A 56,947-nucleotide genomic window follows, 5' to 3' on the forward strand; every position below is an offset into this window, starting at 1 on the left:
CCGGCTGAACTGCCGCAGCGCCTGCGTCAGCTCGGCGTCGATCGCGATCGGCACCTCTCCGCCGCTGAAAGACTGCACCGTCGGACGCGGCCGGTCGGTCGGCAGCGTCAGCAGCGCCGGCGCACCGCTCAGCGTTTCGCGCCAGTATTGCGCCTGCGCCGCCAGCCGCTCCGGCGTCAGATAGCGACGCTGCCAGGCGGCGTAATCCGGGTATTGCAGCGTCGGCAGCGGCAGTGGATCGGCATCGCCGCGACGGAAAGCGCCGTACAACGCCCCCAGTTCACGCAGCAAAATGCCGGTCGACCAACCGTCGGAGACGATGTGATGACAGGTGAGCAGGAACAGGTGCTCCTCATCCGCCAGGCGGATCAGCGCGGCGCGCACCAGCGGCCCCTGCGTCAAATCGAACGGTTGAGTGGCCGCCTGACGGCACAGCGTGTCGGCTTGCGCGGGGTGACGTCGCAGATCGTGGAACGCAAGCGGCAGCCCGTTTGCCGGCAAAATCTGCACCTGTGGCCGATCTTCCCGGGTGATGAACCGGCTACGCAGTGATTCGTGACGCGCATAGAGCGCATCCAGACTATGTTGCAGCGCCTGCCGGTCCAACCGGCCGTGCAGCCGCAGCGCCAGGGGGATATGGTAGGTTTCGCTCATCCCCTCCAACTGGGTCAGGAACCACAGGCGTTGCTGGGCGAACGACAGGGGCAATTCGCCGTCGCGCGCCACCGGCAGTATCGGCAGCGGTTCCTGAGCCGGCGCAACTTCCAGCGCCTGCGCCAACACGTGCAGTACCGGGCTGGCGAACAGCGCCTGCAACGGTAACTGCCATCCGGCCTGTTGCACGCGGTTAGCCAGGCGCACCGCCATCAGCGAATGCCCACCCAGTTCGAAGAAGTGGTCATAGCGACCGACGCGCTCTACGCCCAGCAGCTCGCGCCAGATAGCCGCCAGCAGGTTTTCCGCCTCGCCCTGCGGCGGCGCATAGGCTTCACGCACATAGGCGTCGACCTGCGGTACCGGCAGAGCCCGCTTGTCCAATTTGCCGTTGCCGGTCAGCGGCAACGCCTCCAGCCAAACGTAAGCCACCGGCACCATATAATCCGGCAGCCGCGCCTGCAGATGCTGACGCAGCCCGGTCGCCAGCGTAGCGCGTTCGGCTTCCGGTGCCGGAACCACCCACGCCACCAGTCGCTTGCCCCCGTCGCCATCGTCAATCGCGTCCACGGCTACGCTGCGCACGCGCGGATCGGTACTCAGTTGTGCCTCCACCTCGCCGCATTCGATACGGAAACCGCGGATTTTTACCTGCTGGTCATTGCGCCCCAGGTATTCGATATCGCCACCCGGCAGATAGCGCGCCAGATCGCCGGTACGATACATGCGCGCACCCGGCGCCCGGTTGAAAGGATCATCGAGAAAGCGTTCCGCCGTCAATTCGGGCCGGTTCAGGTAACCCCGCGCCACCCCTTCGCCACCGACGTACAGTTCGCCGATCGCCCCCATCGGCACCGGTTCGCCGTCGGCGCCCAGCAGATACAAGCGCAAATCCGGGATGCGGCTGCCGATCGGACTGGTGGTGATCGCCGTGTCCTGCGCCGACAGCGGCCGATAAGTCACATGCACCGTGGTCTCGGTGATACCGTACATGTTGATCAACCGTGTCTGCCGGTTCTCTGGACGAGCAAACCACGGCGCAAGATCGGAAGGCTTCAGCATTTCGCCACCGAACACGATCTCGCGTAGCTGCTGGCGCGCTTCGCTGTGCACCTGAGCCTGGATAAAGGCTTTGAAGGCGCTCGGCGTCTGGTTCAATACCGTGATGCCGCTGCGGCAGACGAAATGATAAAAATCCGGCGCCGAGCGGGCGATCGCCTGCGGTACGATGAACAGCTGGCCGCCATACAGCCAGGCGCCCCAGATCTCCCAGACGGAGAAGTCGAAGGCGAATGAGTGGAACAGGCACCACCTGTCGGCGGCGCTGAAGTTGAACCAGGCGTTCGTCGCGCTGAACAACCGCGCGACCTGCCGGTGCTCCACCATCACCCCTTTGGGTTTGCCGGTCGAACCGGAGGTATAAATCACATACGCCAGGTGCGCCGGGCGCACCCCGACGTCCTGCAGATCGTCGCTTTCCCCCGTCAGTGGCTGTTCCAGCGCCAGCACCGGCACCTCGCAGTCACCCAGCGCTTGTCGGCCGAGCTCATCCGCCAACAGCAGCACCGGCGCTGAGTCCGCCAGGATGTACTGTAGCCGCTCGCCGCTATAGGCGGGATCCAGCGGCACATAGGCGCCGCCGGCTTTGAGGATCCCCAGCAGCCCGACCAGCATAGGCAGCCCGCGCCCGGCGCACAGCGCCACCAGGCTGTCCGGCTGCACGCCAAGCTGTACCAGCCGATGGGCCCAACGGTTCGCCTGGGTATTCAATTCCGCGTAGGTCAGGCTGTCATCGCCATACGTCACCGCGATCGCCTCCGGCGTCCGTCTGACCTGTGCTTCGAACAACCGGTGCAGACAAACCGCCGGCGAGTGTGAAGCGACGGTATGGTTGAGGCCCTGCAGCAACTGCGCGCGCTCTTCCTCGGAAACCAGACTGAGTTCGCCGACGGTGCGACGATGAGAACCCGCCCTCACCGCATCGTTGAGCAGCATCAGCAGATGTTGCGTCGCACGCAACATCTGTTCGTCAGCCACGGAGGCGGCGTCGTAGACCCAACGGAAAGCGCCGTCAGCCTTGCAGATTTGCAATACCGCGCGCGAGCCGGAAGCCATGATGGCGGCAACCCCCTCGTCTTCAGGCTGCAACCCCTGCGCCGAGCGCCGGCTGACGATCGATACCGCCGTCGGCCAAGTCTGAGGCGCTCGCAGGTCCGCATCGCGCATCAGCAACGCGGGATGATAATCGGCATGAGCGCGCAGCTGGCTATATTCCTGTTCCAGCGCGGCCAACGCCTGCTGGAAATTGCTGGTGTGATCAACAGAGACCTGCAGCGGCAGCACGCGCGCGCTCAGGTGAGCCCAACGTCCCCAATTCCGATCGTCCGGGGTGATCCACCCCAGCTGAAAATCGGTTTCATTGCACATGCGCGCCAGATAAAGGGTTGCTGCCGCCAGCACCTGCTCGCCGGCAATTTTTTCCAGGCGCTGCCAGGCTGTCGCCTGCCAGCGTGCGGGAAGATCCGCCTGGCGGCCAGGCCCCGGCGGGAACGGCGCCGGATAATAACGCGTCAGACGCGGTTGCCAAAAAGCGGCGCTATCGGCGCTGGCGCCATACGCCGCGCCTAACAGCGAGGCTTCGGCAGCGTTAATCGTCGGCAAGACCGAGCCGACAGACAAGCCGCAGGCCTGCGCCAGCGCATCGCCTGGCTGAACCGATCCGTCGGCGCGCAAGAACGGCCCGACGCGCACCACGCCGGGGTTCGCGGCAATCACCCAGCCGTCGGCCTCGACGTGCAGCAGGGTACCGGGTTCGGCCTGCCGCTCATCGCTCACCGCCTGCAGCGCCGTCACGCCCAACACGCGCTCCGCCAGCAGCATCTTCGCCGCGCATCCCGCGCCATGGCTCAGCGAGCTCACCAGGCGCTGCAGCGCCTCAGCCGGGCGATCCCAACGAATGATGCCGCCGGCAGGCGGTTGCCGACGGTTGGTGTAAAAGCTGCCGCCGGCCTCGGCATCCGCCAGCGCCGCCACTTGCCGATCCAACGCCTCGATCGTCCCCGCCGTTGATGCGTTCAGCGCCCGTAAAATAAACTGGAAACGGCGCTGCAAAACATCCAGATCGCCTAATGAATTTGCATAAGCGGCGTCAGAAAAAGTGACGTCCAGCTCATTCGCCTGCTGGTCTTCATACAGCATAATCTGTAGATCGCCGGACGGAATATTCCCGCCATAATACCAACGGGTGCGGCATCCCCAGAAAGGATCGCCGTGGTCGAAAGAAACAATGTTAATTGAAGGGCCAAACCAGGCGGAATCCGTCGCGCCATTGTCACGCCGAATGTCCTCCCCACGATATAATTGATGGCGAACCACTTTTGCTATTTCGGCCGCAACCCTTTGGATAAATTCGGCCAGGCTCAGCTGGGGTTCAACCTTGATAATCAAAGGGACAACGTTAGAGGTCATACCAATACTGTTTCGTTCTCTCGTTCCGGTCACCGGCATGCTGAAATTAAGATATTCACTGCCGGTCAGGCTGTAGAAACATAATGCTACGGCGGCGGCCAATATATGTGCGCGGTGTACGCCGATATTGTCAGCTTGTTGCTGCAGCTGATCCAATGCCTCTTTTTCCAGCAGCTGCGTGTTGCGGTTCATCGCGGCGTCCGGGGTCAATATGGCTCTACGCGACAAACTCTGCGGCGCAGCGGCAGTATATTCCCGCCAAAAAGCCTGATCGGAAGAAAAGCGTGAGGAGTCGCGGTATTTGATGTCGTTTTCATAAAGCAGAGAGAAATTGCAGTTGGCGAATTCAGGGATGACGCCGCCGGACGCCAGCGCGTTATAGTAAGCCGCGATGCGCCGCATCACTTCCTCGGCACTGCGGCCGTCGGTGATCATATGGTGGAAACGCCGATAGAGGACATAGCGCTGCGGGGCGAGCGTAATCACATAAAAACTAAAAGGTTCCTCTCCCGTGGCGCGGCGCGGCAGCGCCGCATCCGCCACCATCCAGCGTCTGGCCGCCTGCAGGGGATCGGGTTCCTTACTGAGATCGAGTGTGAACAGCGGCTCATGGGTGCGTGGCGCGCGGTATTGATAAAGCTCACCGTCTTTTTCCACAAAATGCGCTTGCAGAGCCGGCGTTTCTTCCACGATTGCATCGATGGCTTGCCGCAGCAGCTTAACGTCGAGAGGCCCGTCAACCTGCCCATAGCCCCAGATATTGAACGACAACTCTTTGGAAATGTTTTCCCCCAGCCAGAGTTCACGCTGGGCGATAGTCATTTCATGCAGTTCGACTTTCTCCGCCGCAGCCTGAGCACCGGTACGGAATTCCCCACTCTTCACATCAGTTTGTTTGTTCATAATATTCTCTAGCACGTTTTCATTACGTTAATGAAAGGGACCGTCCGGATTTAGGCAAAGCCTGGCCGTCCGACAGTTCAAGTCAGAATAAAAAACCGTAGAAAAGCTGGGTCTCCCCCCAACTAAGAAAGAATGAAATGGTTAATCCAGAGGTTCCCCCCTGTGCCTCAATTTGTAGAGCTGTGAAGTATAGGAGAGGATATTTTTTTTGGCGAAATGTGCGAAAGGGAATAAATGACCATTTTATTTCCCCGATATTACTCAGGGATGACGAGCGTATTCCGTTTGTATTAATCCGATATAATTAGAGAGAAACTCATATTCTTTTGTATTATTCAGCACAGTTAATGTGCAACAATACTTACGATAAGAGCCTCTCCATATCAATAAGTTATACTTTATTGTTTTAATGATAATAATTTATTTCTTAATTAATTCATTACCATTAAAAATGAACGGCAATTTTGCCCGCGGCGCATCTATCGTTTTTTGTTATAACAATGGGAAAAATTATGCTGAAAAATTTCTTCGTTTTTTCGGGCGCTCATCGACGGCACCGTTCCCAACGACAGACAATGTAAAATGGGGCGGCAGAGCCCGCCCCGAGAGGTCTTACCACATCAGCCGGCCGATCAGCGGCGCGGCCACCACCGTGATAATGCCGGCCAGCATCATCACCAGGCTCGACACCACGCCCTCCTGCGGACCCAGCTCATAAGCGCGGGCGGTGCCGGCGCCGTGCGACGAGGCGCCAAACCCGGCTCCCTTCGCCAGGCGGCTGCGCACCGCCAGCCGCAGAAACAGAATGTCGCCCACCGCCATGCCGAACACCCCGGTGATCACCACGAACAGCGCCACCAGATCCGGCTGCCCGCCCATCTGTTTGGCGGCCTCCAGCGCGAACGGCGTGGTAATCGAACGCACCGCCAGGCTGCGCTGCACCTCTTCCGGCAGCGTCAGCAGGCGCGCCAGCCACACCGAGCTGTACACCGCCACCAGCACCGCCGTCGTTACCCCGGCGGTCAGCGACAGCCAGTGGCGGCGGATGATGTGCAAATTCTCGTACACCGGCACCGCAAAGGCGATGGTCGCCGGCCCCAGCAGCCACAGCAGCCAGTGGGTTTCACCGATATAGTCCTGATAGGAGATGTGGGTGACCACCAGCAGCAGCACCAGGATCATCGGCGTCAGCACCAGCGGCATCAGCAGCAACGTGCGGCGGCGGCGGTACAGCTTCTTGTTGGCGAAGTAGAGCGCCAGCGTCGCCAGAAAGCAGGCCAGGCTGAGGATAAAATCATTCATGGCGCTGCTTCCGTCGCTGCAGCCAAATCTCCAGCCGATACACCCTGTCCACCACCAGCCCGGTAGCGCCCAGCGTCAGCATGGTGCTGACCGCAATCACCAGAAAGATCTTCCAGCCCTCGACCATCAGCAGCTGGGCATAGTTGACCACCGCCACCACCGCCGGCACGAAGAACAGCAGCATTTCCGCCAGCAGCCAGCGGGAGCCGGCCTTGACCCAGCTCAGCGGCAGAATGCGCAGCAGGATCAGCGCCAGCAGTATCAGCATACCGACGATATTGGCGGGGAGCGGCAGGTGGAATTGTTGCACCAGGCGATCGGCGATCAGGAACAGCGCCGCATACAACGCCACCTGAATCGGCACCTGCAAACGGGTCAGCAGGGAGGGGGCAACGCGGCGTAACGCCAGAGACATGGAAGATGACCTCAAACAATAATTGACGGCCTACAGTATACGCAGCCGGGAAACCACGCCTGAAATGAATTAAAATTATCGACATCATGCCGTCCGGGAATAGTTTCCCGCCGGTAGCGCCCTCAAGGAGAACCCTAACGTGGATGTCCGCACCCTGCGCTACTTCGTTGAAGTGGTGCGCCAGCAAAGCTTCACCCGCGCGGCGGAAAAACTGTTCGTCACCCAGCCCACCATCAGCAAGATGCTGCGGCATCTGGAAGAGGAGCTGGAATGCACGCTGCTGATCCGCGAAGGCCGCAAGCTGCGCCTGACCGACAGCGGCCAGGCGGTGTATCAGCGCGGCCTGACGATCCTCGACGAATTCCGCCAGCTGGAGGCGGAGCTGGAAGACATCAGCTCGGTGAAAAAGGGCGTGCTGCGGCTGGGCATTCCGCCGATGGTGGGCAGGCAGATCGCCGATCTGATCCGCCGCTTTCGCCAGACCTACCCCGGCATCGAATTAAAAATTTCCGAACTGGGCGGGCTGTCGGTCGAACAGGCGGTGATGTCCGGCGAACTGGATCTGGCGATGACGGTGCTGCCCTTCGATTCGGAACAGCCGCTGACCTTTCTGCCGCTGCTGGGCCATCCGATGTGCGTGGTGGCGCCGCGCACGCCGCAGTGGCTTAACCGCACCCGCATCAATATCGCCGAACTGGCCGACAGCCCGATCCTGATTTATAACGAAGACTTTGCGCTGTACAAGATGCTGATGAAAGCGTTTCGCCAGGCCGGTTTTGAACCGCAAATCGCGGTGCGCAGCGGCCAGTGGGATTTCCTCGCCTCGATGGTGCAGGCCGGCGTGGGCATCGCCATGCTGCCGGAGCCGGTCTGCCGCTGGCTGGACAAGGAAAACCTGGTCTGGCTGCCGCTGGAACCGCGCATGGAGTGGAAAATCGGGCTGATCTGGCGCCAGGGCAGCTACCTGTCGCACAGCGCGCAGGCCTGGATCGCCTGCTGCCGCGACTACTGGCCGCCGCTCAAGTAGCCAAAAAACAAGGGCCGCACAGGCGGCCCTTCGGGGCGGAAATAAGAGGAAAAACGTTTATTCCTCGTCTGAAGTTTACCCTTCGCGCTCGATCAGCAGCGCTTCGAGCAAGTCGAGATCGTGCAGCAGTTTTTGCAGCGTCTCGTTGCTGATTTTCTGCGTGGCGCGCAGGTGGTACAGCTCGCCGCGCTCGGCGCGCAGCGCCGTCAGGCGGAAACGCCGCTCGAGGTTTTCCATCGCCAGCGCATTCTCGATGTCGTCTTTCGAGGCGATGCGCCGCCGCAGCATGCCCGTCACCCGCGAGCTGACCTCTTTCAACACCTGCGGATCGAGGTTCTCTTCGGTATCGGCGACCAGACGCTCTTCCATTTTATTCACGCTCTCGATCGCCACTTCGGCCGCCATGGCGATCGCCATGCGCTCTTCGTGCTTGCTGGCGCTCTTGTCGGCCACCTGCACGCCGCGCAGCAGCAGCGGCAATGCCAGCACGCCGACGATCAACGACAGCAGGATCACCCCGGCGGCGATAAACACCAGCTGATAGCGCGCCGGGAAGGCGGTGCCGTCGCTCAGCAACAGCGGTATCGACAGCACACCGGCCAGGGTAATCGCCCCGCGCACCCCGGCGAACGACGCCACCCACAGCTCACGCGTGCTGTAGTCGCCGAACTGCAGCGGGCGCTTTTTCATAAAGCGGTTGCTGGCCTTCTTCATCACCCACAGCCAGGTGAAACGCAGCACCAGCAGCGCGGCGTAGATGGTGGCCACGTCGGCGAACAGGTACCAGGTCTGGATGGTCGGATCCAGCTCCGCCTGCAGGATAGAGGTTTCAAGAATGCCCGGCAGCTGCAGGCCCAACATGATGAACACCATGCCGTTGAACACGAACTCCAGCATCGCCCATACGCTGTTGGCGCGCAGGCGCATCGCCAGCGGCGCGTTGCGGATCACGCCGGATTGGCTGATGGTCATCCCCGCCGCCACCGCCGCCAGGATGCCGGAAACGCCGATATGTTCGGCGATCAGGTAGGAGGCGAACGGCAGCAGCAGCAGGAATACGATCTGGGTCGCCGGATCGTCGCCGCTCCAGCGGCTCATCACCCGCAGCGATTTACTGTAGGTCCAGGTGACCGCCACGCCGGCCAGCAGGCCGCCGATCGCCACTTTGAGGAACTCGAGGGTTGCGCCGCCCACGGTGAACACCATGGTGCCCATCGCCACCGCGATGGCGAACTTGAGCGACACCAGGCCGGACGCATCGTTCATCAGCGCCTCACCTTCGAGCACGCCCATGATCGGCTTGGGAATGCGCCCTTTGCCGACGATGCCGGACAGCGCCACGGCATCGGTCGGCGACAGCACCGCCGCCAACGCGAAGGCCGCCACCAGCGGAATGCCCGGCACCATGGCGTAGATCAGATAGCCGACGCCGACCACGGTGATCAGCACCAGCACCAGCGCCAGGCCGAGAATTTCACGCCCGTGGTGCAGGAATTCGCGCGTCGGCGTTTTCCAGCCGTCGGCGAACAGCAGCGGCGGGATGAACAGCACCAGGAACAGTTCGGGATCAAAGTCGACGTGCAGCCCGAAATGCGGCCAGGCCAACAGGGCCCCGATGGCGATTTGCATCAGCGGCAGCGGCACCTGGAACGGCAACATGCGCGTCACCACCCCGGACAGGGAGACCACCAGGATCAAAATGAGGATTGTAAAAAAGATTTCCATGCTTTCCTTAGACTCTACGATTCAGACGACATCGGCTCAGGGCCTGCGTTGGTCCCGATAGTAGATCACTTTTTTTACAGCCGTTAAAGCTTGTTGTGCCTTTCAAAACGCGGTGCAGAGCAGAAGAAGACTTATCTTAAGAAGGGAAATGCCGTGACAGTTTCCCTCACCCGCCGGGCGAGGGAAACCTGAGGGTCTTAAATCGCCCAGCCGCCGGCGTAGAACGCCACCAGCGCCACGGCGATCAGCACGGTGCCGATGTTCAGCTTACGCCATTCGCCGGAGAAGATGCGGCCGATGACCAGCGAGCTGAAGCCCAGCATGATGCCGGTAACGATGTTGCAGGTCAGTACGATGAACACCGCGCACAGCAGGCCGGCCATCGCGTCGACGAAGTCGTTGAAGTCCAGCTTGGTGACGTTGCTCAGCATCAGCAGGCCGACGTACATCAGCGCCGGTGCGGTGGCATAGACCGGCACCAGATAGGCCAGCGGCGACAGGAACAGGATCAGCAGGAACAGAATGCCGACCACGGTGGCGGTCAGGCCGGTTTTGCCGCCCGCGGCGGTGCCGGCGGCGGATTCGATGTAGACCGCGGCGGGCGCGGCGCCCACCAGGCCGGAGAAGATGCTGCTCAGGGAATCCGAGGTCAGCGCCTTGCCGCCGCTGATGATCTGCCCGTCTTTATCCAGCAGGTTGGCCTGCCCGGCCACCGCGCGGATGGTGCCGGTGGCGTCGAACACCGCGGTCATCACCAGCGCCAGCACGCTCGGCAACACCACCGGCTGCAATGCGCCCATGATATCCAGGCTGAAGATCAACGATTTGCCGTCAGCGTCCGCCAGGCTCGGCATGGCGAACAGCCCCTGGTATTTCACCGCCGGGTCGAAGATCAGGCCGATGATGGAAATGGCGATGATCACCAGCAAAATGCCGCCGGGCACGCGCAGTTTTTCCAGGCCGAAGATCACCGCCAGGCCGACCAGCGTCATCACCACCGGGAAGGAGGTGAACGCGCCGAGCGCCACCGGCAGGCCATCCAGCGGGTTCTTCACCACCAGGCCGACGCCGTTGGCGGCGATCAGCAGCAGGAACAGACCGATACCGATGCCGGTGCCGTGCGCCACGCCCATCGGCAGGTTGCGCAGGATCCAGGCGCGGATGCCGGTGATCGAGATAATGGTAAACAGTACGCCCATCAGGAACACCGCACCCAGCGCCACCGGAATGCTGATGTGCTGGCCCAGCACCAGGCTGAAGGCGGTGAAGGCGGTCAACGAGATCGCACAGCCGATCGCCATCGGCAGGTTAGCCCACAGCCCCATCAGCAGCGAGCCCAGCCCGGCCACCAGGCAGGTGGAGACAAACACCGCCGCCGGCGGGAAGCCCGCTTTGCCCAGCATGCTCGGCACCACGATCACCGAGTACACCATCGCCAGGAAGGTGGTTAGCCCCGCCACCACCTCCTGGCGCACGCTGCTGCCGCGCGCGGAAATTTTAAAATAGCCATCAAGCCCGCCGGTTGGTTTTGCGGCGTGGTTCGCTTGAGAGTTCGACATAGGTTACTTCCCCTGTGTTTCATGAATCGGCCCGTCGCAGCAGGCCTGTAATCTCGCCCGCGCCCGATCGTCACGTAATCGTTTACGTCACGTTCCGCATCCTTGCCCTTCTGTCGCAGCGCCAACGGCGATGCGCACCAAGGCAAACGTTTAACTCGCAGCGCGCGGTACGGGTGATTTATGGTGGTTTATTCAAGGCAAACGATTATCCTGCCTTCCATAGCGTCTAATCAACTAAAGATCGCGGCAATTTATGCAGAAAGCGGTGGGAATGACGCCTGTACGATAAAACCGGGGCGACGGGCGCCCCGGCGAACGCCGTCGCGGCAGGGTTATTGCGTCTGCACCGCAGCGGGATCCATATACATCAATTCCCAGATATGGCCATCCAGATCCTGAAAACCGTGGCCGTACATCACGCCGTAGTCCCGCGGCGGGTGGTAGGTGTTGCCGCCGCCGGCGACCGCCTTACGCACCAGTTCGTCCACCGCCGCCCGGCTGGGTTGCGACAGGCATACCAGCACTTCGGTGGCCTGCTTGGCGTCGCCGATCGGGTTCGGGGTAAACATCCTGAATTTGTCGTGGGTCAGCAACATCACGTAAATCGTGTCGCTGACCACCATGCACGCGGCGGTGTCATCGGTGAATTGCGGATTGAAAGTGAAACCCAGGTGGGTGAAGAACGCCATCGAGGCGGGCAGATCGCTGACGGGCAGGTTAACGAAGATTTGCGTAGCCATGGGCTACCTCCGATGAAGAATGACCCCATCGAGTATAGCCCATCCGGTTAGCTCAGCAGGTCGTAAGGGCCACCCTGCTCCAACGCCCGCTGGTAGGCGGGCCGGGCGTGAATGCGCTGCAGAAAACCGCGCAGTTTCGGGCAATCATCCAACGCGCCGCGCGCCGCCATCGCCTCCAGCGGGAAGCTCATCTGAATGTCCGCCGCGCTGAAGTCGTTGCCGACAAACCAGCTGCCCTTGTTCAGGTGCTGTTCGAGGAATTCGCAGTGCGGCGCGATCTGCTTGTCGAGATATTCGCGCTGCACGCCCTTGCCGATCGCGCCGGCCACCGGCCGCAGCAGCCAGGGGATCGGCGGCTGGCCGAGCCGGCTGAACACCAGTTTCATCACCAACAGCGGCATCAGCGATCCTTCGGCGTAGTGCAGCCAGTAGCGGTATTGCTGGCGCGCGTGGAAGTCGGTCGGCATGAACATCCCTTGCGCGTCATAGGCTTCCTGCAGGTATTCGATGATGGCGCCGGATTCCGCCAGCGTCAGATCGCCGTCGACGATCACCGGCGATTTGCCCAGCGGGTGGATCTTTTTCAGCGCCGCCGGCGCCAGCATAGTCTGCGGATCGCGTTCGTAGCGTTGCACCTGATAGGGCACGCCCAGCTCTTCCAGAAACCACAGAATGCGCTGCGACCGCGAGTGATTGAGATGATGAACAATGATCATAAAGAAGCTCCTGTCCGCTGCCACACCAGTTCGCCCACCTGCACGCCGTTGCCGAGCTGCAAGGGCACCGTGCGCAACGTCAGCCGATCGCCGCTGAAAGCGTAAAAACGCACCTGACGGCTGCCTACCCAGTTGGGGAACGAACAGCCTTCGACCTGATGCACCACCCGCTGTTCGCTTTCCTCCACCTGATAGCGGCCGAAGTAGCAAATCATATTGATGAAGGCCGCGCGGATCTCCCGCTCGGACCCCTGCGCCAAATCGTCGGCGGCGAAACGCGGCCGCACGGCGCTGTACAGCTGCGCCGCCATCGTGCCGTTGGCCTCATAGTGGATGCACCCCAGCACCTGCTCACCCAGCGGGTAATTCAGCTCGCCGTCCTGGTTCTCAAATGCCGAGGACACCAGCGCCCAACTGCCGATAAATGCGTTTACCGTCATTACGCTTCTCCGGTTAAGGATCGTCTGTAAAGGGTAGTGGCGATTTTTACCGCGCGCCAGCGGGTTAAAAAACAATCAATTTATTTGACAGAGATACTCAAAACTCTCCGATTTTTTATTCCGCCCCGTCGCACTATTATTTAACACATCGAGAGACAACGGGCTCTCATCCAATCAATACGCTGAGGAACACATCATGAAAAACGTCAAAATTTTTGCTACCGCTGCACTGCTGGCTACCGCTTCTTTTGCTACCTTCGCCGCTGACCTGCCATCCAGCCAACCCGCTGCAGACGCCCAGAAAATCGGCGTAGTCTCCGTTAGCGGCGCCACCAACCTGAGCGCGCTGGAAAGCGAACTGGCCAGCAAAGCCGCCGCGTCGGGCGCCAGCTCATACCGCATCGTCGCCGCCGGCGGCCAGAACAAACTGTACGGCACCGCAGAAATCTTCAACTGATCGTCGAACAGCCAACCGACGGAAGAAAGAAGCCCCGCAAGGGGCTTTTCTCGTTTTAGCGGGCGTCGAAGCGTGTCGCCAGCTTCTGCAGGCGAAACTGCTCGGTGATGAAATCGACAAAAACCCGGGTTTTGGTCGGTAAGAATTTGGTGGTAGGAAAATAAAGGTGCATGCTGCCGCGATCGACATACCAACCCGGCAACACCCGCACCAGGCGGCCGTTTTCCAGATAGGGCACCGCATTCGGCATGGCGATCAAGGCAATGCCCAAGCCCATTTCCGCCGCCCGCGCCGCCGCCTCCGGCTCGTTTACCGTCATGCCGATCGCCATCGCCGGCGCATGCTGCTCGTTTTCCGCATTGCGCAGCGGCTGATGGCGGATGCGCCCGGTCTGCGGCGAACGGATGAAAATCCCGGTGTGTTGCGCCAGCTGTTCCGGCTGCCGCAGCGGCGGCCGTTGCCGCAGATAATCCGCCGAAGCCACCAACACGCCGTGTGCGGGCGCCAGCTCGCGCGCAATCATCCCCTGAGCCAGTTCGATGCCGCCGCCCAACGCGGCGTCGAAGTGCTCGCCGATCAGATCCACCTGGCGATTATCGAAATGCCAGTCCGGCACGATCGCCGGATAACGCGCCAAAAAATCCGGCAACATCGGCAACACGAAATTCAGACCGAAAGCGGTGCCCATGCTGATCCTCAGGCTGCCGGCCGCCACGCCGCCGCTGCTGCTCAGGCCCTTCAACGCGCACTGAATCGACTGCAGGCCACCGCTGACTTCCTGCAAAAAACGCTCGCCCTCTTCGGTCAGGATCAGCTGGCGAGTGTTGCGCTGGAACAGGCGCACGCCAACCAGCGTCTCCAGCCGGGTGACGTTTTTGCCCACCGCCGCCGGGCTGAGGCCCAGCTTGCGGCCGGCGGCGGAAAAGCTGCCGTTTTCCGCGCTGCTGACGAAGCATTCCAGGTGTCCCAGCATACTTTTCCTCTATGGATTTCAAACTAATGGTTTGAACTGATTATAGCTCTTTGTGGCTAGTGGCCGTGCCGACGATCTCCGATACTGAATGCCGGCACTTTACTTTACCCTCACCCACTTTGGAGAAATAACATGACCACAGCACACCCTCTGCAAGGCAAAGTCGCGTTCGTTCAAGGCGGTTCACGCGGCATCGGCGCCGCCATCGTTAAACGGTTGGCGAGTGAAGGCGCCGCCGTCGCCTTTACCTACGCCGCCTCGGCCGATCGCGCCGAAGCGGTGGCAAGCGCCATCACCGCCGCCGGCGGCAAAGCCCTCGCCATCAAGGCCGACAGCGCCGATGCGGCGGCGCTGCAGCAGGCGGTGCGCCAGGCGGTCAGCCAGTTCGGCAATCTGGATATTCTGGTGAACAACGCCGGGGTGTTTACGCTGGGCAGCACCGAGGAACTGGCGTTGGAAGACCTGGATCGCATGCTGGCGGTCAACGTGCGCAGCGTGTTCGTCGCCAGCCAGGAGGCGGCGCGCCACATGAACGACGGTGGCCGCATCATCCACATCGGCAGCACCAACGCCGAGCGCGTGCCGTTCGGCGGCGCGGCGGTGTATGCGATGAGCAAATCGGCGCTGGTCGGCCTGACCAAAGGCATGGCGCGCGATCTCGGCCCGCGCGGCATCACCGTCAATAACGTGCAGCCCGGCCCGGTGGACACCGAAATGAACCCGGACGCCGGCGAGTTCGCCGATCGGCTCAAGCAGCTGATGGCGATCGGCCGCTACGGCAAAGATGAAGAGATCGCCGGCTTCGTCGCCTACCTCGCCGGTCCGCAGGCGGGTTATATCACCGGCGCCAGCCTGAGCATCGACGGCGGCTTCTCGGCGTGACGTCCCCTGAAATACAAAAAGCCCCGTGAAGGGGCTTTTTTATAGAAATAACATGATTAAATAAGGAAGTATTATTTGAGTTAATCATATTAACGCCGCACTCGATACCTTTTTTGAATCGACAACTTTGAAATTCTCTTGTCATTACAGCCAATGCCATACTGCCCAGTCACCCTATGGAGAAGTTAATATGAAAGAAAGAACGCTAGGCAATGGCTTAACCGTATCGGCTATGGGTTTTGGCGCGATGGGATTGAGTGAGTTTTATGGCGATACCGATGATAATACATCGCTGGCGGTATTAAAAACGGTGATTGACACTGGCATCAATTTTATTGACACCGCCAACTTGTATGGTAGAGGACATAATGAAAGGCTATTAGGGCATTTCCTTGCCACCCTGGGTCACGCCCAACGAAACAAAATAAAAATTGCCACAAAATGCGGTATCGATCGGGCCGATGACAATGCCTATGCGCGCCGCATCAATAATCAGCCTGATTACATTCGCCGTTGCTGCCATGAGTCACTGCAGCGTTTGGGAGTCGAGCGTATCGATCTCTATTACCTGCATCGCGTCGATCCCCAGGCGGATATTGAGGAGAGCATGGACTGCCTGTCACAGCTGGTGAAAGAAGGCAAGATCGCGCAGGTGGGCTTATGCGAAGTCTCAGCTGCCACATTGGAAAAAGCGCACCGCATTCATCCGATCAGCGCCTTGCAAACCGAATATTCACTCTGGACACGTGATATCGAAGAAAGCGTGCTGCCGGCAGCCATTCGTCTGGGCGTCGGCGTTGTGCCTTACTCTCCGTTAGGCAGGGGATTCCTGACCGGAAAATACCTTAGCAATCAGGCCTTCGCCGATAATGATTTCCGCAAAAACAATGAACGCTTCATCCAGAGCAATATCGAACATAATGCTGAAATTCTGCAGGCTATCGCACCGCTGGCGGAAAAGTATCAATGTACTCCAGGACAAATTTCGTTAGCCTGGTTATTAGCGCAATATGAGAGAATCGTTCCCATCCCTGGCACCAAGAACAGTCATTACGCTATCGAAAATGCTCAGGCAGAAAACATTATACTGGCTGAAGAAGATTTAACTTTACTTAATACATTAAAGGAAAAGATAACGATTATGGGAGAGCGTTATAGCCCTGAGGGAATGAAAGGCGTAAACGCCTGATAATATCAATACAGAGAGGGCTGAAATATCAGCCCTCTTTTATGCTCAATTTATTTTCTCATTACGCTGAGGGCAACCCCCTCGCCGCCCCCCACGCATAAAGCTGCGATGCCTTTATTCAATCCGTTACGCTTCATATGATGAATTAGCGTAACCAGAATACGACAACCGGAGGCGCCGATCGCGTGCCCCAAGGCGATCGCACCACCGTGTGGGTTCACCCGCTGCGGATCGATACCCGAAGCCGACATAACGGCCAATGCCTGCGCCGCGAACGCTTCATTAGATTCGAGCGCCTCCACCTCTTCCGCATGCCAATTCTGTCTATTCATGCACTGACGAATTGCCTCTATCGGCGCCGCCCCCATGATTTCCGGTTCAATACCGGAGTTGCTGAAATGCCCCAGCACCGCCAGAGGCTCCAGCCCCAAACTCTCCGCTTTCTCCCGGCTACAGAGCAGCACCGCCGCCGCCCCATCATTGAGCGATGAAGCATTGCCCGCCGTCACCGTCCCCGCTTTTTGAAACACCGGCTTCAGCAACGACAGCTTCTCGCAGTTCGTTTCACGCGGCCCTTCATCCTGCTCGAAGCGTGTTATCTCTCCTTTGCGGCTGACCGACTCGATCGCGACAATCTCATCGCGGAAGAGGCCATTCTGCTGCGCCGCCAGAGCTCGCTGATGCGACAGTGCGGCGTATTCGTCCTGCTGCGCCCGCGAAATATTAAATTGCCTGGCCACGTTCTCCGCCGTCACGCCCATATGGAAATCGTGGAAAGCATCCCATAAACCATCATGCACCAACGAATCCTTCAGTTCGCCGTGCCCCAACCGCTGACCTTTACGCGAATTGCCGATAAGGTGCGGCGCCAACGACATGTTTTCCTGCCCCCCGGCGATCACCATCTCCGCTTCTCCGCTTTGGATAGCCTGCATCGCCAGATGCACCGCCTTGAGCCCCGAGCCACAGACCTTATTGATCGTCAGCGCCTGGACCGTCACCGGCAATCCCGCCAACAGCGCCGTTTGTCGGGCGGGGTTCTGGCCGCATCCGGCGGTCAACACCTGCCCCATGATCACCTGCTCAACCTCTTGCGCCGCTACCCCGCTTTCAGCCAACAACGCCTTCACTACGGCGCCCCCCAACGCCGTCGCCGGTTTGTCGGATAGCGCTCCTTGAAAACTGCCTGTCGCCGTACGCTTTGCCGCCACTACCACCACGTCTCTCATCACAATCGTCCTTATTCTTCTGGCTGCGCAGCGTGCTGAGCGACGGCGGCGCGATAAACGGTAAGCGCGTTCATGCAGGCGGGAACCCCGGCATAGATCGCCATTTGAATCACAATTTCCAGCAGTTCCCGTTGCGTCACCCCTACATTCAGCGCCGCACGCATATGGAGTTCCAGCTGGCCGGACGCATTGCCCAAGGTGATAAGCGATGCGACGGTGATCATCTCCCGGTTCTTGAGATCCAAACCTTCACGCCCAACCACCGCGCCAAACGCATAGTCGGTGATCAAACGCGGCAGGTCATCGTCCAACTCCCGCAGACGGCAGGTCACCTTATCGGCCAAGCCCGTTTCGAGCAGCTCCATAATCGCACGCCCGTGCTGCGTCAACGCTTCCCCGCTTCTCATGACGCCTCTCCCGCCAGCGCCGCCGCCTGTTCGGCTTTAACCGGAATCATCGCAATCAACAGCAACGAGAGCGCAATGGCGATACCCGCAATCATCAATAGCGCCGGAATGCTGTACAGCGACACCAGCCATGCCCCCGCCAACGCGCCGCAGCCGATGGCGCCATTAAAGAAGGAGACGTAAATCGCTGAAGCAGGGAACGCATTTTCACCGGCCAGACGCAGCACCCAGGTTTGGAAACCGACGAAGATGCCGGAAACGGCCAGACCCCAGACGATCACCAACGCCAGGATTTCAGCGCTCGTCAGGCTGTTGCCCATCTGCCCCAGGGTCAGCAGCGTTGCGGCGATCAGCACGACAGACAACACCACCATCGGTTTCAACCATTTATCGATAAACATGCCGGTGACAAAGTTGCCCGCCAAGCCGGCGATACCGAAGACGAAAAGCATCACCGGGATCATGCTGGAAGTCACTGCCCCAACGCTGTGCAACCAGGGTTCAATAAAGGTGAATGCAGCGAAATGCGCCGTGATGGCCAGCAAGGTCGCGCCGTAGATGCGCCACAATGCGCCTGAACGTAATACGCGAGCCAATGCCTCGAAACCCAGGGAGCTACTGGCTTTCACCTTCGGCACCACCAAAGCAATCCCCACCAATGCGATCACACTCAGCAAAGACATCAACCAAAAAGCCGGCCGCCACCCGACGTTCAGCCCGATATAATTCGACAGCGGCACGCCGAATACGCTGGCCGCAGAGACGCCGCCGAAGACGATGGACGTGGCCAGCCCGATGAATCTTACCGGCACCAGCGATACTGCCGTTGCGCCGATCATCGCCCAGAATGCGCCGTGCGCCAAAGCGCCGATCACGCGGGCAGCCAGTAGCCAGTGGTAATTTTCAACCATGGCGCACAGACTGTTGGAGACCAGGATGATCAGCGTCAACGTCAGCAACAGCAGCTTCTTAGGCAAGTTACCCAGAAACAGAGAGGACAACAGCGCGCTGATCGCGCCAACCCACGCATAGAGCGTGACCGTCAGGCCGATCATCGACTCTGACTGCTGCAGGCCTTCGGCCATCGGCGTCAACAGGCCGATCGGGGCTAATTCGGTGGTAACAATGGTAAAAGTGGACAAGGCTAAGATTACCAATGCCAACCAGGTTTTAATGCTTAATGGCTGATTATCACTTGATAAATTTTTCATCATATTCTCAACTAATTGGTGGCATTTTCTGCAAGCATGTTCCAATTATTCCGGCGCGCATATTCCGCCAGGTTTGAATGCTCACCTACGCAAACCGGATTGCCCGTCGCGGCTAGCATCGGAATATCGGACAGGTCGTCGCCATAGGCGAAGCTTTTGGCCAAATCAATATGATGACTTTGGCTAAATGACAATAATGCCCGCTGCTTACCCTGCCCAATGGTTTGCGGTTCGCCGATTTCCCCGGTCAATTTCCCTTTCGCATCCAACAGCAACTGGGTACAAAGAATGGCATCAGCACCAAGCCTCTGCCCCAATGGCTTTAATAACGGCAACATGGAACCGGAAATAAAAACGGTGAGATGGCCACTGATTTTGTGTCGCTGAAAGCGATCGACAGCAGAAGCGATGTAAGCCTCTTTCTCGTGCAGGTATTTATGGAACCAGTCCTCTGCGACCTGATAAACGTCATCGATATCTATGCCGGAAAACTGTCGGTAATACATGCGATTGAGCACTTCTCGCGGCACGCCCTCTGCAACCGCCTGTTGAAAGCGTTTAATAAACTCCTCATAGGCTTTCTGATTGCCACGCACATTGCTCCAATAATGATAAAAATGGAACATGCTCTTCATTTTTATCAGGGTTTCATCCACATCGAAAAATGCCGCGACAGACGTCACGCTTCCTCCTCATAAGTCTTGCGACGGCTTTTCACCGGAAAATCGGTATCGTTACCCAATACACCGGCATCCGCCCAACGCGATGGCGAAATTTCACTGATGACGACAGAAATCTTGTCCAACGGTGCCCCACAATGCAAATGGACCGAGTGCGTAATTTCTTCGATGAGGTTTTTTACTTTATTCTCATCATTCATTTTCCAGGTAGTAACTTGAACAACTGGCATAGAAAACCTTATTCCACAGTGGTAAATTCGCTAAAAGATAATGCAGGCAATTTCAAATGCGCATGAATATCGCCACCCAGTCCATAAAGGCCTATCGCGCCGCCAAAGCTCTGACGACAGCTCATAAATAAAACCACGACATTAATCACCCGGTTGCTATTTTCGCTCGCGGCCGGGAAAGGGTTGGGCAATTCGGCCCAAAATTCGGCGTGGCCCTGCGCATCCGTCACGAACACGTTGGGGATCCCCAATGGGCCCGGCCGGGTTGGCGCAAGTGGTGACAGATCACGCTCTCGCAAGCTCATCACGGTATAAACGCTGTTCGGTACCAGATGACGAAAGCGGAACTCGAAACGGGCTGTGCGCCGATCTTCGCTGAGGCTAACGACGAGGTCGCCTTGCGCCGTCATCCAGTCGGCCAAAGTAATCGCCGGCAGTCGGCGCGGGCCGTCAGCGGTTCGCATGTCGGCGATATAGCCTTCATGCAGCGGCACGCTTGGCCTGCGATCGTTAGCGGCCTCCGGACGTTGATCCGGTGCAAACGTCATCGGGTAGTTATTCAGCGGCAGCGGCAACGGCAGCGTGTATAGGGTGATATCCGCCAATTGTTCGGCCGTCAATGTCTGCAGCTCATCGATGACGGTATAGGGTAAAACCTGGCCAAAAGCGGGCAGTGGACTGTTTTTATCGACTATTGCGCCCCCCCACTCAATGCCGTTTTGGCGCGGGATCTGCCCGATGACCACAAAGTTTCCCTCGGCATCCACAACCTCCGCAGGGGGGTAAAGCGGCCCCTGCGTGGTCACGGCCAGGGAGTAGCGCTGGCCGTTAGTCTCAAGCATGCACGCCCCCGCTCTCACTCGGGACGCCGAGACCGGCATGCTGCAAAAGGGTATGCGTCATCTCTGTCGCCAACGCCGCTTCTTTTTCACCGATAACCGAAGCCGGGTAAACAGTGAACGATACCGACATGCTTGCGCACAGCGTGGTGTGCTGAGAGACGCGGATATCCGCTTTGAAGCGCGCACGACGTTCATTCACGTTCTGCTCCACCAGCTCATAGTGGACAATCGCCGGCAACGGGAACAGGAAGTTTTCAAACTTGATGTTCATATCATTGATGACATAGTAGGATTTTCCGGCACTGTCAGGCAGGTAGAATTCTTCAGTGACAGCAATAAAGGTTTGGCGACACGCCTCAACCAAAATCATTCCCTGAATATGTTGCCCCGTCTGGTGGTCGGCCATAAGTTCACAGCGTTCATCAATCAGTAAAGGCAGCGCAAACAAATTATCCTTAACTTTCTCTGCGGCGCCGATCAGTGTGTTGTGATTTATTTTTTTATGCGAATAGGCGTTTCTTGCTGTCGCCGTCAGCTTCTCCAACTCGGTCAGATCTAATTTATTGTCATGACTTCTGTTGCGATGCTGGTTTTCCAGCACTTTCCCGGCATAATCATCGCGCACGCCCTGGCCAACGATAAATTGGCTGTTAGTATCTATAATATGAGCAGGGATTTGGGTGATAAGCTCTAACTGGCTAATGGTTACAACGTCTTTACCGTTAGAGAACTCGCTAAATTTATCACCGACGACCACGATTTTCTTCGACATTGCTTGATTTTTCATTACAACCTCAAGTTATCAACAACAAGAAACTGAACGATAAATACGGGTATAAAGACCATCGTTACCGCCAGTAATATAGCTGTCACCGGCTTGCTGAATAATGGTCTGATAACGGGCGTTGGTGAAGGCTTCTTTGTAGGCCTCTTTATTTCCATTGAAAGCCGAGATAAACATGACGCCGGGTTGGCCGCTGATCAGTGAGTGATAGGCGCCGAAGCTGGTGATTTTATCTTTATTGTCACGAACGACGTTGAAAATAGTTTCTTCACGCCAGTGACGATATTGGCTGTAATTTTCTGCCGGAACCTCCACATGACGCAGTTGAACATATTCGGTGGCTGGAATATCGTCAGCGGAATCAATAGGTGCTTCAACGAACTTAACCAGCTCACGACGAACATCACCGGCCAGGACTGCAGAGAACGAATGGAATGCAGACTCCAACTCACTTTCCTGAGCAGCAATTTCCTCGACGGAGGCAAATGCGCGTAATTCGAGCAATTCGTTAATATTTTGCTCATCCGAAACAAAGTATTTTCCCGTATTGCTATTCGCCAGTGATTTGAATTGTGACTTATCAATATTGTCTTTCAGTGGGAAGCGGGTAATGAGTACGTATTTTGCCGACATAAATAAACCTCTGTAGGTGTGTGTGTTCAGAGGCGTCACAATAACAAGTCCATAACATTAGAGAATTGTTAGTTTTGTAATATAACTTTTGTATCAATAATGTTATGGAAATATAACAACCATTCAGGTAACCTGATACAAAAAATAGAATACCGCTGTACCCGACGTGTTGATTCTGGATTTTATTTGCTATCGCCCACCTTTCGCCAGCCAGCGACAGGCCGAATGACGTCGGAGCCCGTAATTGACGATTTTCAATGAAAAACTACCCACAATTAAGCAGTTGCAGTGCTTTCTCGCCGTCGCGCACGAGCTGAATTTTCGCCGGGCAGCCGAAAGAATGCGGATGACGCAACCGCCGTTGACCCGGCAAATCCAGTGCCTTGAGGACGTGATTGGCTGCCCGCTGTTTACTCGCGATACCCATCAGGTACATTTAACTGAGGCGGGGATCAAACTGGAAGAACAGGCTAAGCAACTCATTAACCAGCTTTCTCATTTGGTTCAACGGCTCAATGTCGAGAGTGACACGGTGAAAATCGGCGTCACGCGTACGCTGGACTTCAGTCTGATTCCCACCATCAATGCCCATTTGGAAAAGCTCATCGATGCCGATGAGATCTCCGCTCACCAACTGACGTCAAAGCAATTGCTGCAGATCTTGGCTCGGGGGAATCTGGATATTGCACTCGTCGGCGAGAAAGCGCCTAACGGCGAAGATGCCTTTGAATTTCGTTGGTTGTATCGAGAACCGCTCATGTTGGCGCTGCCTTCGTCGCATCCCGCCAGTATTCAAGATACCGTATCGCTGCGCGACGTTGTCGATCTGCCGCTCTACTGGTTCTCCCGCAGCGCAAACCCGGGTTTTTATGACAAGTGCGAAAATGTCCTTCAATCACTGCCTTTTGTACTGAAGCGCAAAGCGGAACCCGACGATTCGCTGATCATGCTGGCCAGCATCGCCCGGGGAAAAGGCATGGCGCTAATGCCGCAATCGATGTGCGTCTCCACCCGGGCGGGCTTGTGCTATCGCCATCTGGATGCACAAATGAATGAAAGATTGAACATCGACGTCTATCTGGTGATGCAAAAAAACGAAAAGCGGGTCAACGTATTGAATGCAGCCCGACAATTGTTGGCCTCATCGCCAGAACTCTGATGCTGCAAAAACAAAAAAGCCCCGTGAAGGGGCTTTTTTGTTGGCTGTAAACGGCCGGATATCAGAACGGGATATCGTCGTCGAAATCCATTGGCGGTTCGTTGCTGGTCGCCGGAGCGCTGTTCTGCGCTGGGCGAGACTGCTGCTGGCCGCCGCTGAACTGGTTGCCGCCCTGTGGCTGCTGAGGCTGGCCCCAACCGCCCTGGCCGCCGGCAGATTGACCGGCCGGTGCGCCGCCGCCCTGACGGCCGCCCAGCATCTGCATGGTGCCGCCGACGTTAACCACGATCTCGGTGGTGTAGCGATCCTGGCCGCTCTGATCCTGCCATTTACGGGTCTGCAGGGAGCCTTCGATGTAGACCTGAGAGCCTTTACGCAGGTATTCGCCCGCCACTTCGGCCAGTTTGCCGAACAGCACGACGCGGTGCCACTCGGTCTTCTCTTTCTGTTCGCCGGTCGCCTTGTCACGCCAGCTTTCGGAGGTCGCCAGGGTAATGTTGGCCACTGCGCCGCCGTTCGGCATGTAACGGACTTCTGGATCCTGACCCAGATTCCCGACCAGAATTACTTTGTTTACGCCTCTGCTGGCCATGAGCACTTCTCCCGATGATTGATTTCTACACAGTATAAACGCGTCAGTTTACCACGCTGAGTGCGAAACCACACCCGTGTTGATAAGTGCGAATTGCATTCCAGAATTGTCTTTTCGATCGACCTTGTTGCATTCGCATACTGGATATTCATTCAGGTTTTTTTGTGTCATAATTATGCGTTTCGACCAGGCTGTGCCGGTTTTTTGCGAGATCCATCACAAAATCCCCCGCAAAAATCGCGACAGGCGCGGTGTATCATCAAGACGGGAAGTGTAAATGGACAATATCGAAGTTCGTGGTGCTCGAACCCATAATCTGAAAAACATCAACCTGATCATCCCGCGTGACAAACTGATCGTCGTCACCGGCCTGTCCGGTTCCGGCAAGTCATCGCTGGCTTTCGATACGCTGTATGCCGAAGGGCAGCGCCGCTACGTCGAATCGCTCTCCGCCTATGCGCGCCAGTTCCTGTCGCTGATGGAAAAGCCGGACGTCGATCATATCGAAGGCCTGTCGCCGGCGATCTCCATCGAGCAGAAATCCACCTCGCATAACCCGCGATCCACGGTCGGCACCATCACCGAGATCCACGACTACCTGCGCCTGCTGTTCGCCCGCGTCGGCGAACCGCGCTGCCCGGATCACCATGTGCCGCTGGCGGCGCAAACCGTCAGCCAGATGGTCGATAACGTGCTGAGCCAGCCGGAAGGCAAACGCCTGATGCTGCTGGCGCCGGTGGTGAAAGACCGCAAGGGCGAGCACACCAAAACGCTGGAAAACCTGGCCGCCCAGGGCTACATCCGCGCGCGCATCGACGGCGAAGTGTGCGATCTGTCCGATCCGCCGAAGCTGGAGCTGCAGAAGAAACACACCATCGAAGTGGTGGTCGATCGCTTCAAGGTGCGCGACGACATGGCGCAGCGCCTGGCCGAATCGTTCGAAACCGCGCTGGAATTGTCCGGTGGCACTGCGGTGGTGGCGGACATGGACGACGAGAAAGCGGACGAGCTGCTGTTTTCCGCCAACTTCGCCTGCCCGATCTGCGGCTACAGCATGCGCGAGCTGGAACCGCGCCTGTTTTCCTTCAACAACCCGGCCGGCGCCTGCCCGACCTGCGACGGCCTGGGCGTGCAGCAGTTCTTCGATCCGGATCGCGTGGTGCAAAACCCCGAGCTGTCGCTGGCCGGCGGCGCGATCCGCGGCTGGGATCGCCGTAACTTCTATTACTTCCAGATGCTGCGCTCGCTGGCGGAGCATTATGAGTTCGACGTAGAGGCGCCGTTCAACACCCTGAGCGCCAACGTGCAGAAGGCGGTGCTGAGCGGTTCCGGCAAAGAGTCGATCGAATTCAAATACATCAACGATCGCGGTGACACCACCGTGCGCCGCCATCCGTTCGAAGGCGTGCTGCACAACATGGAGCGACGCTACAAAGAGACCGAATCCAGCGCGGTGCGCGAAGAGCTGGCGAAGTTCATCAGCAACCGCCCTTGCGCTTCGTGCCACGGCACCCGCCTGCGCGAAGAAGCGCGCAACGTGTTCGTCGAAGACACCACGCTGCCGGAGATCTCCGATTTGAGCATCGGCCATGCGATGACCTTCTTCCAGAACATGAAGCTCAGCGGCCAACGCGCCAAGATCGCCGAAAAAGTGCTGAAAGAGATCGGCGATCGCCTGAAATTCCTGGTGAACGTCGGCCTGAACTACCTGTCACTGTCCCGCTCGGCGGAGACGCTCTCCGGCGGCGAAGCGCAGCGTATCCGTTTGGCCAGCCAGATCGGCGCCGGCCTGGTGGGCGTGATGTACGTGCTGGATGAGCCGTCGATCGGCCTGCACCAACGCGACAACGAGCGCCTGCTGGAAACGCTGATCCACCTGCGCAACCTCGGCAACACGGTGATCGTGGTGGAGCATGACGAAGACGCCATCCGCGCCGCCGACCACGTGATCGACATCGGCCCCGGCGCCGGCGTGCACGGCGGCCAGGTGGTGGCGGAAGGCACCGTCGACGACATTATGGCGCAGCCGGACTCGCTGACCGGCCAGTTCCTCAGCGGCAAGCGCGAAATCGCCATTCCGGCGCAGCGCGTGCAGGCCGATCCGACCAAGGTGCTGAAGCTGAGCGGCGCGCGCGGCAACAACCTGAAGGACGTGACGCTGACGCTGCCGGTCGGGCTGTTTACCTGCATCACCGGCGTTTCCGGCTCCGGCAAATCGACGCTGATCAACGATACGCTGTTCCCGATCGCTCAGCGCCAGCTCAACGGCGCCACCATCGCCGAACCGGCGCCGTTCCGCGAAGTGACCGGCCTGGAACATTTCGACAAGGTGATCGACATCGATCAGAGTCCGATCGGCCGCACGCCGCGCTCCAACCCTGCCACCTACACCGGCATTTTTACCCCGGTCCGCGAGCTGTTCGCCGGCGTGCCGGAATCGCGCAGCCGTGGTTATACGCCGGGCCGTTTCAGCTTCAACGTCAAGGGCGGGCGCTGTGAAGCCTGCCAGGGCGACGGGGTGATCAAGGTCGAGATGCACTTCCTGCCGGACATCTACGTGCCGTGCGACCAGTGCAAGGGCAAGCGCTATAACCGCGAAACGCTGGAAGTGAAGTACAAGGGCAAGAGCATCCACGAAGTGCTGGAGATGACCATCGAAGAAGCGCGTGAGTTCTTCGACGCGGTGCCGGCGCTGGCGCGCAAGCTGCAGACCCTGATGGATGTCGGCCTGTCGTACATCCGTCTCGGCCAGTCGGCCACCACGCTCTCCGGCGGTGAGGCGCAGCGCGTCAAGCTGGCGCGCGAGCTGTCGAAACGCGGCACCGGCCAGACGCTATATATCCTCGACGAACCGACCACCGGTCTGCACTTCGCCGATATCCAGCAGCTGTTGGCGGTGCTGCATCAGCTGCGCGATCAGGGCAATACCATCGTAGTCATCGAGCATAACCTGGACGTGATCAAGACCGCCGACTGGATCGTCGATCTGGGGCCGGAAGGCGGCAGCGGCGGCGGCGAGATCCTGGTGGCCGGCACGCCGGAAACCGTGGCCGAGTGTGAAAAATCGCACACCGCGCGCTTCCTGAAACCGCTGCTGAACAAGTAATGTGCACTCCGCGGGCCGTCATCAGGCGGCCCGCACGCTGATCCGCTGCGCGTCAATCGAGCAGAAACAGGCAAGATTTCGACATTTTCAGGCATTTCCCTCCACGCCGCCCGCTTTTATCATCAATGTTCCCTCGGCGGCCCCCTGTCTGATTCAGGCCGCATCCCACCGGCACTCCGCTGCCGGCCAAGCGTTGTCCCCCCGACATTGATAACTGGAGCGACTATGAACATTACCCATGCCTATGCCGCGCATGACGCGAAGTCTGCGCTGGTGCCTTTCGATTACCAGCCGCGCACCCTGCGTGACCACGACGTGCAAATTCAGGTGCTGTTCTGCGGCGTCTGCCACTCGGACCTGCACCAGGCGCGCAACGAATGGAGCAATACGATGTATCCGGTGGTGCCGGGCCACGAAATCGTCGGCCGTGTCAGCGCCGTCGGCGGCCATGTCTCGCGTTACCGGATCGGCGATCTGGTCGGCGTCGGCTGTATGGTGGATTCCTGCCGCAGCTGCCCGAGCTGCGATGAGGGACTGGAGCAGTATTGCGAGAACGGCTTTACCGGCACCTATAACGGCCAGGATCGCCAGACCGGTGCCGTGACCTACGGCGGCTACTCCACCGATCTGGTGGTGGATCAGGACTTCGTGCTGCGAGTGCCGGAAAACCTCGATCCGGCCGGCGTAGCGCCGCTGCTGTGCGCCGGCATCACCACCTACTCGCCGCTGCGCCAATGGGGCACGGGGCCGGGCAAAAAGGTCGGCATCGTCGGCCTTGGCGGGCTGGGGCATATGGGGGTTAAACTGGCGCGGGCGATGGGCGCGTACGTGGTGCTGTTCACCACCTCGCCGTCGAAAATCGAAGACGCCAAACGGCTCGGCGCCCATGAGGTGGTGATTTCCCGCAACCCGGAAGAGATGGCGCAGCACGTCAACAGCTTCGACTTCATCCTCAACACGGTGGCGGCCCAGCACGATCTGAATCCGTTCCTCACCCTGCTGCGCCGCGACGGCACCCTGACGCTGGTCGGCGCGCCGGAGCACGATCACCCGTCGCCGCAGGTGTTCAACCTGATTATGAAACGCCGCCGCATCGCCGGCTCACTGATCGGCGGCATCGCGGAAACGCAAGAGATGCTGGACTTCTGCGGCCAACACGGCATCACCTCAGATATCGAGCTGATCCCGATGCAGCAGATTAATGAAGCGTATGAACGTATGCTGAAAAGCGACGTGAAGTACCGCTTCGTGGTGGATATCGACTCGCTACGAGCCTGATGAAAATGGGCGCCCGCGGCGCCCGTTTTTTTATAGGTGCTTGATGACCCTGGCCGGGTTGCCGCCCACCACGCAGTTGGCGGGCACGTCTTTGGTCACCACCGCGCCGGAGGCCACGACCGCATTGTCGCCGATGGTCACGCCCGGATTGATCACCGCGCGCCCGCCGATCCACACGTTATCGCCAATCCTGACCGGCTTACCGAACTCCGCGCCGCCGACGCGGGTCTCAGCGTCCAGCGGATGGGTCGCGGTGTAAATATGCACGCCCGGCGCCAGCAGGCAGTTGTCGCCGATATGCACCTCGCACACGTCGAGGATCACGCAGTCGAAATTGGCGTAGAAGTTCTTGCCGAGATAAATATTATAGCCGTAGTCGCAGCGGAAGGTCGGCTCGATGGTGCCGCCCTGATAGCCGCCCAGCAGCTCACCCAGCCACTGTTTGCGCAGCTCGCCCTCTTCCGGCGAGGAGTGGTTATAGCGATGCGTCAGCTGGCGCGCGCGCCGACGCTCGCTGCGCAGCAGGTCATCGCCGGCGTCGTACAGCTCCCCGGCGATCATCTTGCGCTTTTCTTCGCTGATGGCCATGTCGGCCTCCTTATGTTATCCGCGTTTCTTGAATGCCCAAGCGTAGCCGCTTTTGCCTGATGACAAAAAGGGAACGTTCCCAATTTAAAATCACGATCACGCTTTGACACGAAAAAACAGGAGAAAAACGGGCGGCGCCGCCGCCCGGCAATCAGGCGCGCAGTTCCTGGCGCACGTGTTCGGGCAGGCCTTCCACCACCAGCTGATAGGAGCTGTCGATCAGCGTGTAAAACTGCGAGTTCGGCAGGTTGCCGTCGAGAAACACCGTGTTCCAGTGCGCCTTGTTCAGGCCGGCGCAGGCGACGATCTCAGGATGGTGTTCACGCAGGCTTTCCGCCAGCTCCGGGCTGGACTTGACCGCCAGCGCCGGCCGCCCTTCGACCTCGCACACCATGGCGAACATCACGTCGCCTACCTTGATCTGACTGGCCTGCCACTGGTTTTGGTCGCTTTGCTCCGCGCCCGGCTTCGCCATGCAGTACTCCAGCAATGCGCTGTTATTCATTGGGTTACTCCCCCTGTAATGTGGCCACAATACGGCGTGCTCCGCCGTGGATGCGGTGCTCCCCCAGCCAGATGCCCTGCCATGTGCCCAACATCAGCCGCCCGTGCCTGACGGGCAGCGTCAAGGACGCGCCCAGCAGCGAGGATTTGATGTGCGCCGGCATGTCGTCCGGCCCTTCGTAGTCATGCTGATAGGGTGCGTTTTCCGGCACCTGACGCAGGAAATGCTGCTCCATATCGGCTCGCACCGTGGGATCGCAGTTCTCGTTGAGCGTCAGCGAGGCCGAGGTATGCTGCAGCAACAGATGCAGCAGGCCGGTTTGAAGGCGGTGTAAGTGGGTTAACTGGTTGACGATCTCGTCGGTAACCAGATGAAAGCCACGCGCTTTTGCGCTGAGGATTAGCGTTTGCTGATGCCACATGAGTGAGCGCCCCTCAATCAGTATATTCTCTCTCCGGTTTGCGGCAACTTCGGCGGCGCGCCGGAAATAAAAAAGGAGCGATATCGCTATCGCTCCCCGATGAACGTCCGTTCAGGCTAACAGACGTTACTGCACCGCGGCAAACGCCTCGGCCACCTGACGCACGTTGTTGTGGTTCAGGCCAGCCACGCACATGCGGCCGCTGTGGATCAGGTAGACGCCGAACTCTTCACGCAGGCGATCGACCTGCGCCGCGCTGAAGCCGGTATAGCTGAACATGCCGCGCTGCGCCAGCAGGTAATCGAAGTTGCGCTGCGGCAGCGCGCTCTTCAGGGTGTCCACCAGCGCGTGACGCATCTCGAGAATGCGGGTGCGCATGCTCTCCACTTCGTCCAGCCATTGGGTTTTTAACTGGGTGTCGTTCAGCACCTTGGCCACCAGCTGCGCGCCGAAATTCGGCGGGCTCGAGTAGTTGCGGCGCACGGTGGCCTTCAGCTGGCCCAGCACGCGCCCGGCCGCCTCTTCGCTTTCGCACACCACCGACAGGCCGCCGACGCGCTCGCCGTACAGCGAGAAGATCTTCGAGAACGAGTTGCTCACCAGGCACGGCAGGCCGGCCGCCGCGATGGCGCGAATGGCGTAGGCGTCCTGCTCCATGCCGCCGCCGAAGCCCTGGTAGGCGATGTCGAGGAACGGAATGATTTCACGCTCGGCGATCACCTTGACCACCTCATCCCACTGGGCAGGAGTCAGGTCGGAACCGGTCGGGTTGTGGCAGCACGGGTGCAGCAGCGCGATGCTGTGCTTCGGCAGCTGTTTCAGCGCGGCGAGCATGGCGTCGAACTTCACGCCCAGGCTTTCGCTGTCGAAATACGGGTAGGTATTCACCTTGAAACCGGCGCCGCTGAAGATGGCGACGTGGTTTTCCCAGGTCGGATCGCTGACCCACACCTGCGAATCCGGGAAGTAGCTTTTCAGGAAATCGGCGCCCACTTTCAACGCGCCGGAACCGCCGACGGTCTGAATGGTGGCGATGCGCCCCTGCTGCAGCATCGGGTGCTGCGCGCCGAACAGCAGATGCTGGATGGCGGAACGGTAGGGTTGCAGCCCTTCCATCGGCAGGTATACCGAGGCGCCGTGCTCGACGCTGTTCAACTGCGCCTCCGCCGCGGCGACCGCCCGCATCTGCGGAATGATGCCCTGCGCATCGTAGTACAGGCCGATACTCAGGTTCACCTTGTGCGCGCGCGGGTCTTGTTTGAATTTTTCCATCAGCGACAGAATGGGATCGCCGGCATAGGCGTCAACGTTCTGGAACACGGGGTTTTTCTCCTGGTTTATTTATTGTGGTTTGGGCACAGCGTTACGTTCCTAATATAGACGGAAAACCGCGTTAGGTTTTAGCTTTCTCGCGCCACCGGCAATAAACCGTTTTCCTTGATGCGATTGAGCACCACCGCCGTTTTGATATGCGCCACGCTTTTGTGCGGCGACAGCGTCTGGCTGATGAATTCGCTCAGCGCTGGCAGGTCCGCCACCGCCACTTTCAGCAGGTAATCGGCGTCGCCGGTGGTCTTGTAAGCGTCGAGGATCGCATCCACCTCCTCCAGCATCTGATGAAAGCTGTCGATCTGCTCTTGGGCGTGCGTGATCAGGCTGACTTCGATCAGCCCCACCAGCCCCAGGCCGACCGCCTCCGGCGCCAGCCGCGCGTGGTAGCCGCGGATCAGCTGCGCCTGCTCCAGGCTGATGCGCCGCCGCGAACACTGGGAGGCGGAGAGCCCCACCAGCTCGCTAAGCTCCTGATTGGTCAGCCGGCCGTTGGCCTGTAACAGCGTCAGGATTTTCATATCAAAATCGTCAATGTTGTACATAGCCACCTGTAAACTGTGTTAATAAATGTTGACGTTACAGCCTACCAGTTTTTTTACCGTTGCCGACGTCACACCCTGGCGCTTAAATCGCGTACAGCAGCAAAGCCCGGCGTTTTCGCCGGTAAGCGGCATAAAAAACGGCTAACTCATGCAGGCAAACGACAATTAACGGCGAAGTAACGCATAAAACCACGAATGTATAAAAAGGACGCCAGATGAAAAAGTTACTCCCTCTCGCGCTGCTGCTCGCCGCCGGCAGCGCCGGCGCGCAATCCCACCTGGATAAGGTGCTGCAGCAAAAGACCCTGGAGGTCTGCACCACCGGCGACTACAAGCCCTATACCTTCCTCAAGGAAGACGGCAGCTATGAAGGCATCGATATCGACATGGCGGAATCGCTGGCCAAGAGCCTGGGCGCGAAAGTGAAGTGGGTGAAGACCAGTTGGAAAACCCTGACGCCGGACTTCACCTCCGGCAAGTGCGACATTGCGATGGGCGGTATCTCCGTCACGCTGGAACGGCAAAAACAGGTGTTCTTCGCCGACAAGCTGGATACCGACGGCAAAATCCCGCTGGTGCGCTGCACCGACGTGAAGAAATACCGCACTCTCGAGCAGATCAACAAACCGTCGGTGCGTCTGTTGGAGCCGGCGGGCGGCACCAATGAAGCCTTCGTGCACGCCTATCTGCCAAAGGCCAAACTGACGCTGACGCACGACAACATGAGCATTTTCCAACAGCTGGTGGAGCGCAAGGCAGACGTGATGATCACCGACGCCTCCGAGGCGCTGTACCAGCAGAAGCGCTATCCGAAGCTGTGCGCGGTGAATCCGACCAAACCGATGCAGTACGGCGAGAAGGCTTACATGCTGCCGCGCGACGATCTGAGCTGGAAACTGTATGTGGATCAGTGGCTGCACCTAGCCAAAGCGACCGGCGAGTATCAGAAGATTATCGATAAGTGGTTGGCGGTAAAGAAGTAACCCGCTGAGAAACGGGGCCGACGCGCGTCGGCCCCTGCGGCGTTTCAGTCGCCGATGTATTCCATCGCCACGCGCTGCGTGAGCTTGGTGATCAGCTCGTAAGCGCTGATGCCGGTGCAGACGGCGATGCGCTCGACCGGCAGCGCCGGCCCCCACAGCACCGCTTCATCCCCCACCTTATCGGCGGTGGCCGGCCCGAGATCGACCGAAATCATGTCCATCGACACCCGGCCGACGATCGGCACTTCGCGGCCGTTGATCAGGATCGGCGTACCGGTCGGCGCGCTGCGCGGGTAGCCGTCGCCGTACCCCATCGCCACCACGCCCAGCCGGGTATCGCGCGGGCTGACCCAAGTGCCGCCGTAGCCGACCGCTTCGCCGGCCTTGTGCTCGCGCACCGCGATCAGGCTGGACTTCAGCGTCATCGCCGGCTGCAGCCCATGCTCGGCGCCGCTGCCGTTATCCAGCGGCGACACGCCGTACAAAATAATGCCGGGGCGTACCCACTCGTTGTGGGCATCAGGCCACAGCAGCGTGCCGCCGGAGGCGGCGACCGAGCGCTGGCCCGGTTTGCCGCGCGCGAACTGCTCGAAGCAGGCGATCTGTTTCAACGTGGTGTCGGATTCCGGCTCGTCGGCGCGGCTGAAGTGACTCATGATATTGACCGGCTGCGCCACATTGCGGCAGGCGCACAGGCGCTGATAAAACGCCTCCGCGTGTTCGGGGCGCACCCCCAGCCGATGCATGCCGGTATCGAGCTTCATCCACACCGGCACCGGACGCGCCAGCTCAGCCTGCTCCAGCGCTTCGAGCTGTTCGATGCTGTGCACCGCGGTTTCGATGTTGTTCGCCACCAGCACCGGCAGATCTTCGGCACTGAAGAAGCCTTCCAGCAGCAGGATCGGTTTGACGATGCCGCCGGAACGCAGCATCAGCGCTTCGCCGATGCGCGCCACGCCGTAGCAGTCGGCGTCTTGCAGGGTGTGTGCTGTTTCCAGCAGGCCATGTCCATAAGCGTTTGCTTTCACAACGGCAATCAGGCGGCTTTGCGGCGCCTGGCGGCGCACCTGTTGCAGATTATGTCGCAGAGCGCGGCGGTCGATTACAGCGGTTGCCGCTTTCATTTCAGTTCCTTAGCTGATTATTCGTCATCGTATTGTGGCCCCGCGTAGTTGTCGAAACGCGACCACTGGCCGTTAAAGGTAAGGCGCACGGTGCCGATCGGGCCGTTACGCTGCTTACCGATAATAATTTCCGCGATCCCTTTCAGATCGCTGTTCTCGTGATACACCTCATCACGATAGATGAACATAATCAGGTCAGCATCCTGCTCGATAGAGCCGGATTCACGCAGGTCGGAGTTGACCGGGCGCTTATCGGCGCGCTGCTCCAGGCTTCGGTTCAGCTGCGACAGCGCCACCACCGGCACCTGCAGCTCTTTCGCCAGCGCCTTCAGCGAGCGCGAAATCTCGGCGATCTCCAGCGTACGGTTGTCGGACAGGGCCGGCACGCGCATCAGCTGCAGGTAGTCGATCATGATGAGGCTAAGCCCGTCGTGCTCGCGGAAAATGCGCCGCGCGCGCGAGCGCACTTCGGTCGGCGTCAGGCCGGAGGAGTCGTCGATGTACATGTTGCGCTTCTCCAGCAGGATACCCATGGTGCTGGAAATGCGCGCCCAGTCCTCGTCGTCGAGCTGGCCGGTACGGATGCGCGTCTGATCCACGCGCGACAGCGACGCCAGCATACGCATCATGATCTGTTCGCCGGGCATCTCCAGGCTGAAGATCAGCACCGGTTTTTCCTGGGTCATCGCGGCGTTTTCGCACAGGTTCATGGCGAAGGTGGTTTTCCCCATCGATGGACGGGCGGCGACGATGATCAGATCGGACTTTTGCATGCCCGCAGTTTTCTTGTTGAGGTCCTGATAGCCGGTATCGACCCCGGTCACGCCGTCGTGCGGCTGCTGATACAGCTGCTCGATACGCGATACGGTGTCTTCCAGGATGCGCTCGATGCCCTTCGGGCCTTCGTCTTTGCTGGCGCGGTTCTCGGCGATTTGGAACACGCGGGATTCCGCCAGATCGAGCAGGTCTTCGCTGCTGCGCCCCTGCGGATCGTAGCCGGCGTCGGCGATCTCGTTAGCCACCGAGATCATCTCACGCACCACCGCGCGCTCGCGCACAATGTCGGCGTAGGCGCCGATGTTGGCGGCGCTCGGGGTGTTTTTCGACAGCTCGGCCAGGTAGGCGAAGCCGCCGACCGAGTCCAGCTCGCCTTTCTGCTCCAGCGATTCGGACAGGGTGATGAGGTCGATAGGCTTGCTCATCTCCAGCAGACGCTGCATCTCGGTAAAGATCAGGCGATGCGGGCGGCTGAAGAAGTCGTTGGCGACCACGCGCTCCGCCACGTTGTCCCAGCGCTCGTTATCCAGCATCAAACCGCCCAACACCGACTGCTCGGCCTCCAGCGAGTGCGGCGGCATCTTCAGCCCTTCCATCTGACGATCTCTGGAACGCTCTCTGGTTTCGTCCGCGTTTGTTTTGTTGGTTGGTTTTTTTCCTGCCATGAAACGTAGTCTTTATCCGGTTGCGAATGAAGGATCTTGACGCGAGAGTATACGTGATTTTTGCGTCATAACCGATGCAAAAAAGGTATTGAATCCCGCACGGGTGAACTGGATCTCCGATACTAAAAAGAATAGGGTGAAATCAGACACTCAAACGAGGTAACGATATGGCCAAGCGCATTCAGTTTTCCGCCACCGGCGGGCCGGAAGTCTTGCAATACGTTGATTTTACACCGCTCGATCCCGCCGCCGGCGAAGTGCAGATCGAGAACAAGGCGATCGGCATCAACTACATCGACACCTATGTGCGCAGCGGGCTGTACGCCCCGGCGAGCCTGCCGAGCGGCCTCGGCACCGAGGCGGCCGGCGTGGTGGTCAAGGTTGGCGCCGGCGTCAGCGCGATCAAACCGGGCGACCGGGTGGTGTATGCGCAGTCATCGCTCGGCGCCTACAGCGAAGTCCACAACGTGCCGGAAGAAAAAGTGGCGCTGCTGCCGCACAACCTCAGCTTTGAGCAGGGCGCCGCTTCTTTCCTCAAAGGGTTGACGGTGCACTACCTGCTGCGCCAGACCCACGACGTGCAGCCGGGTGAAGTGTTCCTGTTCCATGCCGCCGCCGGCGGGGTTGGGCTGATCGCCTGCCAATGGGCCAAAGCGCTGGGCGCGCGCCTGATCGGCAGCGTCGGCTCCGACGAAAAGGCCGCGCTGGCGAAACAGGCCGGCGCCTGGGCCACCATCAACTACCACAAAGAGGATATCGCCCAGCGGGTGGCAGAACTGACGCACGGCGAGAAGGTCGGCGTGGTGTACGATTCGGTGGGGCAAAGCACCTGGCAGGCCTCGCTCAACAGCCTGAAACGGCGCGGCCTGATGGTCAGCTTCGGCAACGCCTCCGGCCCGGTGACCGGCGTCGATCTGGCGCTGCTGAATCAGAAGGGCTCACTGTACGTCACCCGCCCTTCCCTTAACGGCTACATCACCAACCGCGCCGAGCTGCAGTACGCCAGCAACGAGCTGTTCTCGCTGATCGGCAGCGGCGCCATTCGGGTGGAGGTGAAAGACGAGCAGAAATTTGCGCTGGCCGACGCCCAGCGGGCGCACCAAGTGCTGGAAAGCCGCGGCACCAGCGGCTCCAGCCTGCTGATCCCCTAATTGCCGCAAAAGAAAAGGGCTCCTTACGGAGCCCTTTCTGTTACTGCGTTTTGTAGGGGTAGAGCAGAGTCCGCCAGAGACAGGGGGTTGCTTCAGCAACACGAATTTTGGTTGTCTCTCACGGTGATGAAATCGGTCGCATCACTGCATCGACAAACATCCTAACAGCCCCGTCCGGCAAAAAACACGCTTTATGTGCCACATCGCGCGGCAAAACTGCCAAGCTGTGATCGCTGCCGCATTAGCGGGGCGGCAAGTTGTGCAAGTTTCATCGCGACTGACTGATTATTCAGCAAAAAATCAGTAACGTCTGGCCTGCGGTTTCTGCATCGACCGGTAAATCCATACCCCGACGACCGCCAAAATCAGCCACGGCAGCAGCTTGATGACCACCGCGAACAACCCGCCCAACAGCATGAACGCCGCCGCCACCAACAGCGCAGCGAAGATCCCCAGCAGCGAGATGCCGGTCACCATCAGCATCACCACAAAGCCAATGAGAAAGAAGATTTCCAACATGATTGCTCCTTTGCAATACAACGTATCTGCTGAGGGAATTACAAGAAGCGTGCCAGAATGGCGGAAGGGCTAACCTATTGAAAAGATGGGGCAGGCATCCGGCAACGCGCCGAATGCCTGGCGAAAAAGACTAACTGTTAGTCAAAATTTTTGTGGGTTACGCCATTTCCACACGCGGCTGACGCACCAGCGCCAGCGCCTGCTCCACCACCCGCGCATCGGCGCCCGGCTTGTGGGCGTTCTCGCTCAGGTGGCGACGCCACTGGCGCGCGCCCGGCACGCCCTGGAACAAACCGAGGATGTGGCGGGTGATGTGGCCGAGATAGGTGCCGTTGGACAGCTCGCGCTCGATGTACGGATACAGCGCTTCGACGATCGCCACGCTGTCCGGCACTGCGGTCTGCGCGCCGAACAGTTCGCTGTCGACCCGTGCCAGAATGCCCGGATTCTGGTACGCCTCGCGCCCCATCATCACGCCGTCCAGATGCTGCAGATGCTGCTGCGCCTCTTCCAGCGTTTTCACCCCGCCGTTGATGGCGATGGTCAGCGCCGGGAAATCCCGCTTCAGCTGATAAACGCGCGGGTAGTCCAGCGGCGGCACTTCGCGGTTCTCTTTCGGGCTGAGGCCGGAGAGCCAGGCCTTGCGCGCGTGGATGGTGAACATGTCGCACTCGCCGCGCCCGGCGACGGTTTGGATAAAGTCGCACAGGAAGGCATAGCTGTCCTGATCGTCGATGCCGATGCGGGTCTTCACCGTCACCGGGATCGACACCACGTCGCGCATCGCCTTGATGCAGTCGGCGACCAGCGTCGCCTGCCCCATCAAACAGGCACCGAACATGCCGTTTTGCACGCGATCGGACGGGCAGCCGACGTTGAGGTTAATCTCGTCGTAACCGCGCTGCTCCGCCAGTTTGGCGCAGTGCGCCAACGCGGCCGGATCGCTGCCGCCCAGCTGCAGCGCCACCGGATGCTCTTCTTCGCTGTAGGCCAGGTAGTCGCCCTTGCCGTGAATGATCGCGCCGGTGGTCACCATTTCGGTGTACAGCAGCGTTTCCTTGGTCAGCAGGCGGTGGAAGTAACGGCAATGACGATCGGTCCAGTCGAGCATCGGCGCGATGGAGAAACGATTGGCGGCGTAGGTTGGGGCGTGGTTGTCTTTCGTCATGCTGAGTTACTGGCTACCTGAGTCTGTCTGGGTTTAACGAACGGCGCGCGGCCGCAAACGGCTATTATAACGGCAATCGGCGCCGTTGGGAAAATCGCCTTCGTTTCCCCCCTATTCCAACGTGCGGATAACCCGGCACGGCTGCCCCAGCGCCAGCACATTGGCCGGGATGTCGCCGGTCACGATGCTGCCCGCGCCGATAGTCGTGCCGTCGCCGATGGTCACTCCCGGCAAGATCACCACGTTACCGCCGATCCATACGTTGCTGCCGATGGACACCGGCTGCGCCGAGGTGCGGAAAGGAAAGGCCGGGTCGCCGGTAAAGCGTTCGCCGGCCTTCAGCGGGTGGCTCGGCGTGTAGATTTGCACGCTGGGGCCGATCAGCGTGTTGTCGCCGATGGTGATGGTATTGCAGTCGAGGAACACCGCATTGGCGTTGATAAAACAGTTTTTACCGATGCGGACATGTTGCCCGTAGTCGCACCAGAACGGCGTTTCGATCCAGCTCGCCTCACCCCAGGCACCGAACAGTTCGCCGAGCAGGCGGTTTTTCTCGTCCGCCTGATGCGAATCCAGCGTCCCCAGGCTTTTGGTCAACGCCCTGGCCCGATGGTACATCGCAATCAGTTCTTCATCGCGGCTGTTGTACTCCAGGCCGCTTAACAGCTTCTCTCTTTCCGTCATCACACAAGGCTCCTGTTCGTCACGCGGGTGAAGCGCGTTATACCGCTCTCGCCAGCGGCTCTCCAGCGCTAAAATCGGCAACGTTGATTTGCCGCCCGGTGGAGGGAAAAAGTTGTGATGCATCTCTCTTTTAGCGCACTCAGCGCGCCTTTCCCTGCGCAATCCTCAGGGGAAAAGGGGGCAACTCTCGGCGATTCGCCGTAATCATGGTAAAATCGGCTTTTTTACGTACCGGGATATTTGCGATGAACTCAACCACCCAGGAAAAGCTGCTGGCGCAGGCGGAACGCCTCTGCCAACAACGCAATGTGCGATTGACGCCGCAACGGCTGGAAGTGCTGCGTCTGATGACTCAGCAACCCGGTGCAATCAGCGCTTATGACCTGCTCGATCTGCTGCGCGTCGCCGAACCGCAGGCCAAGCCGCCGACGGTCTATCGCGCGCTGGATTTTCTGCTGGAGCAAGGGTTTATCCATAGAGTGGAATCCGCCAACAGCTACGTGCTGTGCCACCACTTCGAACAGCCGATGCACACGTCCGCACTGTTTATCTGCGACCGCTGCGGCCAGGTGACCGAACGCACTACCGAAGGCGTAGAGGAAACGCTGCAGAAGCTGGCGCAGGAGGCCGGATTTGCGCTGCGTCACAGCGTGGTGGAAGCGCACGGCCTGTGCGCCGGCTGCGTGGAGGTTGAGGCGTGCGACAGCAAGCATGACTGCGCCGAACACGATCACAGCATCGCCATCAAGAAGAAGTAAGACGAAGTCAGGTACCTCCCTGTACCTGCGGCCGGGACGCCAGAGGATGAGAGCGACGCCGGCCTGCGCTGGGCAAGCCGCCTTCAATGGCGGCCCTGCAAATTACCAGCGGTGTTTGGTGTGATCTTCCCAGGCTTTCACCTCTTTCTCGGCCGCCTCTTTCTGGTAACCGTAGCGCTCCTGGATTTTACCGACCAGCTGTTCGCGTTTCCCTTCGATGACCGTCAGATCGTCATCGGTCAGCTTGCCCCATTTTTCCTTCACTTTGCCTTTAAGCTGCTTCCAGTTACCGTCGGCTTGATCTTTATTCATAGTCTCTCCGTTAACCTGTGGTGAATCAGTGATCCCTGTCGCCGGCCGGGGTTAACCAGAAATTTTTCTGGCCGATACGCCCTTCACCTTAAGGAATATCGCTCCCATTCATTCGCCAGCCACATGATTCATTCTAGTTAAACATGGAAATAAAAAAGCCATATGACAGAATAAAAAACCATTAAGAAATGAAATAAACATAAAAAACGCCAATAAACAACGAACTAAGCCGGGCAAAACCAGGCTGAAAACATGTAAGCAAATATGAATAAAAACATAAGAAAAATCAATAATTAACCCAACAAAGCGCGCGGTTTAGCGTGCGGCAAACCAGCTGCCGCGCACCTGATGGCGGTGCCAAATCCAGCCCAGTGCCAGACCGCGCAGCGCCAGAAACACCGCCAGCGCCAGCCAGAGCCCGTGGTTGCCAAGCAGCGGCACGCTGAACAGCGCCAGACCGTATCCCGCCGCAGCCACCGCCATGCTGTTGCGCATCTCGGCACCGCGCGTGGCGCCGATAAACATGCCGTCCAGCAAATAGCACCACACCCCGACCAGCGGCAGGATGACCTGCCACGGTAAATAGTGGGCGGCCAACGCACGCAGCTCCGGCAAGGAGGTCAACGCCGCCACGATCTGCTGGCCGGTAACGGCATACGCCAGGGCGAAGGCCAGCGCGACCAGCCCTGCCTGCTTGCAGGCCGCGTGCCACACCTTGCGCAGCTGGCTGTCGTCCCGGGCACCGTAGGCGTGGCCCGAATGGGCTTCCACCGCATAAGCGAAGCCGTCGAGCGCATAGGCGGTGAACGTCAGCAGATTCATCAATACCGCGTTGACCGCCACCACGTCGCTTCCCAGGCGAGCGCCGAAGATGGTCAGCGATGCAAAGCACAGCTGCAGCAGCAATGAACGCAACATGATGTCGCGGTTAAGCGCCAGCAGCCGACGCAGATCGCCACGCCAGGCCTGGCGCAGCATCGGCAGGGTGATACCGCGCAGGCGCATCACCCGCCACGCCAGCCACAGGCCGAGCAGCAGCGTGGCGTATTCGGCGATGGCGGTTGCCGCCGCCGCCCCTCGCACGTTCCAGCCCAGGCCCATCACCAGCCAGATATCCAGCACGATGTTCAGCAGGTTGCCGACGATCAGCAGGATCACCGGCGCACGCACATACTGCACGCCGAGCAGCCAGCCCAGCAGCACCAGATTAGCCAGCGCCGCCGGCGCGCTCAGCCAACGAATCTCAAGAAAACGCCGCGCCTGTTCCAGCACCTCGCCATTGCCACCGACGATCCGCAGCGCCAGTTCGATCAGCGGATAGCGCAACAGGACGATCGCCACCCCGGCCAGCAGCGCCAGCAGAAGCGGCTGCATAAAGGCGCGCGCCAGCGCCTGCGGGTTCTGTGCCCCCAGCGCCTGCGCCGCCAGGCCGGTGGTGCTCATGCGCAGGAACAACAGCAGCATGAACAGGAAGCTGGTCGCCACCGCGCCGATCGCGACGCCCCCCAGGTAGATCGGGCTGTCGAGGTGGCCGATCACCGCGGTGTCCACCAGCCCGAGCAGCGGTACGGTGATATTGGAGAAAATCATCGGCAGAGCCAGGCGCCACAGGGCTTTATCGGTGTCGCTGGTGAAGGCGGAAATCAAGCGCATGATGAGATGTTCCCGTAGCAGTGGCGAAGGGCAAGGTCAGAAACAAAAACGCCCCAGAACAGGGGCGATTGATACAAGAGGCGGCACTGAGAGTGCGACGATTAAATCCAGTCACCGTTGCGGATCACGCCGACCGCCAGCCCTTCGATAGTGAAATTCTGCTGGCGCAGATCGACCACGATCGGTTGGAATTCGTTGTTCTCCGGCAGCAGCTCGACCACGTTGCCGTGTTTTTTCAGGCGCTTGACCGTCACTTCGTCTTCGATGCGCGCCACCACGACCTGGCCGTTGCGCACGTCTTGCGTTTTGTGCACCGCCAGCAGATCGCCGTCCAGAATGCCGATGTCGCGCATCGACATGCCGTTCACCCGCAGCAGGAAATCGGCGCTCGGTTTAAACAGGGAAGGATCCACCTGGTAGTGCCCTTCGATGTGCTGCTGCGCCAGCAGCGGCTCGCCGGCGGCGACGCGGCCAATCAGCGGCAGCCCTTCTTCTTCTTCCATCAACAGGCGGATACCGCGCGAGGCACCGGAGACGATTTCTATCACGCCTTTGCGTGCCAGCGCCTTCAGGTGTTCTTCGGCGGCGTTAGGCGAGCGGAACCCCAGACGCATCGCGATCTCGGCACGCGTTGGCGGCATGCCCGTTTGCGAAATATGATCGCGAATCAGATCGTAGACCTCTTGCTGTCTGGTAGTTAGTGCTTTCATTCCGCCCCCTGTTTGTTTATACAGTCTTGCTGTGAGTATATACAGGTAAGCGCGGATTGGGAACCGAAGAATAAATAAAAATCAGTCAGTAGGCGCCTTTCGTCAGCCAAAATGCTGCCATAAGACCGTGCCCCAAACGAACAGCGCCAGCACGATCGCCAGCGACACCGCCGCCGATCCCATGTCCTTGGCCCGGCCGGACAGTTCGTGATGTTCGCTGCCGATGCGATCCACCACCGCCTCGATCGCGCTGTTCAGGATCTCGACGATCATCACCAGCGCTACCGATCCGATCAATAAAATGCGCGCTATCGCACCCACATCCAGCCAGACAGCCAGTATGATAGCCAGCAGGGTGACCACCAGTTCCTGGCGGAAAGCCGCTTCGTGCTGCCAGGCGGCGGAAAGCCCTTTATAGGAATAGCCGGCGGCCTTGATGATGCGGGTCAGTCCGGTTGCTTGGTTTGCCATGTTTTCGTGCCTTTCTCAGAGGTCGGTCATAATAAAAAGAGTCTAGAACAGTCCGCGCTGACGGCTCTCGGTTTTCGAACACCACAGATCTGCTACCCGGTTTCTGGTATGCTTGCGGCGCATTGCTAACAAGAGGCTTCACGTTGTTTATGTCAGGTTGGCGTAAAATTTATTATAAAATATTGAATTTACCACTTAAATTGTTGGTAAGAAGTAAGGTCATCCCTTCAGATCCGGTTACCGAGTTAGGGTTGGATCCCTCACGGCCGATTTTGTATGTTTTACCTTACAATTCCAAGGCGGATTTGCTGACGCTGCGCACCCAGTGCCTGGCGCAGGATCTGCCCGATCCGCTCAACTCGCTGGAGATCGACGGCACCGTGCTGCCGAGCTACGTGTTCATTCACGACGGCCCGCGCGTGTTCCGCTACTACACCCCGAAAGAAGAGTCGGTAAAGCTGTTCCACGACTATCTGGATCTGCACCGCAGCAATCCGGATCTCGACATTCAGATGCTGCCGGTTTCGGTGATGTTCGGCCGCTCGCCGGGCCGCGAAGGCCACGGCACGCCGCACCTGCGTCTGTTGAACGGCGTGCAGAAATTCTTCGCCGTGCTGTGGCTCGGCCGCGACAGCTTCGTGCGTTTCTCCAACACCGTTTCGCTGCGCCGCATGGCCACCGAGCACGGCACGGATAAAACCATCGCGCAGAAACTGGCGCGCGTGGCACGCATGCACTTCTCGCGTCAGCGCCTGGCCGCGGTAGGCCCGAGCCTGCCGGCCCGTCAGGATCTGTTCAACAAGCTGTTGGCGTCCAAAGCGATCGAAAAAGCGGTCGAGGACGAAGCGCGCAGCAAGAAGATCTCGCACGAGAAGGCCCAACAGAACGCCATCGCGCTGATGGAAGAGATCGCCGCCGATTTCTCCTACGAAACCGTGCGCCTGTCCGACCGCGTGCTGAGCTGGACCTGGAACCGGCTGTATCAGGGCATCAACGTCACCAACGCCGAACGCGTGCGCCAGCTGGCGCAGGACGGCCACGAGATCGTCTACGTGCCCTGCCACCGCAGCCACATGGATTATCTGCTGCTGTCCTACGTGCTGTATCACCAGGGCCTGGTGCCGCCGCACATCGCCGCCGGCATCAACCTCAACTTCTGGCCGGCGGGTCCGATCTTCCGCCGCCTGGGCGCGTTCTTCATCCGCCGCACCTTCAAGGGCAACAAGCTCTACTCGACGGTGTTCCGCGAATACCTCGGCGAGCTGTTCACCCGCGGTTACTCGGTGGAATACTTCGTGGAAGGCGGCCGTTCCCGCACCGGGCGTCTGCTGGAGCCGAAGACCGGCACCCTGTCGATGACCATTCAGGCGATGCTGCGCGGCGGTGCCCGTCCGATCACGCTGGTGCCGATCTACATCGGCTACGAGCACGTGATGGAAGTGGGCACCTATGCCAAAGAGCTGCGTGGCGCCACCAAGGAAAAAGAGAGCCTGTTGCAGATGCTGCGCGGCCTGCGCAAGCTGCGCAATCTGGGCCAGGGTTATGTCAACTTTGGCGAGCCGCTGCCGTTGACCGCTTACCTCAACCAGCACGTGCCGCAGTGGCGCGAGTCTATCGATCCGATCGAGGCTCAGCGCCCAAGCTGGCTGACGCCGACGGTCAACGATCTGGCCGGCCAGATCATGGTGCGCATCAACAACGCCGCCGCGGCCAACGCCATGAACCTGTGCTCCACCGCGCTGCTGGCCTCGCGCCAGCGTTCGCTGACCCGCGAACAATTGCTCGAGCAGCTCGAGTGCTACCTGCAGCTGATGCGCAACGCGCCTTACGCGCATGACGTCACCGTACCGACGCAAACGCCGGACGAGCTGCTGGATCACGCGCTGAACATGAACAAGTTCGAGGTGGAAAAGGACAACATCGGCGACATCATCATCCTGCCGCGCGAGCAGGCGGTGCTGATGACCTATTACCGCAACAACATCCACCACCTGCTGGTGCTGCCGTCTCTGATCGCCAGCATCGTGATGCATCATCGCCGGGTATCGCGCGCCGAACTGCTGCGTCAAATCGGCATGATCTACCCGATGCTGAAAGCCGAGCTGTTCCTGCATAACGACAAGGAACAGCTGCCGGAGGTGCTGCAGCCGGTGATCGACGAGCTGATCCGCCAACAGCTGATCTGCGACAAAGGCGACGAGCTGGTGCTGAACCCGGCGCGCATTCGCCCGCTGCAGCTGCTGGCCGCCGGGGTGCGCGAAACCCTGCAACGCTACGCCATCACCATGTCGATCCTCAGCGCCAACCCGAGCATCAACCGCGGCGCGCTGGAGAAAGAGAGCCGCATCATGGCGCAGCGTCTGTCGGTGCTGCACGGCATCAACGCGCCGGAGTTCTTCGACAAGGCGGTGTTCTCCACCCTGGTGGCGACGCTGCGCGAAGAAGGCTATATCAACGATAGCGGGGATGCGATCCGCGAGCACACCCTTGAGGTGTACAACATGCTGAGCGATCTGATCACGCCGGAAATCAAGCTGACCATCGAAAGCGTCAACATGCCGGCAGAGACCAACGCCCTGCCGCAAGCCGACGCGGAAGAAGAGCAGGACGAGTGATGTCGTCCGGCACCGAAACACAAAAGGCACCCCCTGGGGTGCCTTTTTTCTTGCTTTGCGAAACCGTTACGCCGGCAGATAGCTCAGCGCGATGCCGATAAATACCACCAAACCGACATAGTTGTTCTGCAGGAAGGCCTTGAAGCAGGCTTCGCGCTCGCGGCCGGCGATCTGTTTTTGCTGGTGAATGAACAGCGCGCCCGCCAGCAACAGCGACCAGTAAAACGCCCCGCCGAGCTGCGCCAGATAACCGACCCACACCAGCAGCAGCAGCGTCGCGAACTGCAGCAGCCCGACGATCAGCTTGTCATAACGGCCGAACAGGATAGCGGTGGATTTGATGCCGATCTTCAAGTCATCGTCGCGATCGACCATCGCATACAGCGTGTCGTAGGCCACCGTCCAGCAGATGTTGGCCAGCAGCAGCAGCCAGCAGCTGAGCGGCAGCGATTCGCTGACCGCCGCATACCCCATCGGAATGCCCCAGCCGAACGCGGCGCCCAGCACGAACTGCGGCAGGTTGGTCACCCGCTTCATGAACGGATACACCCAGGCCAGCGCCAGCGCCGCCAGCGACAGCCAGATGGTCATCGCATTGAGCGTCAACACCAGGCAGAACGAGATCAGCACCAGCACCGCAAACAGCACCTTGGCCTCTTTCGCGCTCACCCGACCGCTCGGCATCGGCCGCCCGGCGGTGCGTTTCACGTAGCCGTCCACCGCGCGATCGGCGTAGTCATTCACCACGCAGCCGGCGGCGCGCATCAGGAACACGCCGAGCACGAACACCAGCAAAATCGACAGCGGCGGCACGCCTTTCCCGGCCAGCCACAGCGCCCACAGCGTCGGCCACAGCAGCAACAGCGTGCCGATCGGTTTATCAATGCGCATCAAATGGCTGTAAGCCCGCCATTTACTTTGAGTCACGCTTCCCTCCAAGGTCTTGCTCTCCTCTCTTATGCAGGAACCGCTGAATACAGCGGCGAAGCCGGTAAAAACAATTCGGTCAGCAACAGCGGTTTGCCCGCCAGCCGCAGCCGTGAACGGCGCGCCCACAGCGCATCCTGTCGGCCGATATGGATATAGTCGCGGGTCAGATTGCCGCTGCTGAACAGGTAGCGCCCCAGCGGCAGCGTGCCCAGATCCACCAGCGCCTGGTCGGGGCCGGTCAGCGTATTTTCCGGGATCACCGTGCGCCCCAGCAGCCAGGGCTGGTCGTCGCCCAGCAGCACCACTTCGCGCAGCCAGTAGCGCGGGCTGTCGGGCAGGTGGTTCGCCTCGTCGCCCAGCGCCTCGCGCGTGACGAAGCATTCGCGCTGCGGTTCGACGCGCACCTGGGCGCAATGGCGTTCAAATCGGCGGGTCATGGAGCCTAACTCCATCAGCCAGTCGCTGACGGCGGCGGGCGCCGGAGGATCCTGTTCGGACAACCACTCCAGCGGCGGCAGGATGGAATCCCTGATGCCAGACATTGCTTTACTCCTCGCCTGAACCGCGGCCGGTACGGCGCGCCAGACGATACAAACTGTTAACAGGCCCCCATTGTAGCGCAGAAATACGAAAGCGGCAGGCTGATTCGTGGCGAAAACGGCGGTGGCTTCCGCCGGAAAAACCGGGCTTCTGTCATCTTTTTGCCATCCGCGTTCTCTATCTTCGTTCCCCGGCACGATGACGATTCTGTGATCGCCTGCAAAGTTTCATCTTTGTCGCGTTGTTTTATCTACGCGCGTAGATACTCTGACACCGCAGCGTTGAATCGCCATGCGTCCGACATCATTGGTCGGCACACCTTTGTTGCCGGCACCAGGGAAACCATCTTTAACCGCGCCCCTCCAGGTGCAGAACAAAAGAGGATAGCACTGCCATGAGCGAAACAACGCTTGCCCCTTCACAGACCGCCGACGCCGCGCTGGCGGCCGATGAACGCCTGGCGACCAAAGAGGGGCGCAGCCAATTTTGGCGCGCCACCTTCTCCTGCTGGCTCGGCACCGCGATGGAATACGTCGATTTTGCGCTGTACGGCCTGGCGGCCGGCATGGTGTTCGGCGACGTGTTCTTCCCCGAGGCCACGCCGCTGGTCGCCCTGCTGGCCAGCTTCGCCACCTACTCCGTCGGCTTCGTCGCACGGCCGATCGGTGCGCTGGTGTTCGGCTGGATCGGCGATCGCAAAGGCCGCCGCGTGGTGCTGATCACCACCGTGGCGCTGATGGGCCTCTCCACCACGCTGATCGGCCTGATCCCGTCCTATGCGCAAATCGGCGTCTGGGCACCCACCTGCCTGGTGATCCTGCGCTTCGCGCAGGGGTTCGGCGCCGGTGCGGAACTGTCCGGCGGCGCGGTGATGCTGGCGGAATACGCGCCGGCCAAGCGGCGCGGGCTGGTGGCGTCGATCATCGCCATCGGCTCCAACAGCGGCACCCTGCTGGCGTCGCTGGTGTGGCTGCTGGTGCTGCAGCTCGACAAGGAAGACCTGATGAGCTGGGGCTGGCGCATTCCGTTCCTCGCCAGCATTCTGATCGCCGGCGTGGCGCTGTACCTGCGCCGCCACGTGCGGGAAACGCCGGTCTTCGAGCGCGAGCTGCAGCAAAACCACCAGCGCATGCTGGACGCCGCCCAGGCCGCACCGGATACGCGCAGCTACCTGCAGCGCACCAAGGCGTTCTGGGTGATGCTCGGCCTGCGCATCGGCGAAAACGGCCCTTCCTACCTGTGCCAGGGCTTTATCGTCGGCTACGTCGCGAAGGTGCTGATGGTCGATAAATCGGTGCCGGCGCTGGCGGTGCTGATCGCCTCGCTGTGTGGTTTTCTGGTGATCCCGCTGGCCGGCTGGCTGTCCGATCGCTTCGGCCGCCGCGTCACCTACCGGTGGTTCTGCCTGCTGCTGGTGCTGTACGCCTTCCCGGCGTTCTGGCTGCTCGACAGCCGTGAACCGGCGATCGTCATCTCGGTGATCGTGGTCGGCATGTGCATCGCGTCGCTGGGGATCTTCGGCGTGCAGGCTGCCTACGGCGTCGAACTGTTCGGCGTGAAGAACCGCTACTCCAAAATGGCGTTCGCCAAGGAGCTCGGTTCAATCCTCTCCGGCGGTACTGCGCCGCTGATCGCCACCGCACTGCTGTCCGGTTTCGGTCACTGGTGGCCTGTCGCCTGCTATTTTGTTGTAATGGCGGCCATCGGCTTAATCACCACCTTCTTTGCTCCCGAAACCCGCGGCCGCGATCTCAACCTGCCGCAGGATGCCGCGTAGCGAGAAGGCGAACAGGATCCCAATTTGGATAATCACTCCGCGCGACGCGTTACCCGCGCCGACGTGGCCCGCCTAGCGGGCACCTCCGTCGCCGTGGTCAGCTATGTGATCAACAACGGCCCGCGCCCGGTGGCGGAAGCCACCCGGCTGCGCGTGCTGGCGGCGATCGAGCAGACCGGCTACCGGCCGAACGACATCGCGCGGGCGCTGGCCTCCGGCAGCACACAAACCTACGGGCTGGTGGTGCCGGATATTTCCAACCCGTTCTTCGCCACCCTGGCGCGGGCGCTGCAGCAGGAAGCCTTCAGCCGCGGCCGCGTGCTGCTGCTGGGCGATGCCGGCGACGATCGTCAGCGCGAGTATGAACTTATCAACAACCTGCTGCGCCGCCAGGTCGACGGCCTGCTGTACACCAGCGTCGATCGCCATCCGTGGTTCGATCTGATCCGCGCTTCCGGCACGCCCTGCGTAATGATAGACACCATCGACAGCCAGGCCGGCGTCTGCGCCATTCGCGTCGACGAGCGCGACGCCGCCTGCCAGGCAACCCGCCATCTGCTGCAACACGGCTACCGCGATATCGGCATTTTTATCGGCCCGCTGACCATGCTCAACGCGCAGGATCGCCTGAACGGCTGGCGCGATGCGCTGCTGGAGGCGGGCATCGCGCCACGCGACGAGTGGATTTTCGAAGTGCCCTACACCCGCCAAGGCGGTTACCAGGCCACCCAGCGCCTGGTGCAAGGCCCACGCCCGCGCGCCGTTTTCACCTCTAACGAGCAACAGGCGCTCGGCTGCCTGTCGGCGTTGGCGGAGCATGGGCTGCGCGCGCCGGACGATCTGGCGCTGATCTGTTTTAACGGCACGCAGCAATCCGAATTCAGCGTGCCGCCGCTCAGCGCGGTCGAGCAGCCGATCGACGCCATGGCCAAGCGGGCCATCGCCATGCTGGCCGCCGGTGCCTCGCCCGCCGAGCTGCATGAATTCGCTTTTCAACTGCGCATCCGCCGCTCCTGCGGCTGTTAGCGGTTTTTCAGGACACCTTATATATATGCGTTTAATCATTGATTGCGATCCCGGCAACGGCGTGCCCGGCGCCAACGTCGACGACGGCCTGGCGCTGGCCCTGGCGCTGGCGGCCAAACCGCAGCTGCAGCTGGAGCTGATCAGCATCGTGGCTGGCAACACCCCGCGAGAAGTGGGCTTCGCCGTCGCCACCGATCTGCTGGCGCAGAGCGGCTATCAGGTGCCGGTCGCCCTCGGCGCGGCGCGCGCCCTGAGCGAGCCGCCGGAGCCGTGGCGCGCACATCTGGACCGCCCGATCGCCGATCCGAAGCTGGCGGCGCTGTGGCGTGACCTGCCCGCGCCCTCGCTGGCCAACGCGCCCGCACCGGACGCCGCCATCGCCATCGGCGAGCTGATCTGCCGGCATCCCGGCGAGATCACGCTGGCGGCGATCGGCCCGCTGACCAACGTTGCGCACGCCATGCAGCTTTACCCGCAGATGGCGCAGGCGGTGAAAGAGATTGTGATCATGGGGGGCGTATTCAACGTCGACGGGTACATCAAGGACACCAATTTCGGTTTGGATCCGGAAGCGGCGCGGCTGGTGTTGAACAGCGGCGCCACCATCACGCTGGCACCGCTGGATGTCACCACCCAGACCATGCTGACCCAGGCGGATCTGGCCGCGTTGACCCAGCCGGATACCCCGCTGTGCCGCTATTTACGCGCCACCACGCGGCCGTGGATCGACTATTCGCGCCATACGCGGCACCTGCCGGGCTGCTGGATCCATGATGCGTTAGTGATCGCCTGGCTGCTGGCGCCGCAGCTGGTCACCACCGAGATGTTCCATGTGGATGTGGCGCTGGAAGGGGCGTTGACGCGCGGCAGCTCACGCCGCTGGCGGCCGGACAGTCTGCGCCTGACGGTCAGCATGCCGCCGCCGCAGGGCAAGCCGGTGCGTGTCATGCAGCAGGTAGACAACGCCCGTCTGTTGGCGTTGATCGGCGCAACGCTGGCCCGCGGATGAAAAAAGGTGCGCCAAAGCGCACCAATCATCGAGCCAGCATCGGCAGCGCCGGGTGTTACCCCTTGCCTTTAACGCTGCTGATAAACGTTTTACGCGCGGTGGTCGAGCCCAGTTTCTCGGCCTCATTCATCAGTTTCAGCGCCTTGTCGATATCGCCCGCCTTCACCGCCTGTTTGATGCCGTTATTGAAGTAGCTTTCGGTATCGTTGAGCATCGGCTCCGCCGGTTTCTCCGGCGCCGGTGCCGGTGCCGCCACGGCGGCAGGGGCGGTCGAGCCCACCACCACCGGCGCCACGGTCGGCGCAGGCTGCAGCATGCCGATCATCACGTTGCCGGTGCCCTGTTCAGCGGTGACCTTAAGCTTCAGCGTGCCGGTCGTCGCGTGGCCGGCGATCGGATCCGGGATATCCGGTACCGCGTTGCCCACGCCCTGCGCATAGGCCTTGGCCGGGTTGGTCAACTGAGTGGTTTTCGCCAAGTCCTGGCGGGTGGTGTACACCAGCAGGTAAATCTGTTTTTGGCCGAGCGCCGGCGTCAGTTTCAGCGTGCCTTCGAGGCGATCGGAGGACATAGCCCCCGGCGGCTGATACGGGAAGTAGCTGCTCGGGTAATACGCCGCCGGGCGCAGATGCTCGTCCAGCACCAGCACGCTCGGCGCATAAAGCGAATTGTTTTTGGCAAGGCTGCTCAGCGTCACTTCCAGCGAACCGCGATCGGCCGGCAGCGTATAGGCGGCGATCGCCCCCTGAATCTCGCCCTGATTGAGCTGCGGGCTGACGGCGTCGAGCTTCACCTCTTGCGACACCGGCGGCTGCAGCGGCTGCCACGGCAGGCTTTGCAGCGTGGCGGCGCTGATGGCCGGCGCGACGGAAACGTTGGCCGGCGTCTCGGCGTTGGCCGCCAAAGGCGCGCCGACGGTCAGCGCCAGCGACAGGCAGAGTGACAGCAGATTCTTTTTCATCGTTATATCCTCTTTCAGCGCTGCGGCGGATCAGGCAAGAGATCCGGCCGCGGCGAATGCGGTTGGGGGAGAGCCGCTGGCCCTCCCCGCCCTGTCGTCGTTACCACCAAATTTCCATCTGGGCGCCGAAGGTGACTTCGTCATCCTTGCCGCGGCTGAAGGTATGCATGCTGGTGTCGTTGTAAGCGGTGCCGGCGTTATACCCGGTGTCGTCACCGGTGGCGTAGCCCCACTTCTCATCCCACTTGGCGTAGGTGGCGAACAGACGGATGGCCGGACGCGACCAGATGCTGTTGCCCGCCTGCCACTGCTGCGCCAGGGTCACTTTATACTGGCCGTTGCGATCGCCGGTGCGCTGGGATTTGACGTTGTCGTAGCCCGCTTCCAGCAGGGTGCTCATGATCGGCGTCCATTTGTACATCGGGCGCACGCCCACGGTGTACCAGGTGGTGCCGTTGTTGTTGTCGCGGTCGATGTCCTGGAACATGGCGACGTACATCAACGCCCATTGATCGTTGAAGTCGATGGCGCCGTGATCCAGCACGCGGATCATCTTGCCGTTGTTATCGATGGTGGCGCCTTCGTTGCGGCCGTTGTTCTGCGAGGTCATCGAGTCGGTGGCGTACTGCACCACAAACTTGTTGTAACCGTTCAGGATGCTTTGGGTGTGTTCTGCGGTGAACATCCAGCCGTCTTTGCTCGCGCCGTCGGCCAGGTGGTAGTGGTCCTGCGCATTGGCGCGGCCGTAGTCCACGCCCAGCTCCAGGGTGCCGCCCGGGTTCAGCTCCAGGCCGGCCAAGCGCACGTCGAAGGTGTCGTTGACGGTCGGACGCTGTTTCCATTCGTTATCCAGGTAGCCGTAAGAGCCGCCGGACTCCGAGTTGCGGGTCACGGCAGCGGAAAGCTTGCCGAAGCCCAGATCGATGTTTTCCAGACCGGCGCCCGGGCCGGAGATATCCCAGTAGTAGAAGTCGATCATGTGAACGTCATGACGCTGATAGAAGCGCTTACCGGCCCACAGCGTGGAGCCCGGCAGCCAGTCGATCAGGTTTTTACCCTGCACGTTGACTTCGCGGAAGCCCGGGGTCACGTCTTCCCAGTCGGAACGTTGCGAGACCGAATAGGCCAGGTTGGTGTCGAAGTAGAAGCTCTTGTCGCCTTCTTTCCACACTTCCTGCCCCAGTTTCAGCTCGGCGTAGGTTTCGCATTCGTTGCCGAGACGGTATTTGCTCGCGGCGCCGGTGGCCTTGAAGCACTGTTGCTCACCGCCGCTGCCGGTCCAGCCGATGCCGGAACGGGCGTAACCGTGGAAATCCACGGCCAGCGCCTGGGTAGAGAGAACACCGGCGGCGACAGCCAGTGCCAGAGGAAGTTTGCGCAGAGTAGTCATCATTATTCTCCTGTTATACCGACTTTGATGCTTTAAACGCCCGGCTCCTGGTGCAGCCGTTTACATGCCGTACCGTCTTCACGGAACAGGTGGCAGCGGTGAGGCGGCAGGCCGATGGCGAATGTGGCACCTTCTTCTACCAGCACCACGTCATTCTGGCGGTACACCAGGTTTTGACGGATAGCCGGGATTTGGATGTGGATTTGCGTCTCGTTGCCGAGTTGCTCCACCACCTGTACGTCGCCGGTAAGCCGCACTTCAGAGGCTTCGCCGGGCAGCAGATGTTCAGGGCGAATGCCCAGTGACAGGTTGGCGCCGGGCTGAACGCCCGCGCCTTCCACCGGCAGCCAGACCAGCTGGCGGTTGGGCAGCTCGACCTGCACCTGTTGCGGCTGCGCCGCGGTCACCTTGACCGGCAGGAAGTTCATCTTCGGCGAGCCGATAAACCCGGCGACGAAGCGGTTGGCCGGGTAGTGGTACAGTTCCAGCGGCTTGCCAACCTGCGCCACGCGACCGGCGTCGAGCACCACGATCTTGTCGGCCAGCGTCATCGCTTCGACCTGATCGTGGGTGACGTAAATCATGGTGCGCTGCAGGCGCTTGTGCAGACGGGAGATCTCGATGCGCATCTGCACCCGCAGCGCGGCGTCGAGGTTGGACAGCGGTTCGTCGAGCAGGAACACGTCTGGCTCAGCCACCAGCGTGCGGCCGATCGCCACGCGCTGACGCTGCCCGCCGGACAGCGCCTTCGGCCGCCGATCGAGCAGGTGCGCCAGCTGCAGCACCTCGGAGACCTGGTTCACCCGTTGATTGATTTCCGCTTTCCTGGCGCCGGCCAGCTTCAGGCCGAACGACATGTTGTCCGCCACTGACAGGTGCGGATACAGCGCATAGGATTGGAACACCATGCCGATGCCGCGCTCGGAAGGCGGCACCTCATTCATACGTTTCTCGCCGATCAGCAGCTCGCCGGAGGTGATGTCCTCCAGCCCGGCGATCATGCGCAGCAGCGTCGATTTACCGCAGCCCGACGGCCCGACAAACACCACAAACTCGCCGTCTTCGATGGTCAGATTGACGTCTTTGGAAATCACGGCCTCACCGAAGGCCTTATAAACGCTGCGCAGTGTGACGCTAGCCATGCGTTACTCCCCTGCTTTCGCAGTTAACATGTCGTGTGAAAATGGCGGAGGCAAAGCCCGCCAAAACCCATTGATGACCCTCTTGCTGCGCGCCGTGCTGCCATGCCAACGGCAAGGTCGCCTCAGACGGCGCGGCCGCCTGAGTATAAGGCTGCAGGTTTATCAGCGCTTCAAGGCATTGATCCTGATGGGTAATAAGTAAGCGCACCACGCCGTCTCGCTGGCTGACCGCGCTCAGCTCGCCGCGCTGGATGAGCGGCGAACGGCGCAGGGCCAACAGCGCCTGGCAGTAACGTAAGGTGGAGTGGCTGTCGTGCTGTTGGCGGCTGATGGCCAACGCGCGGTGTTCGATCGCCACCTGCTGATACCAGCTGATTTCGCCGGCGGTGACCTGTTCGGGGGCCTCATGCCACGGCATCGGCGTTTGCGCGCCGCGCGGATCCTGCAGGCCGGCGGCGTGCGGCAGCCCCAGCTCTTCGCCCTGATACAGGCAGATCGGCGCCGGCAACATCGCCAGCAGCGTCAGAAAGGCGGCGGCGGAGCGCAAATCGCCCTGCCCCCAGCGGCTGACCACTCGGGGCTGATCCGCGTCGCCGGTGCTCCACAGGCTGTCCGCCAACGAGGCGCGGCGGGCATGCAGCACCGCCACCAGCTTCTCCGCGCTGAACGGCATCACGTCCAGCGCCAATGCGCCGTGGGCGAACCGCTGCGGCGCGGCCGCATTGCGAACGCGGTTGGCTTCATCGGCGTACCACAGCGTCAGCCCTTCGCCCGTCACCGTCGCCTCGGTCTCCGGCGCCAGCGTCTGCGGCAGCAACAGGCCGTCGATCGACAGCGCTTTCAGGTACGGCAGCGCCGCCAGCATGCCGTGCGCGTCGCCCACGCCGTCCCCGTTTCCGTCACGGAAACTGGCCGGATGGATCCGGTACAGGGTGGGCTGGGTGGCGATAGGCATTGACGACATAAATCCGGTATCCCTGCTGCGCGTGGCGTTGAAAATCAATGGGCCGATAGTGCGGGAGTCGCCGGAAAGGGTAATCATCCGTAACAGGATTTTTCATGGGGGAGGAGACGGGAGGATGAGAGAACGACCACAGCGATGAGAAGTTCCGCGCTTAAGGCAAATCTGTGATCCGGCTGGCAAAAATCGCCCCCCTATTTTGTGCCTGACGCCACAGAATAGAGCGCAACGTTAACTGGATCACACTCCTCATCACAGGGGCGTAGAGGGGGGGAGGATGAGAATATGTCGCGTTGTGACCCACTATTACCGCGAAACGTCTCTCCTTGATTTATGTGCCCACAAAAAGAAGGACTGGATTATGACTCGCAGCATTACCCTCGCCCGCACGCTGGCGCTCTCGGCACTGGCCACCCTGGTGCTCTCTTCTTCCGCCTTCGCCAAGATCGAGGAAGGTAAACTGGTCATCTGGATCAACGGCGACAAGGGCTATAACGGCCTGGCCGAAGTCGGCAAGAAATTCGAAAAAGACACCGGCATCAAGGTCACCGTCGAGCACCCGGACAAGCTGGAAGAAAAATACCCGCAGGTGGCCGCCACCGGCGACGGCCCGGACATCATCTTCTGGGCCCACGACCGTTTCGGCGGCTATGCGCAGTCCGGCCTGCTGGCCGAAATCCACCCGTCCAAAGCCTTCCAGGACAAGCTGTTCCCGTTCACCTGGGACGCCGTGCGCTATGACGGCAAGCTAATCGGCTACCCGATCGCCGTCGAAGCGCTGTCGCTGATTTACAACAAAGACCTGGTCAAACAGCCGCCGAAGACCTGGGAAGAGATCCCGGCGCTGGACAAGCAGCTGCGCGCCAGCGGCAAAAGCGCCATCATGTGGAACCTGCAGGAACCCTACTTCACCTGGCCTATCATCGCCGCCGACGGCGGTTATGCCTTCAAGTATGAAAACGGCAAATACAACATCAAGGATGTCGGCGTCGCCAATGCCGGTTCGCAGGCCGGTCTGCAGTTCATCGTCGATCTGGTGAAAAACAAGCACATCAACGCCGATACCGACTACTCGATCGCCGAAGCCGCGTTCAACAAAGGCCAGACCGCGATGACCATCAACGGGCCGTGGGCCTGGAACAACATCGAGCAGAGCAAAATCAACTACGGCGTGACGCTGCTGCCAACCTTCAAAGGCAAACCGTCCAAGCCGTTCGTCGGCGTGCTAACCGCCGGCATCAACGCCGCCAGCCCGAATAAAGAGCTGGCGACCGAGTTCCTCGAGAACTACCTGCTGACCAACGAAGGGCTGGCGGACGTCAACAAAGACAAGCCGCTGGGCGCGGTGGCGCTGAAGTCCTATCAGGAAGCGCTGGCCAAAGATCCGAAGATAGCGGCCACCATGCAGAACTCGCAAAACGGGGAAATCATGCCGAACATCCCGCAGATGAGCGCCTTCTGGTACGCCGAACGCAGCGCGGTGATCAACGCCGTCAGCGGCCGTCAGACGGTGAAAGCCGCGCTGGACGACGTGCAGACCCGTATCACCAAGTAACGACGTCGTGCGGGATTAACATCCCCGAAATAATTGGAGTTACACCGCGACGGCAAGTACGCACATCCCCGGGAGCA

Annotated in this window: 53 protein-coding genes; 15 read left to right on the top strand and 38 right to left on the bottom strand. The window is 60.2% G+C overall.

The window, feature by feature from the left end:
• The 3 genes from WCL58_RS24010 to WCL58_RS24020 form a co-directional block, all read right to left on the bottom strand.
• Nucleotides 1-5,025, bottom strand: a 5,025-nt coding sequence (locus tag WCL58_RS24010) for an amino acid adenylation domain-containing protein (protein WP_336851696.1), incomplete at its 3' end; no start/stop codon positions are given.
• A 612-nt stretch (nt 5,026-5,637) separates the two neighbouring features.
• The gene (locus WCL58_RS24015; protein ID WP_004936833.1) at nt 5,638-6,327 is read right to left on the bottom strand and encodes an LrgB family protein; all 690 of its coding nucleotides are present in this window, start codon (nt 6,325-6,327) and stop codon (nt 5,638-5,640) included.
• Nucleotides 6,320-6,742 (bottom strand): CidA/LrgA family protein, encoded by a 423-nt coding sequence (locus WCL58_RS24020; protein ID WP_060428842.1) that lies wholly within the window; start codon nt 6,740-6,742, stop codon nt 6,320-6,322. The genes WCL58_RS24015 and WCL58_RS24020 overlap by 8 nt, the downstream gene beginning before the upstream one ends.
• A gap of 139 nt (nt 6,743-6,881) precedes the next feature.
• Between WCL58_RS24020 and WCL58_RS24025 the strand changes: the two genes are divergently transcribed.
• On the top strand, nt 6,882-7,769 hold the full coding sequence (locus tag WCL58_RS24025; protein WP_025304429.1) for a LysR family transcriptional regulator: 888 nt from the start codon (nt 6,882-6,884) through the stop codon (nt 7,767-7,769).
• A 75-nt stretch (nt 7,770-7,844) separates the two neighbouring features.
• Here the strand turns inward: WCL58_RS24025 and WCL58_RS24030 are convergent, their stop codons facing one another.
• The 5 genes from WCL58_RS24030 to WCL58_RS24050 form a co-directional block, all read right to left on the bottom strand.
• Nucleotides 7,845-9,494: a Na+/H+ antiporter gene (locus WCL58_RS24030; RefSeq protein ID WP_025304430.1), complete on the bottom strand. Its 1,650-nt coding sequence runs from the start codon at nt 9,492-9,494 to the stop codon at nt 7,845-7,847.
• A gap of 197 nt (nt 9,495-9,691) precedes the next feature.
• Nucleotides 9,692-11,053: an NCS2 family permease gene (locus WCL58_RS24035; RefSeq protein WP_336851697.1), complete on the bottom strand. Its 1,362-nt coding sequence runs from the start codon at nt 11,051-11,053 to the stop codon at nt 9,692-9,694.
• Between the two features lie 332 nt (nt 11,054-11,385).
• The gene (locus tag WCL58_RS24040; RefSeq protein WP_038874298.1) at nt 11,386-11,793 is read right to left on the bottom strand and encodes a VOC family protein; all 408 of its coding nucleotides are present in this window, start codon (nt 11,791-11,793) and stop codon (nt 11,386-11,388) included.
• Nucleotides 11,794-11,840: 47 nt separating this feature from the next.
• Nucleotides 11,841-12,509, bottom strand: coding sequence for a glutathione S-transferase family protein (locus WCL58_RS24045; RefSeq protein WP_049201475.1), 669 nt, complete (start codon nt 12,507-12,509; stop codon nt 11,841-11,843).
• Nucleotides 12,506-12,949 (bottom strand): lipocalin-like domain-containing protein, encoded by a 444-nt coding sequence (locus WCL58_RS24050; protein ID WP_149571915.1) that lies wholly within the window; start codon nt 12,947-12,949, stop codon nt 12,506-12,508. The genes WCL58_RS24045 and WCL58_RS24050 overlap by 4 nt, the downstream gene beginning before the upstream one ends.
• A 196-nt stretch (nt 12,950-13,145) precedes the next feature.
• On the opposite strand from WCL58_RS24050, the gene bhsA reads away from it, so the two are divergent.
• On the top strand, nt 13,146-13,406 hold the full coding sequence (gene bhsA / locus WCL58_RS24055; RefSeq protein ID WP_025304435.1) for a multiple stress resistance protein BhsA: 261 nt from the start codon (nt 13,146-13,148) through the stop codon (nt 13,404-13,406).
• 55 nt (nt 13,407-13,461) lie between these two features.
• Here the strand turns inward: bhsA and WCL58_RS24060 are convergent, their stop codons facing one another.
• The gene (locus WCL58_RS24060; RefSeq protein WP_049201481.1) at nt 13,462-14,379 is read right to left on the bottom strand and encodes a LysR family transcriptional regulator; all 918 of its coding nucleotides are present in this window, start codon (nt 14,377-14,379) and stop codon (nt 13,462-13,464) included.
• A gap of 132 nt (nt 14,380-14,511) precedes the next feature.
• Between WCL58_RS24060 and WCL58_RS24065 the strand changes: the two genes are divergently transcribed.
• Both WCL58_RS24065 and WCL58_RS24070 read left to right on the top strand, forming a co-directional pair.
• The gene (locus WCL58_RS24065) at nt 14,512-15,261 is read left to right on the top strand and encodes a 3-oxoacyl-ACP reductase family protein (RefSeq protein WP_060425175.1); all 750 of its coding nucleotides are present in this window, start codon (nt 14,512-14,514) and stop codon (nt 15,259-15,261) included.
• 190 nt (nt 15,262-15,451) lie between these two features.
• On the top strand, nt 15,452-16,450 hold the full coding sequence (locus WCL58_RS24070) for an aldo/keto reductase (protein WP_336851698.1): 999 nt from the start codon (nt 15,452-15,454) through the stop codon (nt 16,448-16,450).
• A gap of 50 nt (nt 16,451-16,500) precedes the next feature.
• Here WCL58_RS24070 and WCL58_RS24075 read toward each other — a convergent pair whose 3' ends face one another.
• From WCL58_RS24075 to WCL58_RS24110, 8 genes are read right to left on the bottom strand one after another with little or no spacing between them, the layout of a single operon-like run.
• Complete coding sequence (locus WCL58_RS24075) at nt 16,501-17,679, bottom strand: acetyl-CoA C-acetyltransferase (RefSeq protein WP_180547855.1); 1,179 nt, start codon at nt 17,677-17,679, stop codon at nt 16,501-16,503.
• 11 nt (nt 17,680-17,690) lie between these two features.
• A complete protein-coding gene (locus WCL58_RS24080) occupies nt 17,691-18,086 on the bottom strand; it encodes a carboxymuconolactone decarboxylase family protein (protein ID WP_087762589.1) in 396 nt (131 codons plus the stop codon).
• A complete protein-coding gene (locus tag WCL58_RS24085) occupies nt 18,083-19,297 on the bottom strand; it encodes an MFS transporter (RefSeq protein WP_180548749.1) in 1,215 nt (404 codons plus the stop codon). Before WCL58_RS24085 ends, WCL58_RS24080 begins: the two co-directional genes overlap by 4 nt.
• Nucleotides 19,298-19,308: 11 nt before the next feature.
• Complete coding sequence (locus tag WCL58_RS24090) at nt 19,309-19,980, bottom strand: HAD family hydrolase (protein WP_336851699.1); 672 nt, start codon at nt 19,978-19,980, stop codon at nt 19,309-19,311.
• Entirely contained in the window at nt 19,977-20,207 is a 231-nt protein-coding gene (locus tag WCL58_RS24095) for a tautomerase family protein (RefSeq protein WP_180547857.1), read from the bottom strand. The genes WCL58_RS24090 and WCL58_RS24095 overlap by 4 nt, the downstream gene beginning before the upstream one ends.
• Before the next feature lie 8 nt (nt 20,208-20,215).
• Nucleotides 20,216-21,049 (bottom strand): hypothetical protein, encoded by an 834-nt coding sequence (locus WCL58_RS24100; protein WP_336851700.1) that lies wholly within the window; start codon nt 21,047-21,049, stop codon nt 20,216-20,218.
• Nucleotides 21,042-21,836: an AfsA-related hotdog domain-containing protein gene (locus WCL58_RS24105; RefSeq protein WP_180547859.1), complete on the bottom strand. Its 795-nt coding sequence runs from the start codon at nt 21,834-21,836 to the stop codon at nt 21,042-21,044. The genes WCL58_RS24100 and WCL58_RS24105 overlap by 8 nt, the downstream gene beginning before the upstream one ends.
• A 15-nt stretch (nt 21,837-21,851) precedes the next feature.
• Nucleotides 21,852-22,466: a hypothetical protein gene (locus WCL58_RS24110; protein ID WP_180547860.1), complete on the bottom strand. Its 615-nt coding sequence runs from the start codon at nt 22,464-22,466 to the stop codon at nt 21,852-21,854.
• A gap of 244 nt (nt 22,467-22,710) precedes the next feature.
• On the opposite strand from WCL58_RS24110, the gene WCL58_RS24115 reads away from it, so the two are divergent.
• On the top strand, nt 22,711-23,625 hold the full coding sequence (locus WCL58_RS24115) for a LysR family transcriptional regulator (RefSeq protein ID WP_336851701.1): 915 nt from the start codon (nt 22,711-22,713) through the stop codon (nt 23,623-23,625).
• 61 nt (nt 23,626-23,686) lie between these two features.
• Here WCL58_RS24115 and ssb1 read toward each other — a convergent pair whose 3' ends face one another.
• Nucleotides 23,687-24,217: a single-stranded DNA-binding protein SSB1 gene (gene ssb1, locus WCL58_RS24120; protein ID WP_004936793.1), complete on the bottom strand. Its 531-nt coding sequence runs from the start codon at nt 24,215-24,217 to the stop codon at nt 23,687-23,689.
• A gap of 277 nt (nt 24,218-24,494) precedes the next feature.
• On the opposite strand from ssb1, the gene uvrA reads away from it, so the two are divergent.
• Both uvrA and WCL58_RS24130 read left to right on the top strand, forming a co-directional pair.
• Entirely contained in the window at nt 24,495-27,323 is a 2,829-nt protein-coding gene (uvrA, locus tag WCL58_RS24125; RefSeq protein ID WP_038874306.1) for an excinuclease ABC subunit UvrA, read from the top strand.
• Between the two features lie 225 nt (nt 27,324-27,548).
• Nucleotides 27,549-28,601: an NAD(P)-dependent alcohol dehydrogenase gene (locus WCL58_RS24130; RefSeq protein WP_180547863.1), complete on the top strand. Its 1,053-nt coding sequence runs from the start codon at nt 27,549-27,551 to the stop codon at nt 28,599-28,601.
• Nucleotides 28,602-28,631: 30 nt separating this feature from the next.
• Here WCL58_RS24130 and maa read toward each other — a convergent pair whose 3' ends face one another.
• The 5 genes from maa to WCL58_RS24155 form a co-directional block, all read right to left on the bottom strand.
• On the bottom strand, nt 28,632-29,189 hold the full coding sequence (gene maa, locus WCL58_RS24135) for a maltose O-acetyltransferase (RefSeq protein ID WP_336851702.1): 558 nt from the start codon (nt 29,187-29,189) through the stop codon (nt 28,632-28,634).
• 151 nt (nt 29,190-29,340) lie between these two features.
• Nucleotides 29,341-29,694: an MmcQ/YjbR family DNA-binding protein gene (locus tag WCL58_RS24140; protein WP_038874311.1), complete on the bottom strand. Its 354-nt coding sequence runs from the start codon at nt 29,692-29,694 to the stop codon at nt 29,341-29,343.
• A 4-nt stretch (nt 29,695-29,698) separates the two neighbouring features.
• Entirely contained in the window at nt 29,699-30,115 is a 417-nt protein-coding gene (locus WCL58_RS24145) for a secondary thiamine-phosphate synthase enzyme YjbQ (protein ID WP_004936779.1), read from the bottom strand.
• Between the two features lie 126 nt (nt 30,116-30,241).
• On the bottom strand, nt 30,242-31,435 hold the full coding sequence (locus tag WCL58_RS24150) for an amino acid aminotransferase (protein WP_100397046.1): 1,194 nt from the start codon (nt 31,433-31,435) through the stop codon (nt 30,242-30,244).
• A gap of 80 nt (nt 31,436-31,515) precedes the next feature.
• Entirely contained in the window at nt 31,516-31,989 is a 474-nt protein-coding gene (locus tag WCL58_RS24155; RefSeq protein ID WP_049201491.1) for an Lrp/AsnC family transcriptional regulator, read from the bottom strand.
• A 215-nt stretch (nt 31,990-32,204) separates the two neighbouring features.
• Here WCL58_RS24155 and WCL58_RS24160 point away from each other — a divergent pair, with 215 nt between their 5' ends.
• The gene (locus tag WCL58_RS24160) at nt 32,205-32,972 is read left to right on the top strand and encodes a transporter substrate-binding domain-containing protein (protein ID WP_336851703.1); all 768 of its coding nucleotides are present in this window, start codon (nt 32,205-32,207) and stop codon (nt 32,970-32,972) included.
• Between the two features lie 44 nt (nt 32,973-33,016).
• On the opposite strand, the gene alr is transcribed toward WCL58_RS24160, so the two are convergent.
• Together alr and dnaB are read right to left on the bottom strand one after the other, a co-directional pair.
• Nucleotides 33,017-34,096 (bottom strand): alanine racemase, encoded by a 1,080-nt coding sequence (alr, locus tag WCL58_RS24165; protein WP_336851704.1) that lies wholly within the window; start codon nt 34,094-34,096, stop codon nt 33,017-33,019.
• Nucleotides 34,097-34,113: 17 nt separating this feature from the next.
• Entirely contained in the window at nt 34,114-35,538 is a 1,425-nt protein-coding gene (gene dnaB / locus WCL58_RS24170; RefSeq protein WP_025160134.1) for a replicative DNA helicase, read from the bottom strand.
• A gap of 167 nt (nt 35,539-35,705) precedes the next feature.
• On the opposite strand from dnaB, the gene WCL58_RS24175 reads away from it, so the two are divergent.
• Nucleotides 35,706-36,689, top strand: a complete 984-nt coding sequence (locus tag WCL58_RS24175) for a quinone oxidoreductase (RefSeq protein ID WP_060425029.1) — start codon at nt 35,706-35,708, stop codon at nt 36,687-36,689.
• Between the two features lie 300 nt (nt 36,690-36,989).
• Here the strand turns inward: WCL58_RS24175 and pspG are convergent, their stop codons facing one another.
• The 3 genes from pspG to WCL58_RS24190 all read right to left on the bottom strand — a co-directional run bounded on the left by pspG (nt 36,990) and on the right by WCL58_RS24190 (nt 39,060).
• Nucleotides 36,990-37,208 (bottom strand): envelope stress response protein PspG, encoded by a 219-nt coding sequence (pspG, locus tag WCL58_RS24180; RefSeq protein WP_025304448.1) that lies wholly within the window; start codon nt 37,206-37,208, stop codon nt 36,990-36,992.
• 157 nt (nt 37,209-37,365) lie between these two features.
• Nucleotides 37,366-38,376 carry a tRNA dihydrouridine(20/20a) synthase DusA gene (gene dusA, locus WCL58_RS24185; RefSeq protein ID WP_019453217.1) on the bottom strand — a complete coding sequence of 337 codons (1,011 nt, stop codon included), beginning with the start codon at nt 38,374-38,376 and terminating at the stop codon, nt 37,366-37,368.
• Between the two features lie 111 nt (nt 38,377-38,487).
• Nucleotides 38,488-39,060 (bottom strand): sugar O-acetyltransferase, encoded by a 573-nt coding sequence (locus WCL58_RS24190; RefSeq protein ID WP_102985346.1) that lies wholly within the window; start codon nt 39,058-39,060, stop codon nt 38,488-38,490.
• A 245-nt stretch (nt 39,061-39,305) separates the two neighbouring features.
• Between WCL58_RS24190 and zur the strand changes: the two genes are divergently transcribed.
• Nucleotides 39,306-39,818, top strand: a complete 513-nt coding sequence (gene zur / locus WCL58_RS24195) for a zinc uptake transcriptional repressor Zur (RefSeq protein WP_015379223.1) — start codon at nt 39,306-39,308, stop codon at nt 39,816-39,818.
• 102 nt (nt 39,819-39,920) lie between these two features.
• Here zur and WCL58_RS24200 read toward each other — a convergent pair whose 3' ends face one another.
• The 4 genes from WCL58_RS24200 to WCL58_RS24215 form a co-directional block, all read right to left on the bottom strand.
• A complete protein-coding gene (locus WCL58_RS24200) occupies nt 39,921-40,130 on the bottom strand; it encodes a CsbD family protein (RefSeq protein WP_004936743.1) in 210 nt (69 codons plus the stop codon).
• Nucleotides 40,131-40,445: 315 nt separating this feature from the next.
• On the bottom strand, nt 40,446-41,783 hold the full coding sequence (gene dinF / locus WCL58_RS24205) for an MATE family efflux transporter DinF (protein ID WP_336851705.1): 1,338 nt from the start codon (nt 41,781-41,783) through the stop codon (nt 40,446-40,448).
• 101 nt (nt 41,784-41,884) lie between these two features.
• Nucleotides 41,885-42,493, bottom strand: coding sequence for a transcriptional repressor LexA (lexA, locus tag WCL58_RS24210; RefSeq protein WP_025160136.1), 609 nt, complete (start codon nt 42,491-42,493; stop codon nt 41,885-41,887).
• A gap of 102 nt (nt 42,494-42,595) precedes the next feature.
• The gene (locus tag WCL58_RS24215; protein WP_015379225.1) at nt 42,596-42,964 is read right to left on the bottom strand and encodes a diacylglycerol kinase; all 369 of its coding nucleotides are present in this window, start codon (nt 42,962-42,964) and stop codon (nt 42,596-42,598) included.
• 149 nt (nt 42,965-43,113) lie between these two features.
• On the opposite strand from WCL58_RS24215, the gene plsB reads away from it, so the two are divergent.
• Nucleotides 43,114-45,579, top strand: a complete 2,466-nt coding sequence (plsB, locus tag WCL58_RS24220; protein ID WP_336851706.1) for a glycerol-3-phosphate 1-O-acyltransferase PlsB — start codon at nt 43,114-43,116, stop codon at nt 45,577-45,579.
• A gap of 66 nt (nt 45,580-45,645) precedes the next feature.
• On the opposite strand, the gene ubiA is transcribed toward plsB, so the two are convergent.
• The gene (gene ubiA, locus WCL58_RS24225; protein ID WP_049201503.1) at nt 45,646-46,518 is read right to left on the bottom strand and encodes a 4-hydroxybenzoate octaprenyltransferase; all 873 of its coding nucleotides are present in this window, start codon (nt 46,516-46,518) and stop codon (nt 45,646-45,648) included.
• Between the two features lie 17 nt (nt 46,519-46,535).
• On the bottom strand, nt 46,536-47,051 hold the full coding sequence (gene ubiC / locus WCL58_RS24230) for a chorismate lyase (RefSeq protein ID WP_336851707.1): 516 nt from the start codon (nt 47,049-47,051) through the stop codon (nt 46,536-46,538).
• A gap of 392 nt (nt 47,052-47,443) precedes the next feature.
• Between ubiC and WCL58_RS24235 the strand changes: the two genes are divergently transcribed.
• Genes WCL58_RS24235 through WCL58_RS24245 form a run of 3 tightly spaced genes read left to right on the top strand, consistent with a single transcriptional unit; the run spans nt 47,444 to nt 50,861 of the window.
• The gene (locus WCL58_RS24235) at nt 47,444-48,826 is read left to right on the top strand and encodes an MFS transporter (RefSeq protein WP_336851708.1); all 1,383 of its coding nucleotides are present in this window, start codon (nt 47,444-47,446) and stop codon (nt 48,824-48,826) included.
• Between the two features lie 24 nt (nt 48,827-48,850).
• Nucleotides 48,851-49,852, top strand: coding sequence for a LacI family DNA-binding transcriptional regulator (locus WCL58_RS24240; protein ID WP_336851709.1), 1,002 nt, complete (start codon nt 48,851-48,853; stop codon nt 49,850-49,852).
• A 25-nt stretch (nt 49,853-49,877) separates the two neighbouring features.
• Entirely contained in the window at nt 49,878-50,861 is a 984-nt protein-coding gene (locus WCL58_RS24245; RefSeq protein ID WP_336851710.1) for a nucleoside hydrolase, read from the top strand.
• A gap of 55 nt (nt 50,862-50,916) precedes the next feature.
• Here WCL58_RS24245 and malM read toward each other — a convergent pair whose 3' ends face one another.
• The 4 genes from malM to WCL58_RS24265 all read right to left on the bottom strand — a co-directional run bounded on the left by malM (nt 50,917) and on the right by WCL58_RS24265 (nt 55,318).
• A complete protein-coding gene (gene malM / locus WCL58_RS24250; RefSeq protein ID WP_038874335.1) occupies nt 50,917-51,822 on the bottom strand; it encodes a maltose operon protein MalM in 906 nt (301 codons plus the stop codon).
• Nucleotides 51,823-51,922: 100 nt separating this feature from the next.
• Entirely contained in the window at nt 51,923-53,215 is a 1,293-nt protein-coding gene (locus tag WCL58_RS24255; RefSeq protein ID WP_049288181.1) for a maltoporin, read from the bottom strand.
• A gap of 29 nt (nt 53,216-53,244) precedes the next feature.
• Nucleotides 53,245-54,354, bottom strand: coding sequence for a maltose/maltodextrin ABC transporter ATP-binding protein MalK (malK, locus tag WCL58_RS24260; protein WP_038874339.1), 1,110 nt, complete (start codon nt 54,352-54,354; stop codon nt 53,245-53,247).
• On the bottom strand, nt 54,347-55,318 hold the full coding sequence (locus tag WCL58_RS24265; RefSeq protein WP_060425181.1) for an alpha-amylase family glycosyl hydrolase: 972 nt from the start codon (nt 55,316-55,318) through the stop codon (nt 54,347-54,349). Before WCL58_RS24265 ends, malK begins: the two co-directional genes overlap by 8 nt.
• Before the next feature lie 358 nt (nt 55,319-55,676).
• On the opposite strand from WCL58_RS24265, the gene malE reads away from it, so the two are divergent.
• Nucleotides 55,677-56,870 (top strand): maltose/maltodextrin ABC transporter substrate-binding protein MalE, encoded by a 1,194-nt coding sequence (gene malE, locus WCL58_RS24270; protein WP_019453233.1) that lies wholly within the window; start codon nt 55,677-55,679, stop codon nt 56,868-56,870.
• Nucleotides 56,871-56,947: the final 77 nt, after the last annotated feature.

Origin of the sequence: Serratia sp. TMDUHS_CL (assembly GCF_037137105.1) — a bacterium.
Classification (GTDB): Bacteria; Pseudomonadota; Gammaproteobacteria; order Enterobacterales; family Enterobacteriaceae; genus Serratia; species Serratia nevei.

Bases quoted from the DNA above. Each gene is read 5' to 3' on its own strand.
- WCL58_RS24140 (WP_038874311.1), bottom strand. From the start codon at position 29,694: ATGAATAACAGCGCATTGCTGGAGTACTGCATGGCGAAGCCGGGCGCG.
- WCL58_RS24045 (WP_049201475.1), bottom strand. From the start codon at position 12,509: ATGATCATTGTTCATCATCTCAATCACTCGCGGTCGCAGCGCATTCTG.
- WCL58_RS24095 (WP_180547857.1), bottom strand. From the start codon at position 20,207: ATGCCAGTTGTTCAAGTTACTACCTGGAAAATGAATGATGAGAATAAA.
- WCL58_RS24100 (WP_336851700.1), bottom strand. From the start codon at position 21,049: ATGCTTGAGACTAACGGCCAGCGCTACTCCCTGGCCGTGACCACGCAG.
- WCL58_RS24155 (WP_049201491.1), bottom strand. From the start codon at position 31,989: ATGTACAACATTGACGATTTTGATATGAAAATCCTGACGCTGTTACAG.
- WCL58_RS24265 (WP_060425181.1), bottom strand. From the start codon at position 55,318: ATGTCGTCAATGCCTATCGCCACCCAGCCCACCCTGTACCGGATCCAT.
- dinF (WP_336851705.1), bottom strand. From the start codon at position 41,783: ATGCGCTTGATTTCCGCCTTCACCAGCGACACCGATAAAGCCCTGTGG.
- WCL58_RS24245 (WP_336851710.1), top strand. From the start codon at position 49,878: ATGCGTTTAATCATTGATTGCGATCCCGGCAACGGCGTGCCCGGCGCC.
- alr (WP_336851704.1), bottom strand. From the start codon at position 34,096: ATGAAAGCGGCAACCGCTGTAATCGACCGCCGCGCTCTGCGACATAAT.
- ubiC (WP_336851707.1), bottom strand. From the start codon at position 47,051: ATGTCTGGCATCAGGGATTCCATCCTGCCGCCGCTGGAGTGGTTGTCC.
- malE (WP_019453233.1), top strand. From the start codon at position 55,677: ATGACTCGCAGCATTACCCTCGCCCGCACGCTGGCGCTCTCGGCACTG.
- WCL58_RS24110 (WP_180547860.1), bottom strand. From the start codon at position 22,466: ATGTCGGCAAAATACGTACTCATTACCCGCTTCCCACTGAAAGACAAT.
- maa (WP_336851702.1), bottom strand. From the start codon at position 29,189: ATGGCCATCAGCGAAGAAAAGCGCAAGATGATCGCCGGGGAGCTGTAC.
- WCL58_RS24030 (WP_025304430.1), bottom strand. From the start codon at position 9,494: ATGGAAATCTTTTTTACAATCCTCATTTTGATCCTGGTGGTCTCCCTG.
- plsB (WP_336851706.1), top strand. From the start codon at position 43,114: ATGTCAGGTTGGCGTAAAATTTATTATAAAATATTGAATTTACCACTT.
- dusA (WP_019453217.1), bottom strand. From the start codon at position 38,376: ATGACGAAAGACAACCACGCCCCAACCTACGCCGCCAATCGTTTCTCC.
- WCL58_RS24080 (WP_087762589.1), bottom strand. From the start codon at position 18,086: ATGAGAAGCGGGGAAGCGTTGACGCAGCACGGGCGTGCGATTATGGAG.
- WCL58_RS24255 (WP_049288181.1), bottom strand. From the start codon at position 53,215: ATGATGACTACTCTGCGCAAACTTCCTCTGGCACTGGCTGTCGCCGCC.
- WCL58_RS24085 (WP_180548749.1), bottom strand. From the start codon at position 19,297: ATGAAAAATTTATCAAGTGATAATCAGCCATTAAGCATTAAAACCTGG.
- malM (WP_038874335.1), bottom strand. From the start codon at position 51,822: ATGAAAAAGAATCTGCTGTCACTCTGCCTGTCGCTGGCGCTGACCGTC.
- WCL58_RS24190 (WP_102985346.1), bottom strand. From the start codon at position 39,060: ATGACGGAAAGAGAGAAGCTGTTAAGCGGCCTGGAGTACAACAGCCGC.
- WCL58_RS24065 (WP_060425175.1), top strand. From the start codon at position 14,512: ATGACCACAGCACACCCTCTGCAAGGCAAAGTCGCGTTCGTTCAAGGC.
- WCL58_RS24160 (WP_336851703.1), top strand. From the start codon at position 32,205: ATGAAAAAGTTACTCCCTCTCGCGCTGCTGCTCGCCGCCGGCAGCGCC.
- WCL58_RS24215 (WP_015379225.1), bottom strand. From the start codon at position 42,964: ATGGCAAACCAAGCAACCGGACTGACCCGCATCATCAAGGCCGCCGGC.
- dnaB (WP_025160134.1), bottom strand. From the start codon at position 35,538: ATGGCAGGAAAAAAACCAACCAACAAAACAAACGCGGACGAAACCAGA.
- WCL58_RS24035 (WP_336851697.1), bottom strand. From the start codon at position 11,053: ATGTCGAACTCTCAAGCGAACCACGCCGCAAAACCAACCGGCGGGCTT.
- WCL58_RS24105 (WP_180547859.1), bottom strand. From the start codon at position 21,836: ATGAAAAATCAAGCAATGTCGAAGAAAATCGTGGTCGTCGGTGATAAA.
- WCL58_RS24130 (WP_180547863.1), top strand. From the start codon at position 27,549: ATGAACATTACCCATGCCTATGCCGCGCATGACGCGAAGTCTGCGCTG.
- lexA (WP_025160136.1), bottom strand. From the start codon at position 42,493: ATGAAAGCACTAACTACCAGACAGCAAGAGGTCTACGATCTGATTCGC.
- zur (WP_015379223.1), top strand. From the start codon at position 39,306: ATGAACTCAACCACCCAGGAAAAGCTGCTGGCGCAGGCGGAACGCCTC.
- WCL58_RS24145 (WP_004936779.1), bottom strand. From the start codon at position 30,115: ATGTGGCATCAGCAAACGCTAATCCTCAGCGCAAAAGCGCGTGGCTTT.
- WCL58_RS24175 (WP_060425029.1), top strand. From the start codon at position 35,706: ATGGCCAAGCGCATTCAGTTTTCCGCCACCGGCGGGCCGGAAGTCTTG.
- WCL58_RS24020 (WP_060428842.1), bottom strand. From the start codon at position 6,742: ATGTCTCTGGCGTTACGCCGCGTTGCCCCCTCCCTGCTGACCCGTTTG.
- WCL58_RS24070 (WP_336851698.1), top strand. From the start codon at position 15,452: ATGAAAGAAAGAACGCTAGGCAATGGCTTAACCGTATCGGCTATGGGT.
- uvrA (WP_038874306.1), top strand. From the start codon at position 24,495: ATGGACAATATCGAAGTTCGTGGTGCTCGAACCCATAATCTGAAAAAC.
- WCL58_RS24015 (WP_004936833.1), bottom strand. From the start codon at position 6,327: ATGAATGATTTTATCCTCAGCCTGGCCTGCTTTCTGGCGACGCTGGCG.
- WCL58_RS24060 (WP_049201481.1), bottom strand. From the start codon at position 14,379: ATGCTGGGACACCTGGAATGCTTCGTCAGCAGCGCGGAAAACGGCAGC.
- malK (WP_038874339.1), bottom strand. From the start codon at position 54,354: ATGGCTAGCGTCACACTGCGCAGCGTTTATAAGGCCTTCGGTGAGGCC.
- WCL58_RS24200 (WP_004936743.1), bottom strand. From the start codon at position 40,130: ATGAATAAAGATCAAGCCGACGGTAACTGGAAGCAGCTTAAAGGCAAA.
- WCL58_RS24050 (WP_149571915.1), bottom strand. From the start codon at position 12,949: ATGACGGTAAACGCATTTATCGGCAGTTGGGCGCTGGTGTCCTCGGCA.
- WCL58_RS24040 (WP_038874298.1), bottom strand. From the start codon at position 11,793: ATGGCTACGCAAATCTTCGTTAACCTGCCCGTCAGCGATCTGCCCGCC.
- bhsA (WP_025304435.1), top strand. From the start codon at position 13,146: ATGAAAAACGTCAAAATTTTTGCTACCGCTGCACTGCTGGCTACCGCT.
- WCL58_RS24075 (WP_180547855.1), bottom strand. From the start codon at position 17,679: ATGAGAGACGTGGTGGTAGTGGCGGCAAAGCGTACGGCGACAGGCAGT.
- ssb1 (WP_004936793.1), bottom strand. From the start codon at position 24,217: ATGGCCAGCAGAGGCGTAAACAAAGTAATTCTGGTCGGGAATCTGGGT.
- pspG (WP_025304448.1), bottom strand. From the start codon at position 37,208: ATGTTGGAAATCTTCTTTCTCATTGGCTTTGTGGTGATGCTGATGGTG.
- WCL58_RS24235 (WP_336851708.1), top strand. From the start codon at position 47,444: ATGAGCGAAACAACGCTTGCCCCTTCACAGACCGCCGACGCCGCGCTG.